This window comes from Rhizobium fabae, from assembly GCF_003985135.1.
GTDB classification, from domain to species: Bacteria; Pseudomonadota; Alphaproteobacteria; order Rhizobiales; family Rhizobiaceae; genus Rhizobium; species Rhizobium pisi.
On sequence record NZ_ML133658.1, the window covers coordinates 144,486 to 195,732 of the forward strand.

A 51,247-nucleotide genomic window follows, 5' to 3' on the forward strand; every position below is an offset into this window, starting at 1 on the left:
GTCGTTGCTCGTGACTCAGGTGCTGCCATCGGCGCCCGTCGCGGCGGCGTGGTCGACCAGGTCGACGCGACGCGTATCGTTATCCGCGCCACGGAAGACCTCGAAGCCGGAAAATCTGGCGTCGATATCTACCGCCTGCAGAAGTTCCAGCGTTCGAACCAGAACACCTGCGTCAACCAGCGTCCGCTGGTCACCGTTGGTGACGAGGTCAACCGCGGCGACATCCTCGCCGACGGTCCGTCGACCGATCTCGGCGACCTGGCGCTCGGCCGCAACGCGCTCGTCGCGTTCATGCCCTGGAACGGCTACAACTACGAAGACTCGATCCTGCTCTCCGAGCGTATTGTTGCTGACGACGTGTTCACCTCCATCCACATCGAAGAATTCGAAGTGATGGCGCGTGACACCAAGCTTGGTCCTGAGGAAATCACACGCGACATTCCGAACGTTTCGGAAGAAGCACTGAAGAACCTCGACGAAGCCGGTATCGTCTACATCGGCGCCGAAGTTCAGCCGGGCGATATCCTCGTCGGCAAGATCACGCCGAAGGGCGAAAGCCCGATGACGCCGGAAGAAAAGCTTCTGCGCGCCATCTTCGGCGAAAAGGCTTCCGATGTGCGCGACACGTCCATGCGCATGCCGCCCGGCACCTACGGCACGATCGTCGAAGTTCGCGTCTTCAACCGCCACGGCGTGGAGAAGGATGAGCGCGCGATGGCGATCGAGCGGGAAGAGATCGAGCGTCTTGCCAAGGACCGTGACGACGAACAGGCGATCCTCGACCGTAACGTCTACGGTCGTCTGATCGACATGCTGCGCGGCCAGGTCTCCATCGCAGGCCCGAAGGGCTTCAAGAAGGGCACCGAGCTTTCGAACGCCGTCGTCTCTGAATATCCCCGCTCGCAGTGGTGGATGTTCGCCGTCGAGGACGAGAAGGTTCAGAGCGAGCTCGAAGCACTGCGTGGCCAGTACGACGAATCCAAGTCGCGCCTTGAGCAGCGCTTCATGGACAAGGTCGAAAAGGTCCAGCGCGGCGATGAAATGCCTCCGGGTGTCATGAAGATGGTCAAGGTCTTCGTCGCCGTGAAGCGCAAGATCCAGCCGGGCGACAAGATGGCCGGCCGTCACGGGAACAAGGGCGTGGTTTCGCGCATTGTGCCTGTCGAGGACATGCCGTTCCTCGAAGACGGCACGCATGTCGACGTCGTTCTGAACCCGCTCGGCGTGCCTTCGCGCATGAACGTCGGCCAGATCCTGGAAACGCACCTGGGTTGGGCTTGCGCCGGCATGGGTCGCCAGATCGGCGAACTGATCGAAGCCTACAAGGCCAATGGCAACATCGAGCCGCTGCGCAAGACCATCGGCGATGTCGTCGGTGACGGTCCGAAGGCCGAACAGGTCCACGACTTCGACGATGAGTCGGTGCTGCGTCTCGCCGACCAGTGGAAGCGCGGCGTTTCGATTGCGACGCCTGTTTTCGACGGTGCGCATGAAGGCGACGTCAACGACATGCTGCGTCTGGCAGGTCTCAAGGATACCGGTCAGTCGACGCTTTATGACGGCCGTACCGGCGAGCAGTTCGACCGTCAGGTGACTGTGGGCTACATCTACATGCTGAAGCTCAACCACCTGGTCGACGACAAGATCCATGCCCGTTCGATCGGTCCTTACTCGCTCGTGACCCAGCAGCCGCTGGGCGGCAAGGCGCAGTTCGGCGGTCAGCGCTTCGGCGAAATGGAAGTCTGGGCGCTCGAAGCTTACGGCGCGGCCTATACGCTGCAGGAAATGCTGACGGTGAAGTCGGACGACGTCGCCGGCCGCACCAAGGTCTACGAAGCCATCGTCCGCGGCGACGACACGTTCGAAGCCGGTATTCCGGAAAGCTTCAACGTTCTCGTCAAGGAAATGCGCTCGCTGGGCCTCAGCGTCGAGCTTGAGAACACCAAGCTTGATGAAGCACAGGCGACCCAGCTGCCCGACGCGGCCGAGTAAACACTTGATAGGGCGTGCGCTGCCAATGCGGCGCACGCCGGTCCCGCCGGCCGCCGTATCCGTGTGGCCCGGAAGGGAAGTTTCGCCGCATCTAGCGGTTATTCTCGTTTAGGCGAGGGAGGCGGCTCCCGGGAATTTGCCGCTGACCATCGCATTTTGAGGGCGCTTTCGCCCATGAAGGAGACAGGCATGAACCAAGAGGTCATGAATCTTTTCAATCCGCAGGTGCCTGCACAGAATTTCGATTCCATTCGGATTTCGATCGCGTCTCCGGAGAAGATCCTCTCCTGGTCCTACGGTGAGATCAAGAAGCCGGAAACCATCAACTACCGCACGTTCAAGCCGGAACGCGACGGTCTGTTCTGCGCGCGCATCTTTGGCCCGATCAAGGATTACGAATGCCTGTGCGGCAAGTACAAGCGCATGAAGTACAAGGGCATCATCTGCGAAAAGTGCGGCGTCGAAGTCACGCTGTCGCGCGTTCGCCGCGAGCGCATGGGCCATATTGAGCTCGCCGCTCCCGTTGCCCATATCTGGTTCCTGAAGTCGCTGCCGAGCCGCATTTCGACGCTGCTCGACATGACGCTGAAGGATGTCGAGCGCGTTCTCTACTTCGAAAACTACATCGTCACGGAGCCGGGTCTTACCGCGCTCAAGGAGCACCAGCTCCTGTCCGAAGAAGAGTATATGCTCGCCGTTGACGAATACGGCGAAGACCAGTTCACGGCCATGATCGGTGCAGAAGCCATCTACGAGATGCTGGCATCGATGAACCTCGAAAAGATCGCTGGCGACCTTCGCTCCGAGCTTGCCGACACCACGTCGGACCTCAAGCAGAAGAAGCTGATGAAGCGCCTGAAGATCGTCGAGAACTTCATGGAATCCGGCAACCGCCCGGAATGGATGATCATGAAGGTCGTTCCGGTCATCCCGCCGGATCTGCGCCCGCTGGTTCCTCTGGACGGTGGTCGTTTCGCGACGTCTGACCTGAACGATCTCTATCGCCGCGTCATCAACCGTAACAACCGTCTGAAGCGCCTGATCGAACTGCGCGCACCGGGCATCATCATCCGCAACGAAAAGCGCATGCTGCAGGAATCGGTCGATGCGCTGTTCGACAACGGCCGCCGCGGCCGCGTCATCACCGGCGCCAACAAGCGCCCGTTGAAGTCGCTGTCCGACATGCTGAAGGGCAAACAGGGCCGCTTCCGCCAGAACCTGCTCGGCAAGCGCGTCGACTATTCCGGCCGTTCGGTCATCGTGACCGGTCCGGAACTGAAGCTGCATCAGTGCGGCCTGCCGAAGAAGATGGCGCTCGAGCTCTTCAAGCCGTTCATCTACGCCCGCCTCGACGCCAAGGGTTACTCCTCGACCGTCAAGCAGGCCAAGAAGCTGGTCGAAAAGGAAAAGCCAGAGGTCTGGGATATCCTCGACGAGGTCATCCGCGAGCATCCGGTTCTGCTGAACCGCGCACCGACGCTGCACCGTCTGGGCATCCAGGCCTTCGAACCCACCCTGGTCGAAGGCAAGGCCATCCAGTTGCATCCGCTCGTCTGCACGGCCTTCAACGCCGACTTCGACGGTGACCAGATGGCCGTTCACGTGCCGCTATCGCTCGAAGCCCAGCTCGAAGCCCGCGTGCTGATGATGTCGACCAACAACATCCTGCATCCGGCAAACGGTGCGCCGATCATCGTTCCCTCGCAGGACATGGTTCTCGGTCTCTACTACCTGTCGATCCTGAACCAGAACGAGCCGGGCGAAGGCATGGCTTTCTCCGATCTCGGCGAACTGCATCACGCGCTTGAAAGCAAGGTCGTGACGCTGCACACCAAGATCCGCGGCCGTTTCAAGTCAATCGACGAGGATGGCAAGCCCTACTCGAAGATCTATGAGACGACGCCTGGCCGCCTGCTCATCGGTGAACTGCTGCCGAAGAACGGCAAGGTGCCCTTCGACATCTGCAACCAGGAAATGACCAAGAAGAACATCTCCAAGATGATCGACACGGTCTACCGCCATTGCGGCCAGAAGGACACGGTCATTTTCTGCGACCGCATCATGCAGCTCGGCTTCTCGCATGCCTGCCGCGCCGGCATTTCGTTCGGCAAGGACGACATGGTCATTCCGGATGCCAAGGCCAAGATCGTTGCCGACACCGAAAGCTTGGTGAAGGAATACGAGCAGCAGTATAATGACGGCCTGATCACCCAGGGCGAAAAGTACAACAAGGTTGTCGACGCCTGGGGCAAGGCGACCGAAAAGGTCGCCGAAGAGATGATGGCCCGCATTAAGGCGGTCGAGTTCGACGAGAACACCGGCCGTCAGAAGCCGATGAACTCGATCTACATGATGAGCCACTCCGGCGCCCGCGGTTCTCCGAACCAGATGCGCCAGCTGGGCGGCATGCGCGGCCTCATGGCCAAGCCGTCGGGTGAAATCATCGAGACGCCGATCATCTCGAACTTCAAGGAAGGCCTGACCGTCAACGAGTACTTCAACTCGACGCACGGCGCCCGCAAGGGTCTGGCAGACACCGCCTTGAAGACTGCGAACTCCGGTTACCTGACCCGCCGTCTCGTCGACGTCGCGCAGGATTGCATCGTCACGCACGTCGATTGCGGCACCGAAACCGGCCTCACCATGACCGCCATCGTCGATGCCGGTCAGGTCGTTGCCTCTCTCGGCGCCCGCATCCTCGGCCGCACGGCGCTCGACGACATCGATCATCCGGTCACGGGTGAGCGCATCGTCGATGCCGGCAAGATGATCCTCGAGCCGGATGTCATCGAAATCGAGAAGGCTGGTATCCAGTCGATCCGCATTCGTTCGGCGCTGACTTGCGAAATCCAGACGGGCGTCTGCTCGGTCTGCTACGGCCGCGACCTCGCGCGCGGTACGCCTGTCAACATGGGCGAAGCCGTCGGCGTCATCGCCGCTCAGTCGATCGGCGAGCCGGGAACCCAGCTCACCATGCGTACCTTCCACCTTGGCGGTACGGCAACCGTGGTCGACCAGTCGTTCCTGGAAGCCTCGTACGAAGGTACGGTGCAGATCAAGAACCGCAACGTGCTGCGCAACTCCGAAGGCAGCCTCGTTGCCATGGGCCGCAACATGACCGTCCAGATCCTGGACGAGCGTGGCGTGGAGCGCTCTTCGCAGCGCGTTGCCTACGGTTCGAAGCTGCATGTCGACGAAGGCGACAAGGTCAAGCGCGGTCAGCGTCTGGCGGAGTGGGATCCCTACACCCGTCCGATGATGACGGAAGTTTCCGGTACCGTTCAGTTCGAAGATCTGGTCGACGGTCTCTCCGTTCTCGAAGCGACCGACGAATCCACCGGCATCACCAAGCGCCAGGTTATCGACTGGCGTTCGACGCCGCGCGGTTCGGACCTCAAGCCGGCGATCGTCATCAAGGACGCCAGCGGCAATGTCGCGAAGCTGTCGCGTGGTAGCGACGCCCGCTTCCTGCTCTCGGTCGATGCCATTCTGTCGGTCGAGCCGGGCACGAAGGTCTCCCAGGGTGACGTTCTCGCTCGTTCGCCGCTCGAAAGCGCAAAGACGAAGGACATCACCGGCGGTCTGCCGCGTGTTGCCGAGCTGTTCGAAGCTCGCCGTCCGAAGGATCACGCCATCATCGCAGAGATCGATGGTACGATCCGCCTCGGCCGCGACTACAAGAACAAGCGTCGCGTGATCATCGAGCCGGCGGAAGACGGTGTCGAGCCTGTCGAATACCTGATCCCGAAGGGCAAGCCCTTCCATCTTCAGGACGGCGACTATATCGAAAAGGGTGATTACATCCTCGACGGTAACCCGGCTCCGCACGACATCCTGGCGATCAAGGGCGTGGAGGCTCTCGCCTCCTACCTCGTCAACGAGATCCAGGAAGTCTACCGTCTGCAGGGCGTTGTCATCAACGATAAGCACATCGAGGTGATCGTCCGTCAGATGCTGCAGAAGGTGGAAATCACCGATGCGGGCGACTCGACCTATATCGTCGGCGACAATGTCGACCGGATCGAGCTCGAAGACGTCAACGATCATCTGATCGAGCAGGGCAAGAAGCCCGCTCATGGCGATCCGGTTCTTCTCGGCATCACCAAGGCGTCGCTGCAGACCCCGTCCTTCATCTCGGCCGCGTCCTTCCAGGAAACGACCAAGGTGCTGACGGAAGCTGCAATCGCCGGCAAGACCGACGGTCTGCAGGGCCTGAAGGAAAACGTCATCGTCGGCCGCCTCATCCCGGCCGGTACCGGTGGCACCATGACGCAGATCCGCCGCATTGCCACGTCGCGCGACGAGCTGATCCTCGAAGAGCGTCGCAAGGGCACCGGGGCAGCTGTCGCCACCCCAATGCTGCAGGACATGGCTGAAAACGCCCCGGCTGCGGAATAATCCGCAGCTGAAGTCCATGAATTGAAAAACCGCCCGGAGCGATCCGGGCGGTTTTCTTTTCTGCTGTGCTGATTGACCCGGGGAGGGAAGGGCGCTGCCGCGTTGCCGGCGCGCAACCGTGGGCGACAGCCCCCTCAGTTGAACCGGATAATCGCGACCTCGCCGTCGATCGCGCCCTGATAGGCCGAGGCATGCGGCTCTTCCTCGGGGATTTCCGTGAGCATACCGATCTGGTCGAGATCGGCCTCAATGAAGCCCTCTTCGGCAAGAGCGTTCAAAGCCTCACGCACGGCGGTGTCGTCGTCTGGCGCCTTCAGCAGGATGTGCAGGTCGATGCCTTCGCTGGCGTCGGACTCATAGCCTTTGCCAATGATGATGAAGATCATCGGTCCGTCGAAATTGTTGTCGTTGTCAGGTGTCGTAATCATCGCCAGTCCTTCGGCTTTTCGATTCGATCGCTCGAATCCTGCTAAGAGGGCTTACCGCCGCATTTGCTGATTCCTTAACTGCTTTTGCTGCAATGCCCAAGTTTTTATCTTGGCGCACCGCGGAGAATTCGTCTACAGGGGCAAAACAGGGCGTTCGGCCCGCATATCAAGGCGATGCGGTCAAGTTTATTTCTTAACCGGCCTTGACGAGACTGGTGGAAACCAGTAGTACCCCGGCCATCAGATCCCATGTGAGGCTTGGCTGTTCGGGGCGACGCGCCCTGGAGTTCACCTCAAACAAGGTTCTAAACGCACGTTGAAGTCATGATGCTGCACGCATGACGCATGGTTTCATGCGTCCTCTGCTCTTTGTGGTCCATCTGCGGAAGCGGATCGGGCCATATTTTGCGCATTGACGGAAAGCGTGCGTCATTGCCGGAGACGGCGCGAGTTCAAGCCCGCAAGGGTACTGAGATAAAACGTAAGGGATGGTTGAATGCCTACCGTAAACCAGCTGATCCGCAAGCCTCGCCAGGCGAACGTAAAGCGTAATAAGGTTCCCGCTCTCCAGGAGAACCCGCAGAAGCGCGGCGTTTGCACGCGCGTCTACACGACGACGCCGAAGAAGCCGAACTCGGCTCTGCGTAAGGTCGCAAAGATCCGCCTGACCAACGGCTTCGAAGTCATTGGTTACATCCCCGGCGAAGGTCACAACCTTCAGGAGCACTCCGTCGTCATGATCCGTGGCGGCCGCGTCAAGGACCTTCCGGGTGTCCGTTACCACATCATCCGCGGCGTTCTCGATACCCAGGGTGTCAAGAACCGCAAGCAGCGCCGCTCCAAGTACGGTGCGAAGCGTCCGAAGTAATTCGGGTTTTCGAATAATCTGGCGCTGCGCGAGGTCCTCCGCGTGATGAAGCGCCTTAACGGTTGAAGAGACGAAAAGTATGTCCAGACGTCATAAAGCAGAAAAGCGCGAGATCAATCCGGATCCGAAGTTCGGCGATCTTGTCGTGACCAAGTTCATGAATGCCATCATGCTCGATGGTAAGAAGTCCGTTGCTGAAAACATCGTCTATGGTGCGTTTGACGCCGTTCAGGGTAAGTCCAAGCAGGAGCCGCTCACGGTTTTCCATTCTGCGCTCGACAACATTGCCCCGCACGTTGAAGTCCGCTCGCGCCGCGTCGGTGGTGCGACTTACCAGGTTCCGGTCGACGTCCGTCCGGAGCGCCGCCAGGCTCTCGCCATTCGTTGGCTGATTGCCGCTGCCCGCAAGCGCAACGAAACCACCATGATCGATCGCCTGTCCGGCGAACTGCTCGATGCGTCCAACAACCGCGGCTCCGCCGTCAAGAAGCGCGAAGACACGCACAAGATGGCTGACGCCAACCGTGCATTCTCGCACTATCGCTGGTAATTCCGAACGGTATCGAAAGGCAGTCCACAATGGCTCGCGAATATAAGATCGAAGACTACCGCAATTTCGGTATCATGGCGCATATCGACGCCGGCAAGACCACGACCACCGAGCGTATCCTTTACTACACCGGCAAGTCGCACAAGATCGGCGAAGTCCACGACGGCGCAGCCACCATGGACTGGATGGAGCAGGAGCAGGAGCGTGGCATCACGATCACGTCTGCTGCCACCACGACCTTCTGGAAGGGCCGTGACGGCAAGACGCGCCGCTTCAACATCATCGACACCCCCGGCCACGTCGACTTCACCATCGAAGTCGAGCGTTCGCTGCGTGTTCTCGACGGCGCCATCGCGCTGCTCGACGCCAACGCCGGCGTAGAGCCGCAGACGGAAACCGTCTGGCGTCAGGCCGAGAAGTACAACGTCCCGCGCATGATCTTCTGCAACAAGATGGACAAGACCGGCGCGGACTTCTACCGCTCCGTCGAGATGATCAAGACCCGTCTCGGCGCAACGGCTGTCGTCATGCAGCTGCCGATCGGCGCTGAAACCGAATTCAAGGGTGTCATCGATCTCATCGAGATGAACGCTCTCATCTGGCGTGACGAGTCGCTCGGCGCCCAGTGGGATGTCGTCGAGATCCCTGAGGACATGAAGGCCAAGGCCGAGGAATATCGCGAAAAGCTGATCGAGACGGTTGTCGACATCGACGAAGCCGCCACGGAAGCTTACCTGGAAGGCATTCTGCCCGACAACGAGCAGATCCGTGCGCTGGTTCGCCGCGGCACGATCGACGTCAAGTTCCATCCGATGTTCTGCGGCACCGCCTTCAAGAACAAGGGCGTGCAGCCGCTTCTCGATGCCGTCGTCGACTACCTGCCGTCGCCGATGGACATCCCGGCGATCAAGGGCATCGACTTCAAGACGGAAGCTGAAATCGAGCGTCATGCCGATGACAGCGAGCCGCTTTCCATGCTCGCCTTCAAGATCATGAACGACCCCTTCGTCGGTTCGCTCACCTTCGCCCGCATCTATTCCGGCAAGCTCGAAAAGGGCGCCTCGGTCATGAACACGGTCAAGGACAAGCGCGAGCGCGTCGGCCGCATGCTGCAGATGCACTCCAACTCGCGCGAAGACATCGAAGAAGCCTTCGCAGGCGACATCGTTGCTCTGGCCGGCCTCAAGGAAACCACCACTGGCGATACGCTCTGCGATCCGCTGAAGCCGGTTATCCTCGAGCGTATGGAATTCCCCGAGCCGGTCATTCAGATCGCCATCGAGCCGAAGACCAAGGGCGACCAGGAAAAGATGGGCCTCGCGCTCAACCGCCTGGCTGCTGAAGATCCGTCCTTCCGCGTCAAGACCGACCAGGAATCCGGCCAGACCATCATCGCCGGCATGGGCGAACTGCATCTCGACATCATTGTCGACCGCATGCGTCGTGAGTTCAAGGTAGAAGCAACCGTCGGCGCGCCGCAGGTTGCCTACCGCGAAACCATCACGCGCCAGCACGAAGAAGACTACACGCACAAGAAGCAGTCCGGTGGTACCGGCCAGTTCGCGCGCGTCAAGATCGTCTTCGAACCGAACCCGGACGGCGACGAATTCAAGTTCGAATCCAAGATCGTCGGCGGCTCTGTTCCGAAGGAATACATCCCCGGCGTTCAGAAGGGTATTGAAAGCGTACTGTCTTCTGGTCCGCTCGCTGGCTTCCCGATGCTCGGCGTCAAGGCAACCCTCATCGACGGTGCCTTCCACGACGTCGACTCGTCGGTCCTGGCGTTCGAAATCGCATCGCGTGCCTGCTTCCGTGAAGCAGCGAAGAAGGCCGGCGCTCAGCTCCTCGAGCCGATGATGAAGGTCGAAGTCGTTACCCCGGAAGATTATGTCGGCGACGTTATCGGCGACCTGAACTCCCGCCGTGGTCAGATCCAGGGTCAGGAAAGCCGTGGTATCGCCGTCGTCATCAACGCGAACGTCCCGCTCGCGAACATGTTCAAGTACGTCGACAACCTGCGCTCCATGTCTCAGGGCCGCGCTCAGTACACGATGACCTTCGATCACTATTCGCCGGTCCCGTCGAACGTCGCAACAGAAATCCAGGCAAAGTATTCCGGTCAGAAGTGACCGGAATACCAATTGACCGATAACAAGAATTAGATCCCCTCGGGGACTAGCAAAACGGAGAGCCGAAAATGGCAAAGAGTAAGTTTGAGCGCAACAAGCCGCACGTTAACATTGGCACGATCGGCCACGTTGACCACGGCAAGACGTCTCTGACGGCAGCGATCACGAAGTACTTCGGTGAGTTCAAGGCGTACGACCAGATCGACGCTGCTCCGGAAGAAAAGGCACGCGGCATCACCATTTCGACGGCTCACGTCGAATACGAGACGCCTGCCCGCCACTACGCGCACGTCGACTGCCCCGGCCATGCCGACTACGTCAAGAACATGATCACCGGTGCTGCGCAGATGGACGGCGCGATCCTGGTGTGCTCGGCTGCCGACGGCCCGATGCCGCAGACGCGCGAACACATCCTTCTCGCCCGTCAGGTCGGCGTTCCGGCGATCGTTGTGTTCCTGAACAAGGTCGACCAGGTTGACGACGCCGAGCTTCTCGAACTGGTCGAGCTCGAAGTTCGCGAACTGCTGTCGTCCTACGACTTCCCGGGCGACGACATCCCGGTTGTCAAGGGTTCGGCTCTTGCTGCTCTCGAAGACTCTGACAAGAAGATCGGCGAAGATGCGATCCGCGAGCTGATGGCCGCTGTCGACGCTTACATCCCGACGCCTGAGCGTCCGATCGACCAGCCGTTCCTGATGCCGATCGAAGACGTGTTCTCGATCTCGGGCCGCGGCACTGTCGTGACCGGCCGCGTCGAGCGTGGCATTGTCAAGGTTGGTGAAGAAGTCGAGATCGTCGGCATCCGTCCGACCTCGAAGACGACGGTGACCGGCGTTGAAATGTTCCGCAAGCTGCTCGATCAGGGCCAGGCCGGCGACAACATCGGCGCTCTGGTTCGCGGTGTGAACCGTGACGGCGTTGAGCGTGGCCAGATCCTGTGCAAGCCCGGCTCTGTCAAGCCGCACAAGAAGTTCATGGCTGAAGCCTACATCCTGACGAAGGAAGAAGGCGGCCGTCATACGCCGTTCTTCACGAACTACCGTCCGCAGTTCTACTTCCGCACGACCGACGTGACGGGCATTGTGACGCTGCCGGAAGGCACGGAGATGGTCATGCCGGGCGACAACGTCACGGTTGCTGTCGAGCTGATCGTTCCGATCGCGATGGAAGAAAAGCTGCGCTTCGCTATCCGCGAAGGCGGCCGCACCGTCGGCGCCGGTATCGTCGCGAGCATCGTCGAGTAATTCGTTCGGCCGCTCCGGCGGGGCGGCCGATTCGATGACATTATTATGATGCAGGCGGCGCAAGTCGCTTGCTTATTACACAGAAATGTAGCAAATGGCGCGCGAGCGCGATTTGCGTACTGCTTTGGATGACAAAGCGGCGACTAAACAAACAATAAGGTGGGCTGAAAGGCCCTGAAGACTGGATAGGGATGCCGTTTCGGCGCCCTCTCGATCTTTGAAACCGGTGGTCCGCCTTAGGAAGAAAGAACAACCCGTGTCTTGCCTAGAGACATGTGGAAAACAAACACAAGGATAACGTCGAATGAACGGCCAAAATATCCGCATTCGCCTGAAGGCGTTCGATCACCGGATTCTCGATGCTTCTACGCGCGAGATCGTGTCGACGGCGAAGCGCACCGGTGCAAGCGTCCGGGGCCCCGTTCCGCTTCCGACCCGCATCGAGAAGTTTACGGTCAACCGGTCCCCGCACATCGACAAGAAGAGCCGCGAACAGTTCGAGATGCGCACGCATAAGCGCCTGCTCGACATCGTAGACCCGACCCCGCAGACGGTAGACGCGCTGATGAAGCTCGATCTCGCCGCCGGTGTCGATGTTGAGATCAAGCTCTGAGCTTGCTCGAGCTGAGTTGGAAGGATTGAACCGATGCGTTCAGGTGTGATTGCACAGAAGGTGGGAATGACCCGCGTCTACAACGACGCCGGCGAGCATGTCCCGGTAACGGTACTGCGTATGGAGGCCGTCCAGGTCGTTGCCACGCGCACTGTCGAAAAGAATGGCTATACCGCAGTTCAGCTCGGTGCCGGCCAGGCGAAGGTGAAGAACACGTCCAAGGCGATGCGCGGCAACTTTGCCGTTGCCAACGTCGAGCCGAAGGCCAAGCTCGCAGAATTCCGCGTGTCGGAAGACAATCTGCTCGAGATCGGCACGGAGATCAAGGCGGGTCACTTTGCAGCCGGTCAGCTCGTCGACGTGACGGGCACGACGATCGGTAAGGGTTTTGCCGGCGCCATGAAGCGCCACGGGTTCGGCGGTCTGCGCGCCACGCACGGTGTGTCGGTTTCGCACCGCTCGCACGGTTCGACCGGCTCGCGCCAGGATCCGGGCAAGGTTTTCAAGAACAAGAAGATGGCTGGTCACATGGGCCAGACGCGCGTCACGACGCAGAACCTTGAAGTGGTTTCGACCGACGAAGATCGTGGTCTGATCCTGATCAAGGGTGCTGTTCCTGGTTCCAAGGGTGCCTGGATCATCGTGCGCGACGCCGTCAAGTCGGCCGCGAAGTAAGGGAGCCAGATCAATGGAATTGAACGTCAAGACCCTCGAGGGAAAAGACGCCGGGAAGGTTTCCCTTTCGGACGCGATTTTCGGCCTCGAGCCCCGCGAAGACATTCTCGCCCGCGTCATCCGCTGGCAGCTTGCCAAGAAGCAGCAGGGCACGCACAAGGCAAAGGGCCGCGCTGAAGTTTCGCGCACCGGCGCCAAGATGTACAAGCAGAAGGGTACGGGCCGCGCTCGTCACCATTCGGCTCGCGCTCCGCAGTTCCGCGGCGGCGGCAAGGCCCATGGCCCGGTTGTCCGCAGCCATGAGCACGACCTTCCGAAGAAGGTTCGTGCACTCGGCCTTCGCCACGCCCTTTCGGCCAAGATCAAGGCCGATGACGTCATCGTCATCGACAACCTTGTTGCTGCCGAAGCCAAGACAAAGGCTCTCGCGTCCGTTTTCGAGACGCTCGGCCTGACCAACGCCCTCTTCATCGGCGGCGCGGAGCTTGACGGCAACTTCAAGCTCGCAGCTCAGAACATCCCGAACATCGATGTTCTGCCGATCCAGGGCATCAATGTTTACGACATCGTGCGCCGCGGCAAGCTCGTGCTTTCCAAGGCTGCGGTTGAAGCGCTAGAGGAGCGATTCAAGTGACCGATCTTCGCCACTACGATGTGATCGTCTCTCCGGCGATCACCGAAAAGTCCACGCTGGTATCCGAAAACAACCAGGTTGTTTTCAATGTCGCCAAGCAGGCGACGAAGCCGGAAATCAAGGCTGCTGTCGAGGCGCTGTTCGGCGTCAAGGTAACGGCCGTCAACACTCTTCTGCGCAAGGGCAAGACCAAGCGGTTCCGCGGTTTCGTCGGCAAGCAGAAGGACGTGAAGAAGGCAGTCGTGACGTTGGCTGAAGGCCAGACGATCGACGTCTCCACCGGTCTCTGAGGAATAAGAAAATGGCATTGAAAACATTCAATCCGACGACCCCGAGCCAGCGTCAGCTGGTCATCGTTGATCGCTCCTCGCTCTACAAGGGCAAGCCGGTCAAGGCGCTGACGGAAGGTCTGACCAAGAGCGGCGGTCGTAACAACCTCGGCCGCATCACCGCCCGTTTCATCGGCGGTGGTCACAAGCGCACCTATCGTCTGGTAGACTTCAAGCGTCGCAAGTTCGATGTCGAAGGCACTGTTGAGCGTATCGAATACGATCCGAACCGCACGGCTTTCATCGCGCTGGTAACCTATGCTGACGGCGAGAAGGCTTACATTATCGCTCCGCAGCGTCTCGCTGCCGGCGACAAGGTCATCGCTTCCGAGAAGGCTGTCGACGTCAAGCCTGGCAATACCATGCCGCTGCAGTACATCCCGGTCGGCTCCATCATTCACAATGTGGAAATGAAGCCGGGCAAGGGTGGTCAGATCGCTCGCTCCGCCGGTTCCTACGCACAGCTCGTCGGCCGTGACCAGGGCATGGCGATCCTTCGCCTGAACTCCGGCGAACAGCGTCTCGTACATGGCACCTGCCTTGCTTCGATCGGCGCCGTTTCCAACCCGGATCACGCCAACATCAATGACGGCAAGGCCGGTCGTACCGTTTGGCGCGGCAAGCGTCCGCATAACCGCGGCGTCGTCATGAACCCGGTCGACCATCCGCACGGCGGTGGTGAAGGCCGCACCTCTGGTGGTCGCCATCCGGTGACGCCGTGGGGCAAGCCGACCAAGGGCAAGCGCACCCGGTCGAACAAGTCGACCGACAAGATGATCATGCGCTCGCGTCATCAGCGTAAGAAGTAAGAGAGGAAGTCTCCAATGGCTCGTTCAGTATGGAAAGGTCCGTTCGTTGACGGCTATCTTCTCAAGAAGGCTGAGAAGGTTCGTGAAGGCGGACGTGCAGAAGTGATCAAGATCTGGAGCCGTCGCTCCACGATCCTGCCGCAGTTCGTCGGTCTCACCTTCGGCGTCTACAACGGCAGCAAGCATATCCCGGTCAGTGTCAATGAAGACATGGTCGGCCACAAATTCGGTGAATTCTCTCCGACCCGCACCTACTACGGTCACGGCGCGGACAAGAAGGCGAAGAGGAAGTAACAATGGGCAAGGCAAAAGCCGAACGCCGGCTGAAGGACAACGAGGCGCAAGCAGTCGCCCGCACGCTCCGCGTCAGCCCCCAGAAGCTCAACCTGGTTGCTGCGGCTATCCGCGGCAAGAAGGTCGAGCGTGCACTCGCTGAGCTGGAATTCTCCCGCAAGCGCATCGCAGGCGCGGTCAAGAAGACGCTCGAATCTGCGATCGCCAACGCTGAGAACAACCACGATCTCGACGTCGACGCGCTTGTTGTCGCCGAGGCCTACGTCGGCAAGTCGATCGTCATGAAGCGCTTCCACGCTCGTGGCCGCGGTCGTGCGTCGCGTATCGAAAAGCCCTTCGCGCACCTGACGATCGTCGTTCGTGAAGTGCAGGCAGCAGAGGAGGCCGCATAATGGGTCAGAAAATCAATCCAATCGGTTTCCGTCTTGGAATCAACCGTACCTGGGATAGCCGCTGGTTTGCGGACAACGCCGAGTATGGCCAGTTGCTGCACGAAGACCTGAAGATGCGCAAGTTCGTCATGAGCGAACTGAAGCAGGCCGGGATCTCCAAGGTGGTCATCGAGCGTCCGCACAAGAAGTGCCGCGTCACGATCCACTCTGCACGTCCGGGCCTCATCATCGGCCGCAAGGGCGCAGACATCGACAAGCTCCGCAAGAAGCTGTCGGAGATGACGAATTCGGAAACGCACCTCAACATCGTCGAAGTGCGCAAGCCCGAAGTCGATGCGACGCTGGTCGCTCAGTCGATCGCCCAGCAGCTCGAGCGTCGCGTGGCTTTCCGCCGCGCCATGAAGCGTGCCGTTCAGTCCGCGATGCGTCTTGGCGCCGAAGGCATCAAGATCACCTGCGCCGGCCGTCTCGGCGGCGCTGAAATCGCCCGTACGGAATGGTACCGCGAAGGCCGCGTTCCGCTGCACACCCTGCGCGCTGACATCGACTACGGTACGGCTGAAGCCGAAACCGCATTCGGTATCTGCGGCATCAAGGTCTGGATCTTCAAGGGCGAAATCCTTGAGCACGATCCGATGGCTTCCGAACGCCGCGCGCTGGAAGGCGACGCACAGGGCCCGGCAAGCCGCGAACGCGACCGTGGCGATCGTCGCCGCGAACGCGACAACGCGTAATTAGCGCTGGCGAAAGATAAGCTCGGAGAAGTAAGAAAATGTTGCAGCCAAAGCGTACTAAGTACCGCAAGCAGTTCAAGGGCCGCATCAAGGGCGTCGCCAAGGGCGGTTCCGACCTGGCATTCGGCGAATTTGGCCTGAAGGCTCAGGAACCCAACCGCGTCAACGCGCGCGAGATCGAAGCGGCCCGCCGCGCGATCACGCGTTACATGAAGCGCGCCGGCCGTGTATGGATCCGCGTGTTCCCGGACGTTCCGGTAACCGCAAAGCCGACCGAAGTCCGCATGGGTAAGGGTAAGGGCTCCGTCGAATACTGGGCATGCAAGGTCAAGCCCGGTCGTATGATGTTCGAGATCGACGGCGTCAGCGAAGAGATCGCCCGCGAGGCGCTTCGTCTCGGCTCTGCCAAGCTCTCGGTCAAGACGCGCTTCGTTCAGCGCATTGCAGAGTAAGGGATTGAGCTCATGAAAGCCTCAGACGTTCGCGCGCTCAGCGCCGACCAACTCAAGGACGAGCTTGCCAAGCTGAAGAAGGAGCAGTTCAACCTGCGCTTCCAGAAGGCGACCGGCCAGCTCGAAAAGTCCTCGCGCATCAACGAAGTCCGCAAGGACATCGCCCGCGTGAAAACCATTGCCCGCCAGAAGGCGGCAGAAGTTAAGGCCTAAAGGAAGAAAAATATGCCAAAGCGCATCCTGCAGGGCGTCGTCGTTGGCGACAAGAACGAGAAGACGGTAGTAGTCCGCGTCGAGCGTCGTTTCGCTCACCCGCTGCTCCAGAAGACCGTTCGTCGTTCCAAGAAGTACAAGGCCCACGACGAGAACAACCAGTACAAGATCGGCGATACCGTATCCATCGAGGAATGCGCGCCGATCTCCAAGGACAAGCGCTGGACGGTCGTTGCCGCCCAGAGCAAGTAACAGAATTTTGCGCGAGGCCTTGCGTCTCGCCGAAATATCTGTATGAAGCAGCGTCAGAACGCTCGAATGCCGGGCGTTCTTTTGCTTTGAGCGCACGGAAGGTCCCGTTCGGGAAACCACCCTGGCACGATCGACCCCGCGCTATTCAGCTATTGCCGTGTTTTTGCTTGCCGTTAAGGCAAGCGGCGGCGAACATTTTCATAAGCCGGAATAGGGGGCCTGGCCCAACCATTCCGGTAAACCAAGAAGGCGACCTGATATGATTCAGATGCAAACAAACCTCGACGTCGCGGATAATTCCGGCGCACGTCGTGTCATGTGCATCAAGGTGCTGGGCGGCTCGAAGCGCAAGTATGCCTCGATCGGCGACGTTATCGTCGTTTCGATCAAGGAAGCGATCCCGCGCGGCCGCGTGAAGAAGGGTGACGTGATGAAGGCGGTTGTCGTTCGCACCGCCAAGGATATCCGTCGTCCGGATGGCTCTGTCATCCGCTTCGACACCAACGCAGCAGTCCTCATCGACAACAAGAAAGAGCCGATCGGCACCCGTATCTTCGGACCGGTTCCGCGCGAACTTCGCGCCAAGAACCACATGAAGATCATCTCGCTGGCTCCCGAAGTACTGTAAGGAGCGGAAGCGATGCAGAAGATTCGTAAGGGCGACAAGGTCGTCATGCTCGCTGGCAAGGACAAGGGCCGCACCGGCGAAGTCGTTCAGGTCATGCCGAAGGAAGATCGTGCGGTCGTCCGTGGCGTCAACGTCGTCAAGCGCCACCAGCGCCAGACGCAGACCCAGGAAGCCGGCATCATCAACAAGGAAGCCCCGGTTCACCTGTCCAACATTGCAATCGTCGACAAGGACGGCAAGCCGACCCGCGTCGGTTTCAAGGTCGTTGACGGCAAGAAGGTCCGTGTGGCCAAGCGTTCTGGAGAAGTGATCGATGGCTGAGGCAAAGTACGAGCCGCGGCTCAAGAAGGAATATGTCGAGCGCATCCGCAAGGCGATGCAGGAGCAGTTCTCCTACGCCAACGAGATGATGATTCCGAAGCTCGACAAGATCGTGATCAACATGGGTGTTGGCGAAGCGACCGCTGACTCGAAGAAGCCGACGGTTGCTGCCGGCGACCTCGCAGCGATTGCCGGCCAGAAGCCGGTCATCACCCGTGCACGCAACTCTATCGCAGGCTTCAAGGTCCGCGAACAGATGCCGATCGGCGCCAAGGTCACCCTGCGTGGCGCCCGCATGTACGAGTTCCTGGACCGTCTCGTGAACATCGCGCTCCCGCGCGTTCGCGACTTCCGCGGCCTGAACCCGAAGAGCTTTGACGGCCGTGGCAACTTCGCCATGGGCATCAAGGAGCACATTGTGTTCCCTGAGATCAACTACGACAAGGTTGATCAGATGTGGGGCATGGACATCATCGTTTGCACGACGGCGACGACCGACGACGAAGCACGGGCTCTTCTGAAAGAGTTCAGCTTCCCGTTCCGTCAATAACCGTAACGACGAGCGTAGAAAAGGAACCTGACATGGCGAAGACAAGCGCAGTTGAAAAGAACAAGCGCCGCCGTACTACGGTCGCCAACCAGGCCGCTAAGCGGGCTGCGTTGAAGGCGATCATCATGAACCAGGCTCTTCCGATCGAAGAGCGGTTCAAGGCCTCGATCAAGCTGGCATCCCTGCCGCGCGATGGATCGAAGACCCGTATTCGCAACCGTTGCGAAGTTTCGGGGCGTCCGCGCGCATATTACCGCAAACTGCGCATGTCGCGTATTGCGCTGCGTGAACTGGGCAATCTCGGCAAGGTGCCGGGCATCGTCAAGTCGAGCTGGTAAGGAGCAGGTTACATGACAATGACTGATCCGTTGGGCGATATGCTCACCCGTATCCGTAACGGCGCTTCCCGCCGCAAGTCGTCGGTCTCGACGCCTGCGTCCAAGCTCCGTGCACGCGTTCTCGATGTCCTGCAGTCCGAAGGCTACATCCGTGGCTATTCCGTTGTCGATTTCGGCAATGGCAAATCGGAACTCAGCATCGAGCTGAAGTATTATGAAGGCGCATCGGTGATCCGTGAGATCGGCCGTGTGTCCAAGCCGGGCCGCCGGGTTTATGTCTCGGTCAAGTCCATTCCGCAGGTCGCGAACGGTCTCGGCATCACCATCCTTTCGACTCCGAAGGGTGTGATGGCCGATCACCAGGCTCGCGAACAGAACGTTGGTGGCGAGGTTCTTTGCTCGGTCTTCTAAGATCGGGCAGGGATCTCCATAGCGAACAGACAGGATTGAAACATGTCTCGTATCGGTAAAAAGCCCGTTCAGGTGCCTGCTGGGATCACGGCTACGGTCGATGGCCAGAAGGTGACTGCAAAGGGCCCGAAGGGCGAGCTGTTTTTCGTTGCTAACGACGAAATCAGCCTCAAGCTCGAAAATAACGCCGTCGTCGTGACGCCGGTGAACCAGACCAAGGATGCGCGTTCGAAGTGGGGCATGTCCCGCACGATGATCGAAGGCATCTTCAAGGGTGTCAAGGACGGCTTTGAGCGCAAGCTCGAAATCAACGGCGTCGGTTACCGCGCCTCCCTGCAGGGCAAGAACCTGCAGCTGGCCCTCGGTTTCAGCCACGACGTGATCTATGAGCCGCCGGTCGGCATCACGATCGCCGTTCCGAAGCCGACTGAAATTGTTGTCTCTGGCATCAATAAGCAGCAGGTCGGTCAGGTCGCCGCCGAAATCCGCGAATATCGCGGTCCTGAACCCTACAAGGGCAAGGGCGTCAAGTACGCTGACGAGCGGATCGTCCGCAAAGAAGGCAAGAAGAAGTAAGGATCACGCGAAATGGCTAGCAGGAAAGAAGCACTTGCACGTCGTGCCAACCGCGTGCGCCGTCATCTCAAGTCGGTGGCCAACGGCCGTCCGCGCCTGTCGGTTCATCGCTCCTCGAAGAACATCTACGCCCAGGTTATCGACGATGTCGCCGGCAAGACCCTTGCCGCTGCATCGACGCTCGACAAGGATCTGCGTGGTTCTCTGAAGACCGGTGCTGACACCGCAGCAGCTGCCCTCGTTGGCAAGCTTGTTGCAGAGCGCGCTTCGAAGGCGGGCGTCACCGAGGTCGTATTCGACCGTGGCGCCTTCATCTATCACGGCCGCATCAAGGCTCTCGCCGATGCTGCCCGCGAAGGCGGTCTCACCTTCTGATCAGTTTCCGGCCGGACGCCTCAAGCGCCGGCCGGATTTTCGCCGGACCGCAGGCACTCTCCGAAAGGGGAGGCTGATGCGGTCCACATTTGTTTGCCGATTGCACCCGGAAAAGAAAAAGGAAGAGGACAATGGCACAGGAAAGAAGGCCGCAGCGGGAAGACCGCCAGAGCCGTGAAGAGCGCGATAGCGAATTCGTCGACAAGCTTGTCGCGATCAACCGCGTCGCCAAGGTCGTCAAGGGCGGCCGTCGTTTTGGTTTCGCAGCACTCGTCGTCGTCGGCGACCAGAAGGGCCGCGTTGGCTTCGGCCATGGCAAGGCACGCGAAGTGCCGGAAGCCATCCGCAAGGCAACCGAAGCTGCCAAGCGCGAACTGATTTTCGTACCGCTGCGTGACGGCCGTACGCTGCATCACGACGTCCATGGCCGCCATGGCGCCGGCAAGGTTCTGCTGCGTTCGGCCAAGGTCGGTACCGGTATCATCGCCGGTGGTCCGATGCGCGCCGTATTCGAGACGCTCGGCATGCACGACGTTGTCGCCAAGTCGACCGGTTCGTCGAACCCCTACAACATGGTTCGCGCCACCTTCGACGCTCTGAAGCACCAGGTTCACCCGAAGGACATCGCAGCTCAGCGCGGCATCAAGTATGCAACGCTGCAGGCTCGTCGTAGCGCCTCCGGCAACGCCTCTGAAGAATAAGAGGAGTCTGACAGATGGCCAAGGCTACCAAGAAGGCTGAAGCGAAGACCGTCACGATCGAACAGATCGGCAGCCCGATTCGCCGTCCGGATGTCCAGCAGCGCACGCTGATCGGTCTCGGACTGAACAAGATGCACCGTCGCCGCACGCTGGAGGATACTCCTTCGGTTCGTGGCATGATCCGTGCTGTCCAGCATCTCGTTCGCGTCGTCGACGAGAAGTGAGACGGAGGAAACGCTCATGAAACTCAATGAAATCAAGGACAACGAAGGCTCGACCCACAGCCGCAAGCGCCTCGGCCGCGGTATCGGCTCGGGTTCCGGCAAGACCGGTGGTCGCGGCGTGAAGGGTCAGAAGTCCCGTTCGGGCGTCGCCATCAACGGCTTCGAAGGCGGTCAGATGCCCATCTACCGTCGCCTGCCGAAGCGCGGCTTCAACAACATTTTCGCTTCCGATTTTGTTGTCGTGTCGGTCGGCCGTATCCAGGCCGCGATCGACGCCGGCAAGCTCGATGCCAAGGCGACCGTTGACGCAGCAGCCCTCAAGGCGGCCGGTGTCATCCGTCGCGCCAAGGACGGCGTTCGCGTTCTCGCCGACGGCGAACTCAAGGCGAAGATCACGCTCGAAGTTGCCGGCGCCTCCAAGCCTGCCGTCGAGAAGATCGAAAAGGCCGGCGGCAAGGTAACGCTGCTTTCGGCTCCGGCAGCCGCCGAATAATAATCTGATGATATCTCGCCCGGGGTGCTTCACACCGGGCGATTTTGCTCCCATATGTGGGCCTCACAAAAACTTGGCTGGCGCGCCCGCGTCATGCCGGTAAGACTGTAAAACAAGGGTGAGGCACGGGGTTGCGCCGCAATCCGTCCCAATCCCGGTTTTGAATAATTTTCATACTGATTCCGGGGCCGGCCTATCCCCAGAGACGCCGGAATTGGTAGCGCGGAGAAACGCATGGCTTCTGCAGCGGAACAACTGGCATCCAACCTCAATTTTTCGACCTTTGCCAAAGCCGAGGATTTGAAGAAGCGCCTGTGGTTCACACTGGCAGCTCTCCTCGTCTACAGGCTCGGCACCCATATTCCGCTTCCGGGCCTCAATCCCGAAGCCTATGCCCAGGCGTTCCGCGGCCAGGCAGGTGGTATTCTCGGTCTTTTCAACATGTTCTCGGGCGGCGCTGTTCAGCGCATGGCGATCTTCGCGCTCGGCATCATGCCCTATATCTCTGCTTCGATCATCGTGCAGCTCATGACCTCGGTCGTGCCGGCGCTCGAAAACCTGAAGAAGGAAGGCGAGCAGGGCCGCAAGATCATCAACCAGTATACCCGCTACGGCACCGTCGTCCTCGGCGCGCTCCAAGCCTACGGCATCGCAGCCGGCCTTGAGAGCGGCCAGGGTCTCGTCGTCGAGCCGGGCTTGTTCTTCCGTGTTTCCACCGTGCTGACGCTGCTTGGCGGCACGATGTTCCTGATGTGGCTTGGCGAGCAGATCACCTCGCGCGGCATCGGCAACGGCATTTCGCTGATCATCTTCGCCGGTATCGCAGCCGGTCTTCCCACAGCTCTTGCCGGCACGCTGGAACTCGGCCGCACCGGCGCGCTGTCGACCAGCCTCATCCTGCTCGTCATCGTCGTTGCGATCGGCGTCATCGGCGTCATCGTCTTCGTCGAGCGCGCCCAGCGTCGCCTGCTGATCCAGTATCCGAAGCGCCAGGTCGGCAACCGCATGTTCCAGGGCGATACCTCGCACCTGCCGCTGAAGCTCAACACGTCAGGCGTCATCCCGGCGATCTTCGCATCCTCGCTGCTGCTTCTGCCGGCGACGATCGCAGGCTTCGCCAGCACGACCTCGATGCCCGGCTGGGCGACCTCCATCGTTGCGGCGCTTGGTCACGGCCGGCCGCTCTACATGGTTCTCTATGCGGCGCTGATCGCCTTCTTCGCCTTCTTCTATACGGCTATCGTCTTCAATCCGAAGGACACGGCCGACAATCTGAAGAAGCATGGCGGCTTCATTCCCGGCATTCGCCCGGGTGAGCGCACTGCCGAATATATCGACTACGTGCTGACCCGTATCACGATGATCGGCGCAATCTATCTCGTCTTCGTCTGCATCCTGCCGGAGATTCTGGTGTCGCAAACCGGCATCCCATTATCCCTTGGTGGGACTTCGCTTTTGATCGTGGTTAGCGTAACTCTTGATACGGTTGCACAGATCCAGGGTCACCTGATCGCGCAGCAATACGAAGGTCTGATCAAGAAATCGAAGTTGCGTGGAGGAAAGAGGGGGCGATGAGACTTATCCTTTTGGGGCCGCCGGGCGCGGGTAAGGGAACCCAGGCCCAGCGGATCGTGGAAAAGCACGGCATTCCGCAGCTTTCCACGGGGGACATGCTGCGGGCAGCGGTCCACGCCGGTACTGATGTCGGCAAGCGTGCCAAGGCAGTCATGGACGCCGGCAAGCTTGTTTCTGATGAGATCGTCATCGCCATCGTCTCCGAGCGAATCGATCAGCCCGATTGCGCCAACGGTTTCATTCTCGATGGCTTCCCCAGGACGCTCGTCCAGGCGGACGCCACCGAGGCGATGCTGAAGGCCAAGGGTCTCGACCTTTCGGTCGTCATCGAATTCCGTGTCAATGACGACGAACTGGTTCGTCGCGTTGCCGGTCGCTACTCCTGTGCGCAGTGCGGCAGCGTCTATCACGATACCGATAAGGTTCCTGCTGCCGAGGGCGTGTGCGACAAGTGCGGTTCCACCCACTTCAAGCGGCGTCCTGATGACACTCCGGAGACCATGACGGCTCGGCTGCAGGTCTACTACAAGGAGACCTCACCACTGATCGGCTATTACCATGCCAAGGGCAAACTCAAGTCCGTGGACGGGATGGCAGAGATCGATCAGGTGACCGCCGAGGTCGAAGGCATTCTTTCCAAGCTTTAAGGCTTTGAAAATAAACTTGGTGGAACGGTTGCTTTTCAGCAGTGATTCCGCTAAACACCGCGCCAACTCGCGACATTCCATGCGATCGGCGCGGATTTCCCAGGGAAGTCCGGGTGCGGTCGTTTTGACATGTTACGGACGTAAATCTGAACGGGCGGCTCTCAAGAGCTGCATAACGAAGCCCACTTGCCGGATGGCAACTGGAATGCAAGGAGAACAGGCGTGGCACGTATCGCTGGCGTCAACATCCCGACTGCGAAGCGCGTTGTTATCGCGCTGACCTACATTCACGGGATCGGTCCGAAATTCGCACAGGAAATCGTCGAAAAGGTCGGTATCCCGGCCGAACGTCGTGTGCATCAGCTGACGGACGCAGAAGTCCTTCAGATCCGCGAAGCCATCGACCGCGACTATCAGGTCGAAGGCGATCTTCGTCGTGATACCGCGATGAACATCAAGCGCCTGATGGACCTCGGCTGCTACCGCGGCCTGCGTCATCGCCGCGGCCTTCCGGTCCGCGGTCAGCGCACGCACACCAATGCCCGCACCCGCAAGGGTCCGGCAAAGGCAATCGCTGGTAAGAAGAAGTAATTTCCGGGAAACCGGAGTGGGGAGGCTGGCGGTCTGCGCCGGCCTCTTTTGAGTTTGGAGCGGGACCATATAGGCGCCGTTCCGGTGTAGCCGCTGGCATTACGGCGGTGCAGAGATCCAAGAAAGGAATACCATGGCTAAGGAAGCCGTCCGCGTTCGCCGTCGCGAGCGCAAGAATATCTCGTCGGGTGTCGCCCACGTCAACTCGACCTTCAACAACACGATGATCACTATCACCGATGCGCAGGGCAATGCGATTGCCTGGTCGTCGGCTGGCGCCAAGGGCTTCAAGGGCTCGCGCAAGTCGACCCCGTTCGCTGCCCAGATCGCTGCCGAAGACTGCGCCAAGAAGGCCCAGGAGCACGGCATGAAGTCGCTGGAAGTCGAAGTCTGCGGTCCGGGTTCGGGTCGTGAATCGGCTCTGCGCGCGCTCCAGGCTGCAGGTTTCATGATCACGTCCATCCGCGACGTGACCCCGATCCCGCACAATGGCTGCCGTCCGCGCAAGAAGCGCCGCGTCTGATCATCGCTCTCGTCACCGGTGAGCGCCTTCGCGCTCCCGGTGGTTTTCAAGCTCGGTTGTCACGATTGGATGGTGGCAACGAACGGAAGGCAAACTCATGATTCAGAAGAACTGGCAGGAACTGATCAAGCCGAACAAGGTGGAGTTCTCCTCGAGCTCGCGCACCAGGGCGACGCTTGTTGCCGAACCGCTGGAGCGCGGCTTCGGCCTCACCCTCGGCAACGCGCTTCGCCGCGTTCTGCTCTCCTCGCTGCGCGGCGCTGCCGTCACGGCGGTGCAGATCGATGGCGTGCTGCATGAATTCTCTTCGATTCCGGGCGTCCGCGAAGACGTCACGGACATCGTGCTCAACATCAAGGAAATCGCCATCAAGATGGATGGCGACGACGCAAAGCGCATGGTCGTGCGTAAGCAGGGCCCGGGCGTTGTTACTGCTGGCGATATCCAGACGGTCGGCGATATCGAAATCCTCAACCCCGAGCATGTCATCTGCACGCTCGACGAGGGCGCCGAAATCCGCATGGAGTTCACCGTCAACAACGGCAAGGGCTACGTTCCGGCCGAACGCAATCGTGCGGAAGACGCTCCGATCGGTCTCATCCCGGTCGACAGCCTCTATTCGCCGGTCAAGAAGGTGTCCTACAAGGTTGAAAATACCCGCGAAGGACAGGTTCTCGACTACGACAAGCTGAACATGACCATCGAAACCGATGGCTCGATCACCGGCGAAGACGCCGTCGCTTTCGCGGCGCGCATCCTCCAGGATCAGCTTGGCGTCTTCGTCAACTTCGACGAGCCGCAGAAGGAAACCGAAGAGGAAGCAGTCACCGAACTCGCTTTCAACCCGGCTCTCCTCAAGAAGGTGGACGAACTCGAACTGTCGGTCCGTTCGGCAAACTGCCTGAAGAACGACAACATCGTCTACATCGGCGACCTCATTCAGAAGACCGAAGCAGAAATGCTCCGCACGCCGAATTTTGGTCGCAAGTCGCTGAACGAAATCAAGGAAGTTCTCGCTTCCATGGGCCTGCACCTCGGCATGGAAGTGCCGGCATGGCCGCCCGAGAACATCGAAGATCTCGCCAAGCGTTACGAAGACCAGTACTGAGAAAACAAAAGGCAGGCTCTTTCGGCTGCCTTTCCCCGTCAAACAGCAGGCCGATCGCCTGCATGTGCCAGGAAACGGCAGGCCCATTTAGCGTAAGGGCACCTGCATTAAAGGAGAATAGCAATGCGCCATGGTAAAGCCGGCCGCAAGCTGAATAGAACTGCAAGCCACCGCAAGGCGATGTTCGCCAACATGGCGGCTTCGCTGATTACCCACGAGCAGATCGTCACGACCCTGCCGAAGGCCAAGGAAATCCGTCCGATCGTCGAGAAGCTCGTCACGCTCGGCAAGCGCGGCGACCTGCATGCTCGCCGCCAGGCGATCTCGCAGATCCGCGACGCCGCCGTTGTTTCGAAGCTGTTCGACACGATCGCAACGCGCTACGCCACCCGCAACGGCGGCTACCTGCGTATCATGAAGGCCGGCTTCCGCCAGGGCGACAATGCCGCCATGGCCGTCGTCGAATTCGTTGACCGCGACACCTTCGCCAAGGGCGCAACCGACAAGGCCCGCGTCGCTGCCGAAGAGCAGGCCGTCGCCGCCTAAGATTTTCGGCTTCGCCGGAAACAGGACAGCCGGGCTGCAAAGCCCGGCTGTTTTCGTTTGTGTATTGGCCGACAACCGGCTTGCTTATAGTGAAGTATCTGCACCTCAGGCCGTCGATCGGCCGAGATCGTGACGGGACAAGGTCATTGCGCGAAATTATTCAAACCTGGTCACGACCACAGCTCCTCCGTCTCGTCGCCCTGCTTCTCGTCATCGTCCTCGGACTGGCGCTCAGGCGCTTCGGCTACGCCGTCGATCTGCCCTTCATTGTCGTCAAATATGGTGGATCGGCCCTGTGGGGCGCGATGGTCTATCTGCTGCTGGCGCTATTTTTCGACAGGTTGCGGCCGGCGGCAGTTGCTATCACGGCGCTGTGCGTGGCGATTTCAGTCGAATTATTCCGGCTCTATCACACGCCCTGGCTCGGCGCGTTTCGGGTGACCACAGCGGGCGCATTGCTGCTCGGCCGTATATTTTCCCTCTGGAACATCCTGGCCTACGCGATCGGAATAGCCGTGGCCTGCATGTTCGATTCGGCAAGGCGTCCTCGCTGACCCCAAGCCTCATCGAGCTGGAGCCACCGCGCGCTGGCGCGGCCGTCCATGCTCCTTCTTCCGGCTGCGTGCGATCGGCCGGTAGGAGCGGTAGAGTATGAGCGCGATGATCAGCCCGACATAGATATATTGCTGGAGATCGAGGATCTTGGTCGAGAGCGCAAAATGCAGCGCCCCGCAGGCGGCGATGATGTAGACGAGGCGGTGCAGCCAGATCCAGTTCTTGCCGAGGCGGCGGATGGAGAAATTGTTGGATGTCACTGCCAGTGGCGCGAGCATTGCAAGGCCTGCCATACCGAACATGATGAAGGGGCGTTTCAGCACGTCGTTGATGACGGCAGAAATATCCATCGCCTGGTCGAGCACCATGTAGACCGTGAAATGCATCAGCGCGTAGTAGAAGGTCAAAAGGCCGAGCGCGCGCCGATAGCGCAGATAGTTCCAGCCAAAAAGCTCGCGGGTAGGGGAGACGGCAAGTGTTGCGATCAGGAAACGGATCGTCCAGATACCGAGGAAAAGCTCGAAGGTCTTGACCGGATCGGCGCCGAGCTGATCGGTCGCGCCGAGATAGAAAGTCCAGGCCGCAGGCACGAGCCCGACGATGTAAAGCAGCCAGACGGAGGCAGGCTGCCAGCGCTTGGGGATGGCGAGCGACAGTTCCGCCATCAGAAATTCGCCTTTAGATCCATGCCGGCATAAAGGCTTGCCACCTCGTCGGCATAACCGTTGAAGGGCAGGGTGGGGTGACGGCTCGCCCCGAAGAAGCCGCTTTCGCCGATCCGCCGTTCGGTGGCTTGGCTCCAGCGCGGATGATCGACGGCCGGATTGACGTTGGCGTAGAAGCCGTATTCCTGCGGGTTGGTCACCTGCCAGGTATTCTTAGGCTGCTGGTCGGTGAGCGTGATGCGAACGATCGACTTGATGCCCTTGAAGCCGTATTTCCACGGCACGACGAGCCGGATCGGTGCGCCGTTCTGGTTCGGCAGCGTTTCGCCGTAGAGGCCGACGGCAAGCAGTGCCAGCGGATGGCGCGCCTCATCGAGGCGCAGACCCTCGACATAGGGCCAGTCGAGCGATTGGAAAAATCCCTTCTGTCCCGGCATTTCCTCCGGCCGCACGACCGTTTCGAAGGCGACGTATTTGGCACTGCCGAGCGGCTCGACCTTGTCGAGCAGGGAGGCCAGCGGAAAGCCGTCCCAGGGGATGACCATCGACCAGGCCTCGACGCAGCGCATCCGATAGGTGCGCTCCTCGATCGGGAATTCCTTCATCAGCGCCTCGATGTCGAAGGTGCCAGGCTTGTTGACCATGCCGTCGACCTTGATCGTCCAGGGCAGCGGCTTGAAATTGCCGGAAAGCGCGGCGGGATCGCCCTTGTCGAGGCCGAACTCATAGAAATTATTGTAGGTCTTGATGTCCTTGAGCGGGGTCGTCTTCTCATCGACCTTGTATTTGCTCTCGACGGCAGAAAGCGCCGCCGCGCTGGCCTTACCGGCGCCATAGAGCGACATGGCGCCAAGTGCTGCAGCGCCCAGGAATTCGCGGCGACGCAGATAGACCTGCCGCGGCGTGATCTCCGATGAGACGATCTTCGGTGGGCGATAGGTTGGCATGTCAAAACCTCCAGGGCGGATTACCCATTATAGTTCCTAAACGAACCGCCCGCATGTTCGATCAATGTCTATGCCTTGAATATCGCCGACGGGAAGCCAATTTTTTGTGTTCGGCTGTGATGGAATAGGCTGTAACGAAAGGCCTCGTCGAACCGTATATGATGGATGCGCTTCGGATCGCTCCACGCGGCAGCGTACCGGATTTGGCCTTCCCGGTAGTGACAGTCTCGGTCGATTGGATTAGGACAATTCCAAAAAGCAGCGATCGCCTGGCCCGCAAACTCCACAGCCGCCCGCTTCGCCTGATAATTCCTAGATATCGAGGAAGACACCGATGCCAGCTTACCGTTCGAGAACCACGACCCACGGCCGCAACATGGCGGGCGCGCGCGGCCTTTGGCGCGCCACGGGCATGAAGGATTCGGATTTCGGCAAGCCGATCATCGCCGTGGTGAATTCCTTCACCCAGTTCGTGCCCGGCCACGTGCATCTGAAGGATCTCGGACAGCTCGTCGCTCGCGAAATCGAAGCGGCCGGCGGTGTCGCCAAGGAATTCAACACGATCGCCGTCGACGACGGCATCGCCATGGGCCATGACGGCATGCTCTATTCGCTGCCCTCGCGCGAACTGATCGCCGACAGCGTCGAATACATGGTCAATGCCCATTGCGCCGACGCCATGGTCTGCATCTCCAACTGCGACAAGATCACCCCCGGCATGCTGATGGCGTCGCTGCGCCTCAACATACCCACGGTCTTCGTCTCCGGCGGCCCGATGGAAGCAGGCAAGGTCGTGCTGCACGGCAAGACGCATGCTCTTGACCTCGTCGACGCCATGGTCGCCGCTGCCGACGACAAGATTTCCGATGAGGACGTCAAGGTCATCGAGCGCTCGGCCTGTCCGACCTGCGGCTCCTGCTCCGGTATGTTTACCGCAAACTCCATGAACTGCCTGACGGAAGCACTCGGCCTGTCGCTGCCCGGCAACGGCTCGACGCTCGCCACCCACGCCGACCGCAAGCGCCTCTTCGTCGAAGCCGGCCACCTGATCGTCGATCTCGCCCGCCGCTATTACGAGCAGGACGACGTCAAGGCCCTGCCGCGCACCATTGCCTCCAAACAGGCCTTCGAAAATGCCATGGCGCTCGACATCGCCATGGGCGGTTCGACCAATACTGTCCTGCATATTCTTGCCGCTGCCCATGAGGGCGAGATCGATTTCACCATGGCCGATATCGACGCCCTGTCGCGCCGCGTGCCGTGCCTATCGAAGGTCGCGCCCGCCAAGAGCGATGTGCACATGGAAGACGTCCACCGCGCCGGCGGCATCATGTCGATCCTCGGGGAGCTCGACAAGGGTGGCCTGCTGAACCGTGATTGCCCGACCGTCCACGCGGAGACGCTCGGCGATGCGATCGACCGCTGGGATATCACCCGCACCAACAGCGAAACGGTCCGCAACTTCTATCGCGCCGCTCCGGGTGGTATCCCGACCCAGGTCGCCTTCAGCCAGGAAGCCCGCTGGGACGATCTCGACACCGATCGCGAAAACGGCGTCATCCGCTCGGTCGAGCATCCCTTCTCGAAGGACGGCGGTCTTGCCGTGCTGAAGGGCAACCTCGCGATCGACGGCTGCATCGTCAAGACGGCCGGCGTTGATGAATCGATCCTGAAATTCTCCGGCCCCGCCCGCGTCTTCGAAAGCCAGGACGCGTCGGTCAAGGCCATCCTCGCCAACGAGGTGAAAGCCGGCGACGTCGTCGTCATCCGCTACGAAGGCCCGAAGGGCGGCCCGGGGATGCAGGAAATGCTCTATCCGACGAGCTATCTGAAGTCGAAGGGCCTCGGCAAGGCTTGCGCGCTCATCACCGACGGCCGTTTCTCCGGCGGCACCTCTGGTCTTTCGATCGGCCACGTCTCGCCGGAAGCGGCGAATGGCGGCACGATCGGTCTGGTGCGCGAAGGCGACATGATCGACATCGACATTCCCAACCGCACGATCAGCCTGCGCGTCAGCGAAACCGAACTTGCCGCCCGCCGCGCCGATCAGGACGCCAAGGGCTGGCATCCCACAGAAGTCCGCAAGCGCAACGTCACCACCGCGCTGAAGGCCTACGCAGCCTTCGCAACGAGTGCCGATCGCGGCGCCGTGCGCGATCTGAACGCTCGCTGAGGGATCTCAACCGACGACCCGCTGATTAAGAGTCAGCAGCTCTGCCAACCGGCCGCTTTCAAAGCGGCCGGTTGATGTTTTTATAGGTTTCGCCAAGTTGCTTCAGCCGCTCGTCATAGGCAGCCTTGATGCAGACAGCATCAGCTCCGCATTCCTGCCGTTTCTTCAGCCAGGTGGTCTGTTCGTCCTGCAATGTGCCGCGCGAGCCCATTGCCAACAGGCCGGAGAGTAGCTCGAAAGCGGTCGCCATCTTCACATCGGCGTCGTTCAGGGCACGGTTATCGCAGATTACCTTTTCGTCCGGCTTCAATTCCTTTGCGTCGCAATCGAAGCTCGCCGCCTCGGTCCTATTCGATCCGGAAATCAGGATCACCAAACCAAAGGCCGCCGTCATCGCTCTTGTCATCGCCATTCGTAAGTCTCCGTTGCCGCCGTTCAGGCGAACTTGCGCAATGCCAGAGCCAGGAAGATGATGCAGGCGAGCCAGACGGCAAGGATGAAGATCAATCCGGCCCGGCCGGAAGGGCGCTCGATGCGCCTTGCGGCCTCCTCACGAAGCTCGCCCATCACGTCGGCCGGGACAAGCCGGATAGCCAGCATGATCCCGAGCGGCACGATCAGAAGATCGTCGAGATATCCGAGCACGGGAATGAAATCGGGGATCAGATCGATTGGTGACAGCGCGTAAGCTGCAACGGCGCCCGCCACTGCCTTTGCATACCACGGCACGCGGGTATGACGTGCGGCCAGCCACAATGCGACGATGTCACGCTTCAGTGACTTCGCCCAGATTTTGGCTTTTGATATCAGTTGCATGGCCGATCTTCCTGAATCGAATTCGCAAATGCTTCAAGCAGAATCTCTTGAGCCCCTGCTTGCCTTATTCTTCCATGCTTCCGCCCTCTTTCCTTTCTAGCGTCGGGCGCTAAAACAATTTCTCAAGAGGATTCAAAAGGGATACCCATGCAAGGCCTTTTCAAGCGCGCCTCCGTCTCGCTCTTCGCTCTGATGCTCGTTCTACCGGCTGCCGTTCACGCGCAGACGGCAAAGACCGTGCCGGAGAGCCAGATGCAGATGCAGCTCTCCTTCGCGCCGCTGGTCAAACAGACCTCAGGCGCCGTCGTCAACGTCTATGCGGAAAAGATCATCCAGCGCCAGTCGCCCTTTGCCGGCGATCCCTTCTTCGAGCAGTTTTTCGGCCAGCAGATGCCGAACCGCTCGGAAAAACAATCGTCGCTCGGTTCGGGTGTGATCGTTGAGGCGAACGGCACCATCGTGACCAACAATCACGTCGTCGAAGGGGCCGACGACATCAAGGTAGCCTTGTCGGATGGTCGGGAATTCCCCTGCAAGGTGGTGCTGCGCGACGACCGCGTCGACCTCGCCGTGCTGAAGATCGATACCAAGGAAAACCTGCCGACATTGGCGATTGGCAATTCCGACGCCGTCGAAGTCGGCGATCTCGTACTGGCGATCGGCAATCCCTTCGGCGTCGGCCAGACGGTCACGAGCGGCATCGTCTCCGCACTTGCCCGCAACCAAGTGGTCAAGAACGAGTTCGGTTTCTTCATTCAGACCGATGCTTCGATCAATCCGGGCAATTCCGGCGGCGCGCTGATGAACATGAAGGGCGAGCTGATCGGCATCAATACCGCAATCTTCTCGCGCGGCGGCGGCTCGAACGGTATCGGCTTTGCCATTCCCGCCAATCTGGTCAAGGTCTTCCTCGCTTCGGCCGATGCCGGCGTCAAATCTTTCGAGCGCCCCTATGTCGGCGCGAGCTTCGATGCCGTGACCTCTGAGGTGGCCGAGGCGCTGGGGCTCAACAAGGCACGCGGCGCACTCGTCGTCAAGGTTTCGGAAGGCGGGCCGGCCGCCAAGGCCGGGCTGAAGGCCGGCGAAATCGTCACGGCCGTCGACGGCATTTCCGTCGAACATCCGGATGCGCTGCTCTACCGGCTGACGACGGCCGGTCTCGGCAAGTCGGTCAAGCTTACCGTCATCGAGAACGGCCGCGAGGAGCAACTTCCGCTGACGCTCGCCCGCGCGCCGGAAACCTCACCGCGCGACCAGCGCACGATCGGCGGACACACGCCCTTTACCGGCGCCGTCGTCGAGAACCTGTCGCCGCGTGTTGCCGATGAACTGCGCATGCCGTCAGAATCGGCTGGCGTCGTTGTCTCCGACGTAAAGGAGGATTCTCCAGCCGCCCGTCTCGGATTCGAGCCGAAGGACATCATCGTTTCGATCAACGGCACCAACGTGACGACAACCAGCGAGCTGTCCGAGATCGCCGACAGCGATCCCGGCCTCTGGCGGGTCGAAATCGAGCGTGACGGCCGGCGCATCCGGCAGTTCTTCCGATGAGTGATGACCTTTTCGCGCCGCGTGTTCCGGAAGAGGTTGCCGCCAGGCGGCCGCTTGCCGACCGGCTGCGGCCGAAGACGCTCGCCGATGTCACCGGTCAGGAACACCTGACCGGTGAGGACGGCGTGCTGAAGAGGATGATCGAAAGCGGTTCGCTCGGCTCGATGATCTTCTGGGGTCCGCCGGGCACCGGCAAGACGACGGTAGCGCGGCTGCTTTCGGGCGAGGCGGGCCTGGCTTTCGAGCAGATATCGGCGATCTTCTCCGGGGTTGCCGATCTAAAAAAGGTGTTCGAGACAGCCCGCCTGCGGCGAATGGACGGCCGTCAGACGCTGCTCTTCGTCGACGAGATTCACCGTTTCAACCGCGCCCAGCAGGATAGTTTCCTGCCCGTCATGGAGGACGGCACCGTCATCCTCGTCGGCGCCACCACCGAGAACCCGTCCTTCGAACTGAATGCCGCTCTCTTGTCACGCGCCCGCGTCTTGACCTTCAAGTCGCATGACGAGGAGAGCCTGGAGGAACTGCTGAAGCGCGCCGAGACGATCGAGCAGAAGCCGCTGCCACTGACGGAGGAGGCTCGTGCCAGCTTGATCCGCATGGCTGACGGCGATGGCCGCGCCGTGCTGACACTCGCTGAGGAAGTCTGGCGCGCGGCGCGCGAGCGCGAAAGCTTCGACACCGAAGGCCTGACGCGCATCGTCCAGCGCCGCGCCCCGGTCTACGACAAGGCGCAGGACGGTCACTACAATCTGATCTCTGCATTGCATAAGTCCGTGCGCGGCTCCGACCCGGATGCCGCTCTCTATTATCTCGCCCGCATGTTCGATGCCGGCGAGGATCCGCTTTATCTCGGACGGCGGCTGGTGCGCATGGCGGTGGAAGATATCGGCCTTGCCGACCCGCAGGCGTTGGTGATCTGCAACGCCGCCAAGGATGCCTACGAGTATCTCGGCTCGCCTGAGGGCGAACTGGCGCTCGCCCAGGCCTGCGTCTATCTCGCCACCGCGCCGAAATCGAACGCCGTCTACACCGCCTTCAAGGCCGCCAGCCAGGCTGCAAAGCAGAACGGCTCGCTGCTGCCGCCGAAACACATTCTCAATGCGCCGACAAAACTGATGAAGGGTGAGGGGTACGGCGAGGGTTACCGCTACGACCACGACGAGCCTGACGCCTTTTCCGGCCAGGATTATTTCCCCGAGAAGATGGGCCGCCAAACCTTCTACGATCCGCCGGAGCGCGGTTTCGAGCGCGATATCCGCAAGCGGCTGGAATGGTGGGCGAAGCTTCGCAAGGAGCGCAACCCGCGCTGACGTTTATGCCTGGTCGGCGGCAAAGGGCGCTCAACCGCCAAGAGCGATCGCTATTGCAACCAGAAGCAAACCGAGACAAGTCATCGTCATCCCTGCATAAAAAGGCCTGCCTCCCGAAAATCTCGCCCATGCATAACCCGTCACAAACAGCAGCATGATGAGAAACAGGTTGCTGACTCTCAGAGCAAGGTGCGGGCTGTCGATGAGAAGGAAAGGGGTCACCGCCGGAATGGAGGTGACCGAGACGAGAAAGAAGACCGCGATTGCGGCACAGAGATCACCTTGCGATAGGGACACCTTCACAGGATCGGCCCGAGATGCGAGCGTCAGGAGTGATCGATAGAGTGCGTCCGCATCGGCGGCCCTTCCAGAAAATGGTGCTTCTTCAATCGGGAATTCGTTCGCGAGCATCTTGAGCGCCGCAGTTTCGCTTCTGGCGGCTTTGATTTGCCGAAAAAGGCGCAGCCGTCTGCTCTTGTAAAACGTCGTACCCAGAATGAACAACACGGCGTCAATGATCCCCCAAGCGACGTTGCATCCGATTGTTGCGACGATCAACCCATGGACATCTAACCCTTCATCTTCAAAAACAAGCCTCGAACCTACCGTCCATGTCAGCGCCATGATCAATCCGAAAAGGACTTCGCCGAGTGCATCGCCGGGATCGATGACATTGGTGATATGATCGATAGGGTTCGAAGTCATGGACTGCCCCCAGGTGATGAAGGTCATAGTCTGCTGTCCTCACTCTTTAGCGGAACATGAATGAGGAGCTGACTTGCAACTGGCTGTGCGGAGGTAAACCTCGCGACCGCAGAACTGTGAGCGACGTTGCGGTCTGATTCATTGATCGCAATCAAGATCAGCACGATTGGGCGTCTCGTCACGGTTTTTCGAAGCACGTTCGAAAGATGCGCGGTGCTGCAAATTTCAGGAGGGCCGCGGCATCTTCTGATTAGCAGGCGCGGCAATCACCTTGACGGAGGATTCCGCAAGGCCGTGATGGCCCTCCATATCGACGACCACGTGCCAATGGCCGCTTTCAGGAACGGCGAGCTTGACCGGCGATTTGCGCGCCACGCCGCCAATATATTTGAAATCGAGAACCTCGGTGAAGCGCTGGAAATTCGGCGCCGTCATTAGGCGAACGTTGTTCACCGCATTCAACGACACCTCGATGATCGTCCCGGCGCGTTGTTCCTTGAGATCATAATGGGTGAAGCGGAAATTCGGTTTCGGCATTGGTCTCGTGGCGTCTGAAATCTATGCCAGCATTTTAGCGACATGTCAGTTAAGGAAAGGTTGGAAATCAGCCCTTCAACGCATGTCTGCGTTCTCCCGCAACGGAAACCGCGGGAGAATGGCAAGATTAGCGGATACGCGCATTCCCGCGCGCAAAGCGCGCGAATTGGCGTCTGCCGTTCCCCGGACGGACCTCAGAGCGCGGAGTAAACGATGTAAAGCTCGACGCAGGCGAGCACGATGCCGAAGACGATCAGCGCCCAGGCGGTGCGCTTTCCGCGCACCTGCCGGCTGCTGCGCGTGATTCTGTGCGGGCGAAGAGGGTGGAAGGCGGAGGACATCACATTTCGCATGGCATTTGACCTTTGCAATGATCGCGAGAGTCTACTGCTGGCTGCGATAGGAAATCCATTCGGGGCGAGGGGCGAAAATATAGGAATGATATAAAGGCCGACGGCAGAAATTTCGGAGTGTGATGTAGGAAGGGGATGATCACAGCCGTCCTTGCGGTATCGATGCAAACACGGAGCAAGGGCATGTCGAAGATGACGTTGATTTCTATGATCGCCACAGCTGCCGCATTCCTGGCCGCCCCGGATATCTCAGCTGCCGGCGGCGCACCCGCTATCGAAGACAACAAGGCGATAGCGCCTCTCGTGCGTAAGGGAAGGGTGCCTGTCAACGGCATCGATTATTATTACGAGATCCGCGGCGAGGGCGAACCGCTGCTTCTCCTTCATGGTGGCCTTGGGCAGATCGAGATGTTCACGCCCGTCATGCCGATTTTCACCGACCACCGGCAGGTGATTGCCGTCGATCTGCAGGGCCATGGCCGCACGCCCCTCGGCAATCGCCCGATCGAGCTTCCGGCAATCGGCGCCGATCTAGCGATCCTGGTGAAGCAGCTCGGCTACGACAAGCTCGATGTCTTCGGTTATTCCTTCGGCGGCGGAGTGGCGCTGAACATGGCGGCGAATGCGCCGGACCGCGTACGTCGGCTGGTAATACTCTCGGCGCCCTATGCGCAGAACGGTTTCTTCCCCGAGATGCTGCCGCAGCAGGCGGCCGTCGGTGCCGCTATGGCCGACATGATGAAGGATACGCCGATGTTTCTGTCCTACAAGGCGGTGGCGCCCGACGTATCCGAATTCCCGAAGCTGCTTGACGCCATGGGTGCGCTGATGCGCGAACCCAATGATTACAGCGATGCCGTCGCGAAGCTCACCATGCCCGTCATGCTGACGTATGGCGATGCCGACATGATCCGCCCCGAGCATATGATTGACTTCTACCACAAGCTCGGCGGCGGCCTGCGCGATGCGGGCTGGACGCGGGAAAACATGTCGAAGAATCGACTGGCGATCTTGCCCGATCTCACCCACTACGAGACCTTTGCCTCGCCTCTCATGGCGAATATGACGATGACCTTCCTCGATGGTGGTGGCAAGGCGCCGAACTGGGCCGAGCAGGTCGGAAAATAAACGAAGGCGGCGGGGTTTTCCCCGGCCGCCTTGCCATCAGCTGCCGCGCTGATTTTCCCGATCCAATTGTGTCACCAACGCCAGGATCGTTTCCGACACCGGGGTCGGCGTGGCACTGAGGCGCCCGAGAGCCGCTAGCATGCCGATCAGTGGCGTGATTTCGAGCGCCTTGCCGCCGATCAGATCCTGCAGCATCGATGTCCGCACGGCGCCGACATGGCGCGAATGTTCCAGCCTCTGCTCGATCGTCATGGTGAAGCGCGCGCCCAGCGCCTCGCCGACGGCGCGCACCTCATTCATCACCTTGCCGACCATGGCCGAAAGCACCGGATCTGCCATGATGTCGGTCATGACAGCCCGCGTCAGCGCGCTGATCGGGTTGAAGGCGGCATTGCCCATCAGCTTGCTCCAGATCTCGTCACGGATATCGGGTGTCGTCGCAATGCTGAGGCCGGCACTGGTCATCAAGGTACTGATCGCCTCGAGATCGGGTGACATTTCGCCGGAGGGCTCGCCGAGCACGAAGCGTCCCTTGTTGGAAAGCCGGATCTCGCCCGGATTGATCACCTCCGCGCCTTGATAGGCGACGCAACCAATGACGCGTTCCGGCCCGATCAGCCGCCAAAGCCTGCCGTCGGGATCGAGTTCATCGAATTGCAGTTCCGCGTGCCCGCTCCTGGTATCGCGATGGAAATACCACCACGGAATGCCGTTCAGGATCATGACGACCCGGGTGCCATCCTTGAGGAGGCTTGCGATCCCCTCGGCGGCGGGCGGGAGTTGATGCCCCTTGAGGCCGGTAATGACGAGATCCTGCGGCGGCAATGTCTGAGGGTCGTCGGTCGCTGTGAGATGGACGTTCAGCGGCGTTTCCGCATCGGCTTCGTGCAGGCTGAGACCGCGGCTGCGGATGGCCTCGAGATGAGCCCCGCGGGCGACGACGGAGACGGAGGCGTCGTTCCCGACCCTGTTTGCGAGCTTGGCGGCGATGGCACCGCCAAGCGCCCCGGCGCCATAGATACAAATGGTCTTGATGGACATGCATTGCCTCTTCATGGTCGTGACTTGACCTAGATCTAAGTCATCCCCGGCGAGAGGCGAATGCTAATTTGTCGCAAGGCGCTCTTTCCGCAGCCTCGACGGTGCCGCCGCCTTGTCCCTTAAGGTTGGAACGGGCGGCAGGGATCTTAGGCAGCGGTCGTTGCATCGCTGGCGAAATCCGTAGAGAGGGCGAGTTCGCGCCAGGCAGCAAGTTCCGTTTCGACGCTGGCATGCTGAGCCTCGATCATCGCCACCGTATCGCTGCCGAATGGCATGCGCAGCGGGGGATTGGCTGAATTGACCATTGTCATGATGCCGCCAGCGAGTTTGGCTGGATTGCCGGGCTGGGCATGGTTGGCGTCAACGGCGAAGTTGCGCATATTACCGGCCGGTGTGCCCTCGTAATCGGCGATCGAAGCCGGGCTGATCGCCAATGAATTGTCGGCGAGGAAGTCCGTGCGGAAGAAGCCGGGCTCGACGATCGTCACCTTGATGCCGAAGGGCTCGAGTTCGGCGGCCATCGATTCGGAGAGGCCCTCGACGGCGAATTTCGTCGAGCCGTAGACGCCCCAGCCGGGATAGCCGAAATAACCGCCTATCGAGGAGAAGTTCAGCACGTGGCCGGAACGCTGGCGGCGCATATAGGGCAGCACGGCACGTGTCACCTTCAGGAGACCGAAGACGTTCGTGGCATAGAGTTTTTCGATCTCTTCGGCCGTGGCTTCCTCGACGGCGCCGAGCAGGCCGTAGCCGGCATTGTTGGCAAGCACGTCGATGTGGCCGAAGCGGGCGATGCCGGCAGCCGCGGCCTCCTTTGCCTGTGCCTCGTTGGTGACGTCGAGGGCGACGGCAAGCAGGTTCGGATGATCGCCGAACTGCTCGGTGACGGTCTTCGGGTTGCGGGCGGTGGCGATGACGGCATCGCCTGCTGCAAGGGCTTCCCTCGTCATCAGAGCGCCGAAGCCACGGGATGCACCAGTGATGAACCAGACTTTCATAACGAATTCCTTCCAGAACTATTCGGTTGGCGTCGCATCTCTGTGCTGACGAGTTGAATTTGACCGAAAATCCTCTGATGTATAAGATTCGTTATTCTTGAAACTATGATGAGTGAAATTCAGCAATGCGTGCTGCCGAACTTTCCGAACTCGCAGCTTTTGCGGCCGTTGCGCGGCATAAAAGTTTCCGCAAGGCGGGCGAGGAGCGGGGTGTCACAGCCTCCGCGGTCAGCCACGCCGTGCTCAATCTCGAAGATCGGGTCGGAATCCGCTTGCTCAACCGCACGACGCGCAGCGTTTCGCTGACCGAGGCAGGCGAGCTCCTGATCTCGCATCTCGACCCTGCCTTCGGCGAGATGGCAGGCGCGCTCGATGCGCTCAACCGTTATCGCGACACGCCCTTCGGCAAGGTGAGGATCAACGTGCCGAATTCGATCGGCCCCTTCGTGATTGGCCATGTCATCGGGCCGCTGCTCAAGAAGAATCCCAACCTGCAGCTGGAAATCAACGCCACCGACAGGCTGGTCGATATCGTCGATGAAGGCTTCGATGCCGGGATCCGCTTCGGTGAGCGTGTCACCGAAGGCATGATCGCGCTGCGCATCAAGCCGCGCATCCGCCTCGTCGTCGTCGGCTCGCCAGCCTATTTCGAGACACGTCCGAAGCCGGAAACGCCCCACGACCTCAAGCGGCATCTCTGCATCCAGAACATGTTTCCATCGGGCGCGCGTTATGCCTGGGAATTCGAGAAGGACGGCCAGACGGTCAGCTTTCAGCCGACCGGGCCGCTGTCGCTCGACGATCACGAGCTGATGATGCAGGCGGCGCTTGATGGCGTCGGCCTTGCCTATGTCTGGGAGCCGCGGGCGGAAAAGGCAATCGCCAGTGGTGAACTGGTCCAGGTGCTGGACGACTGGTGCCAGCTGGAGGAATCGCTTTATCTCTACTATCCGAGCCGCCGCCATATGTCGGCGGGCTTTAGGGCGGTCATCGAGGCGATGCGCGCGGCGTAGGGCTGACAGGCAGGAAATCTGTGCCGCGGGCGCCATCAGCGCGCAGGCTGGCGATCGTTTGAAGCGCTTCAAAATAAACCGTCAGGTCGCGGGCGGGATCCGCGGGGAGAGCGGCCGCACGGAACACTTTGCCTCCCGTCGCCTCGATGCCTCCGTCGATCATCAGGTTGTCGGACATGCCGTGATTTTCGATCGCGATGCCGTCCGGTCCGCGTGGGCGCCCGCTCGTCTCATCGATATCAAGCCCCGCATACCAGATGGAACGAACACGCAGGCCATAGTCATCGGGGTGATTGGTATAGGCGAAGACCGCTTTTCCGAGCGCAATCATGAAGCCGATCTCATAGACCGTACCCGGATCGGCGCTGACGCCTCGAAAGGGAGTGATGTTGGCAAGGCAGATCTCGGCACGACGCATAGCGGTGTCGTTGCGTGCGTAGATCTCTGCAGCCGTGCGCTTCACCGGCGTCTGGTTTTCGTCGCTGCCGGGGCCGGTCGGCTCGAAGCCGAACTGGCGTGCTAAACGGCGTTTTTCGGCCATGACGGGCATGGCATCCGGGAGAAAGACTTCCGGGCCGGCAAGATAGATCGTGGTCATCGGTATCCTTCACTCACATGCGAGACGATGTGCCGGGCTGGGACCGCCAGGCACGGAATCCATTTCCGACGGAAGCACCGCAAATGGCAAGCCATGCCGGCAGGGAGTTTGCCCAATTTTTTGAGAAGCAGCCTGAAGAGCCCGCAGTGAACGGGCAACTGCCGGCCTTCGTTCCAGGCGCAGCGGAAGGTTTCCGGAGGAGCTGCCATGTCTCCGTCATCCGAGCGCCGCCACATGATGGCAGGCTTCGGAGCGATCATCGAGGCGATGCCCGCGGAAAAAGCTTGAGGTTTGCGTCTGTCACCCTTTTGACTCCGGTGAGCGAACCGGCCAAAGATGCGGCCATGGCCAGGATCGTCGGGAGAGGTTGATGAACGGTCGGAATTCGCCAGCTGGTATTCGAGCCCCCAGGCGGCTCGCATGTCTGTTCGCCGCTTTGGCGACCACGCTGCTGCTGACAACGGCGGCGGTCGGGCAGGACATCGGGCCGCAAAGCCAGACTTCGCGCGAGCAGGTCGAAAAGCTCGTCGGCCTCTGGAAGGATCATTTTGCCGGCGCCGACAGCCTGCAGCAGCGGCGCACGGCCTTCAAGGCGCTGATGGAGGCGACGCCGGGGCCGACGCGAATCCAGCTTCGGCAGATCGATGCCGATGGCGTCAAAGCCGAGCTGATGTGGCCCGCCCGTCTTCATCACCCGATTGGTGAAAGGGTGATCCTCTATATCCACGGCGGCGGCTTCTCCGGCGGCTCCATCCGCACCCACAGCCTGCTTGCCGGCTCGCTCGCCAAGGCTGCATCGAGCGACGTGCTCCTTATCGATTATCGGCTGATGCCGGAATATGGCTATCCCGCGCAGATCAACGACGCGCTGACGGCCTATCGCTGGCTTCTCGACAACGGTTATGACAACGGGAACGTGGTCGTGGCGGGAGACGGCGCCGGCGGCAATATCGCAATCGAGACTGTTCTGCGGCAGATGCAGGCGGCAAAGCCGTTGCCGGCGGCTGTGGTGGCGCTCAGTCCCATCACCGATCTGGCCGCGACAGGCGGATCGATGACATCCAATGCCGCAAGCGATCCTCTGGTCGATAAGGCCTGGATCGAAACCCTCCGCAAGCCCTATCTCGGCCGCCGGCCGCCGACCGATCCCCAGGTGTCGCCGCTTTATGCCGACATGAAGGGCTTTCCGCCGCTGCTCTTGCAGGTCGGCTCCGGCGAAGCTCTGCTTGATGACACGCTGCGGCTCGCCGACAAGGCGCGTCAGGCCGGTGTGGATGTCACCACCGAGATCTGGCCGGGCATGCCTCATCAGTGGCAGCTATTTCCCTCGCTGCTCGATGACGCCGATCGAGCGAGTCAGAACATCGCCGAATTTGCAATCCGGCATTTTGCTGACAGGCCGAAGGAGTAGGCGCTGCGGCCTTCTCAATCACCGCATCATTGCGATGTGCCGTGGGCTGGCGCAGGCGCCAGAGGCCGCTCGACCTCACGGCCGACGCTGAGCGCCTTTCGCACATTCGGCTCCAGCCGCTCGATATAGGCATGATCGGGGGCAGCACCCAGCGCATCCAGCATTTTCGAGAAGAAACACCGGGCCGCTGCTGCCGCAGTGACGTCGAAGATCTCGGCATCGCCCAGCCCATGTTTCTTCAGCCCGTCTATATCCTGCTGCGTGATCGACGTCGCATCGCGCGCCACCTTGGCGGCAAAGGCCATGATTGCGCGTTCGCCGGCATCGATCGGCGCCTTTTCCGTCTCGTTGACGACCGCCGTCAGCCCGTCGCTGGTGAAACCTTCGCGCAGCAGTACGGAGCCGTGCGCCAGCATGCAATAGGAGGATTTCAGCTCCTTGGCCGCCGCCAGCGTCACCAACTCGTAGCGCCTGAGGCTCATATGGCTGCGAATGCTCGAAAGCAGCGCTCCCCAGCTTTCCATCACCTCAGGCCGGTGGCCGAAGGCACGGTACATGTTCGGCAGGTAACCGTAACTCGCCTCCGCCGACGCATACATCGACGTTGTCTTCTCGCTGGCGGATGCATTGGGAGTGTGAATGAAAGCCATGGCATGGTCCTCCTCTACTGCGAGAAGGATAGGGTAGATATGCAGGACAGCAATCCAGAAATATCAGGCAGCGTCACTGCTCGCAGAAGCGTTACCAGTTCTCTCGATGGGAGGTTGCGGTGAATGTCGATCCGCATCCTCTTGCACGTCGAACCTCGCCCATGGTCGGCGGCTCCTTTGGGCAAGCCGTGGCGTCGGTTCGGCTGCTCCTTGCCTTCACGGGAAACACCTTCAATGATCTCTTAGTCGTGCGCCAAGCACGATTTTGCAGGTCGCAAAATATCGACACATGTCTCTCAGTCATGGTCAGATTTTAGATCGTTCCAATTTTTAGGCAGAAAATTCGACGATCCAGAAAGCCGAATTTCGCTGTGCATACTTCTATCAGGCGCCTGTCTGTGCAGATTTCACTTGACAGAATTGGAACGTTCCAAATATTTAACGATCAGTCTACGTTGATCGTGTGGAGGAAAGAGTGACCAAGGCGCGGGTAACCGTCATCGACATCGCGAAGGCCGCCGGCGTCTCGAAGTCGACGGTTTCGCTGGTGCTTCAGGGCTCCTCCCTGGTCAATGAAGGCACGCGTTCCAAGGTCAACGCGGTGATGCGCGAGCTGGGCTACGTCTACAATCGCGGCGCAGCTAATCTTCGGCAGGCAGGTGCCAAATCAAGGATCATCGGCGTCGTCGTGAACGACCTGACGAACAGCTTCTTTGCCGAACTCGCGGTCGGCGTCGACATGGTCGTTCAGTCGGCCGGCTTCGTGCAATTCCTGTCGAACACCGGTGAGAGCATCGACCGGCAGCGCGAAGTTGTTGCATCGATGCGCGAACATGGCATTTCCGGCCTCATCGTGTCGCCGGCGCGCGCCACCGATGCCGCGGACTTCAAGCCGCTCGTTGCGGCGGGGATTCCTGTCGTGGTTGTCGTCCGAAACCTGCCCGGCGCCAAAGTCTCATCCATCGTCTCCGACAACCAGGCCGGCATGATGTCCGCGGTTCAGCACCTGGCAGGACTCGGTCATAAACGCATCGCCTTTCTCGGCGGCTTTCCCGATACCGCTGTCTTCGACGACCGCCTTGCCGGCTACCGAAGTGGCGTCGAGGCAGCCGGGCTCGGCTTCAATGAAGAACTCGTCATCGCGTCCGCGCCCTCGCGAGCGGGCGGGGTCGAGGCGATCGGAAAAACGCTCGGTCTTGCCGACAAACCGACCGCGGCCGTCTGCTTCAACGATGCCGTCGCCTTCGGTGTTTGCGATGGATTGCGCGCGCGCCGTCTGGAGCCCGGCTCCGACTTTGCCGTGGTGGGCTTCGACGACGTCATCGAGGCCCAGGCGGCGGTTCCGGCGCTGACAACAGTCTCGGTCGATCCGCAGGGCATTGGGCGCCGCGGTGCGCAGATGCTTCTCAAGCAGATCAACGCCGGCAAGGCCGAGGCGGAGACGGTGACGACAGCCGTTCGGCTGGTCGTTCGCGAGAGCTGCGGAGCCGGCATGAGCGTCAAAACCAAACAGGACTTTGCGTGATGCCAATGAAGAAGCATCTTACCCCGGCCGAAGCGGCCGCGCTGATCCCGGATGGCGCTGTTGTAACGGTATCGTCCTCGAGCGGTCTCGGTTGCCCTGATCTGATGCTGAAGGCGATTGGCGAACGTTTCGATGCGACCGGCCATCCCCTAGGCATTACGACCCTTCATCCGATCGCTGCCGGCGACATGAGCGGCATCAAGGGCGTCGACCACATCGCCAAGGGGGGGCTGCTCATGCGCATCATTGGCGGTTCCTATCCCTCAGGTCCGTCGTCATCGGAGCCGCCGCTGATCTGGCAAATGATCACCAACAACGAAATCCCCGCCTACAACATTCCCTCTGGCATCCTGTTCGACATTCATCGCGAAGCCGCCGCGAAGCGGCCGGGTGTCCTGACCAAGGTCGGCATCGACACCTTCGTCGATCCCTGGCGGCAGGGCTGCGCGATGAACGAGTTGGCTGCGGAGCATCCGGTGGTCAAGCGCGTCAGCTTCGAGGGTGACGACTGGCTATTCTTTCCCTCGATAGTCCCCCAGGTCGCCATCATCCGCGCCACCACCGCCGACGAGCGCGGCAACCTCACATATGAACATGAAGGCGCCTATCTTGGCGGCCTCGATCAGGCGCTGGCCGCACGCAACAACGGCGGTATCGTCATCGCCCAGGTCAAGCGGATCACCAAGGAGGGCTCGCTGAAGCCCCATGACGTCCGGGTGCCTGGAATGTTGGTCGATTATATCGTTGTCGATCCCGAGCAGAAGCAGACGACGCAGACTGGGTACGATCCCGCGATATCAGGGGAGATATTCCGGCCGCTCGATAGCTTCAGCGTTCCGGAGTTCAATGTCCAGAAAGTCATCGCGCGTCGTGTCGCAAGGGAACTTCAGGCGGGAAGTTGCGTCAATCTCGGCTTCGGCATCTCAGCCAACGTACCGCGGATTCTGCTGGAGGAGGGGCTCCACGGCGCCGTCACCTGGGTCATCGAGCAGGGCGCGGTCGGCGGCGTGCCGCTGCTCGACTTTGCCTTCGGCTGCGCGTCGAACGCCGACGCCTACATGCCGTCTCCCTATCAGTTCACCTATTTCCAGGGCGCAGGCTTCGATGCGTCGCTGCTCTCCTTTCTCGAGATCGGCAAGGACGGCTCCGTCAATGTCTCCAAGCTCTCGTTCCGGCCGCATGTGACGGCGGGTGCCGGAGGCTTCGTCGATATCACAGCGCGGGCGAAGAAGATCGTCTTCTCCGGCATGTTCAATGCCGGAGCGAAGCTTTCGATCGCCGATGGCGCCCTTCTGATCGAGAAGGAAGGCAAGCTGAAGAAGCTGGTGAATGAGGTCGAACACGTGACCTTCAGCGGCAAGCGCGCGATCGAGCAGGGGCAGGATATCACCTATGTCACCGAGCGGTGCGTAATGAAGTTGACGCCTGACGGCATCGTCCTCACCGAGATCGCGCCCGGCGTCGATCTCCAATCCCACATCCTCGATCAGTCCGAGTTCCCGTTGATCGTCGCGCCCGACCTGAAGGTCATGGACGCCGCGCTCTTCCAGGAGGCTGAGATCGGCCTGTCGCTTCCGGCAAAGAGGGCGCGGACACTGGAGGGTACCTTCAATGGCTAGCGGAATAGTGAAGGTCGACGTCGAAGGACACGTCGCGACGCTGACGATTTCTCGCCCGGAAAAGCTCAACGCGCTCGATCTCGACATGTTGAAAGCCTTGGCGGATGCCGCCGACGAGGTGGAGGCGAACGCGAATGTGCGCGCTGCCATTCTCACCGGCGAGGGGAAGGGCTTTTCCGCCGGAGGCGATATCAAGGCCTGGGGTGGAATGCTGCCGCAGGAATTCGGTCACGCCTGGGTGCGGCACGGCCACCGCATCTTCGAAAGGCTGGCGACGCTCCGGGTGCCGCTGGTTGCGGCACTGAACGGCCACGCTCTCGGGGGAGGGCTTGAACTTGCAGGGGTCGCGGACATTCGTCTTGCTGAGGAGCAGATCAAGATCGGTCTGCCGGAAACCGGCCTTGGCATGGTGCCGGGCTGGTCCGGGACCCAGCGTCTCGTGCGTCGCTTCGGGGCGCAGGTCGTACGACGCATGGCTCTGGGCGGCGAGATCTTCACTGCCGAACAGGCGCGCCTGCTTGGCATGGTCGATGCGGTCGTTCCGACAGGAAACTCGCTGGCCGCCGCCAGGGAATATGCCGAACGAATTGCTGCAAGGGGACCTGCCGCCGTCGAGATCGTCAAGTTGATGATTGCATCGGCGAACGGCGAAGACAACGGAACCGCGGTCGAAGCCTTGGGTTCGATCCTCGCCGCCAAGACCGGCGATCTCAAAGAGGGCGTCGCGTCGTTCAGCGAGAAGCGCCCGGCAACGTTTAAGGGAGAATGGTAATGACGGTCCTCGTCAACCCCACCGCGCTGAGCGACCACAAGGCGCGCGATTTCAGGATGCTCATCGACGGCAGATGGGAAGCCGGCGCTTCCGATCCGATCGCGCGTGTCGCGCCAAGCCATGGCGTCGTGGTCAGCCGGTTCCCGACCGGCAGCAGGAAGGATGCCGAGCGCGCCATAACAGCCGCGCGCAACGCCTTCGACCTCGGGCCATGGCCTCGAATGACCGCGTCCGAACGTTCCGCCATCCTGCTCAGGGCTGCCGATCTGATCGCGGCACGTGCGGAAGAACTGGCATTTCTCGATGCTATCGAGGCAGGAAAGCCAATCACACAGGTGCGAGGCGAAATTGCAGGCTCCGTCGACATATGGCGCTATGCGGCTGCGCTCGCCCGCGATCTCCATGGCGAAAGCTACAACACGCTTGGCGACGGCACGCTCGGCGTCGTCCTGCGCGAAGCGATCGGCGTGGTGTCGATCATCACGCCCTGGAATTTTCCCTTCCTGATCGTCGGCCAGAAGCTGCCATTCGCCCTGGCCGCAGGCTGCACGACCGTGGTCAAGCCTTCGGAACTGACATCGGGATCGACGCTCGTTTTGGGCGAGATCCTGCAGGAGGCAGGCATTCCGGATGGCGTCGTCAATATTGTCACCGGTACGGGACCTGAGGTCGGTGCGGTCATGACGTCTCATCCCGACGTCGACATGGTATCCTTCACCGGCTCGACCGGTGTCGGAAAACTGACGATGTCGAATGCCGCGCAGACGCTGAAGAAGGTCTCGCTGGAACTGGGTGGAAAGAACCCGCAGATCGTGTTCCCGGATGCCGATCTCGATGCGTTCATCGACGCCGCGGTCTTCGGTGCATATTTCAATGCCGGCGAGTGCTGCAATGCCGGCTCGCGGCTGATCCTTCACAAATCAATCGCTTCCGATGTCGTCAAGCGGATTGCCGAGTTATCGAAGGCCGTGAAAGTCGGCGACCCGCTCGATCCTTCGACGCAGGTCGGCGCGATCATCACGCCGCAGCATCTGGAGAAAATATCGACATATGTCGCCGGTGCAAGAAGCGGCGGCGCACGGGTCGCTCATGGTGGCGAGACGCTTGACCTTGGCATGGGGCAATTCATGTCGCCGACGATCCTTGAAGCGGTCACCCCGGATATGGCGGTGGCGCGCGAGGAAGTCTTTGGGCCGGTCCTTTCGGTCCTGACATTCGAGACGTCAGCCGAAGCGATCGGGATTGCGAACTCGATCGACTACGGCCTGTCGGCCGGCGTCTGGAGCCGCGATTTCGACACGTGCCTGACGATCGGCCGGTCGGTACGGGCAGGCACGGTCTGGATGAACACCTTCATGGACGGCGCCTCGGAACTGCCCTTTGGCGGCTACAAGCAAAGCGGCCTCGGCCGTGAACTCGGCCGCCATGCGGTCGAGGACTATACGGAGACCAAGACGCTCAACATGCATATCGGCAAACGCACCAGCTGGTGGATGCCGCAGACGGAAAAGCCGGCCTAGCCGGCGGTCGAACTACGCTCGAGGAGGGCGGGTGATTGGTGCGGGAATGGGTCCCGCATCTTCCAAACTGGAACTGGGAGGTTCTTCGATGAATAGGTTTTTAAGTTCGGCGGCTATTGCTGTTGTGATGATGGCTGGTCTTGGTGGCGCGCAGGCAGCCGACGTGAAGGAAGTGCAGATGCTGCACTGGTGGACGTCGGGTGGCGAGGCTGCGGCTTTGAACGTGCTGAAGCAGGATCTGTCGAAGGAAGGTTTTGCCTGGAAGGACGTACCGGTGGCCGGTGGCGGCGGTGACGCGGCGATGACGGCGCTGAAGGCGATGGTGGCGGCCGGCACTTATCCGACGGCCTCGCAGATGCTGGGTTATACCGTGCTCGACTATGCCCAGGCCGGCGTCATGGGCGACCTGACGGCGACGGCGAAGAAGGAAGGCTGGGACAAGTCGGTGCCGGCGGCGCTGCAGAAGTTCTCCGTCTATGACGGCAAGTGGGTGGCAGCCCCCGTCAACGTCCATTCGGTCAACTGGCTGTGGATCAACAAGGCGGTCATGGACAAGATCGGCGGCAAACAGCCGAAGAGCTTCGACGAGCTGATCGCGCTGCTCGACAAGGCCAAGGCCGCAGGCGTCATCCCGTTGGCGCTCGGCGGCCAGAACTGGCAGGAAGCGACGATGTTCGATTCGATCGTGCTGTCGACCGGCGGACCGGAGTTCTACAAGAAGGCCTTCAACGACCTCGACGAGGCATCGCTGAAGTCCGACACGATGAAGAAGTCGTTCGACAACCTCGCCAAGATCGTCAAATACGTCGATCCGAACTTCTCCGGCCGCGACTGGAACCTGGCGACCGCCATGGTCATCAAGGGTGACGCGCTGGTGCAGGTGATGGGTGACTGGGCCAAGGGCGAGTTCGTCGCCGCCAAGAAGAAGCCGGATGCCGACTTCCTCTGCTACCGCTTCCCCGGCACCGAAGGCAGCGTGATCTACAACTCCGACATGTTCGGCATGTTCAATGTCCCCGACGACCGCAAGGCGGCGCAGGTGGCGCTGGCAACGGCAACGCTGTCGAAGAGCTTCCAGTCGGCCTTCAACGTCGTCAAGGGTTCGGTGCCGGCGCGCACCGACGTTCCCGACACCGACTTCGACGCCTGCGGCAAGAAGGGCATCGCCGACCTGAAGGCCGCCAACAAAGGCGGCACGCTGTTCGGTTCGCTGGCCCAGGGTTACGGCGCGCCTCCGGCAATCGCCAATGCCTATAAGGATGTCGTCTCGAAGTTCGTCCACGGTCAGATCAAGACCTCTGACGAGGCCGTCAAGCAGCTCGTCCAGGCGATCGACGACGCCCGCTAAAACGATAGCGCATGCCTTCCCCGGTCAACCGATCGGGGAAGGCCCTGATGCCGATGACTTTCCGGAGATGAGCCAATGAGTTCTGTCGCGACCACAGAACCCGCGATCACAACGCGCGGGACAAGAGCGTCCATTCGCGGGCGGCTGCAGGATGCACTGCCGAAGATCGTGCTGGCGCCGAGCTTCCTGATCACCGTGATCTTCGTCTACGGCTTCATCGTCTGGACGGCGTATCTGTCCTTCACCAATTCCAAGACCTTTCCTTCCTATGCGCTGACCGGCACACGCGCCTATGAGCGGCTGTGGCGCTGGACCTTCGAAAGCGATCCGCCGTCCTCCTGGTATACCTCGATCACCAACATGGCGATCTTCGGCTTCCTCTATGTCGGTATCTGTTTGGCCCTCGGCCTGCTGCTCGCCATCCTGCTCGACCAGAAGATCCGCGGCGAGGGGCTGCTCCGGCCGATCTTCCTCTATCCGATGGCGCTTTCCTTCATCGTCACCGGGGTGGCCTGGAAGTGGTTCCTCGATCCGGGCCTCGGGCTCGAACAGACGCTGCACCACTTCGGCTGGACGAGCTTCCACTTCGACTGGATCAAGAACAAGGACTTCGTCATCTACACCGTCGTCATCGCCGGCGTCTGGCAGGCGTCCGGCTTCGTCATGGCGATGTTCCTGGCAGGCTTGCGCGGCATCGACGGCGAGATCATGAAGGCGGCGGAGATCGATGGCGCCTCGCCCTTCCAGCTCTACCGGCGCATCGTCATTCCGCTGCTGCGGCCGATCTTCCTGTCGGCCTTCATCGTGCTCGCCCATATGGCGATCAAGTCCTACGACCTCGTGGTGGCGCTGACCTCGGGCGGGCCGGGCGGCTCGGCCTGGCTGCCCTCCAACTTCATGTACGAATACACCTTCAAGCGCAACGAGATGGCCGTCGGCTCGGCCAGCGCTATCATCATGCTGATGACGATCTCGGCGATCATCGTGCCCTATCTCTATTCCGAACTGAAGGAGAAGGCCCGATGAGCAGCGTGACCTCTTCAACAGGAACCTCGGCAGCAACGCTTTCGCAGGCCAGCGACAGCAGGAACAACAATGCCCGCTGGATCGGCCGCATCGTCATCTACGGCCTGCTGGTGATCTTCGCCGTCCTCTACCTGATGCCGCTCTTCGTCATGCTGACCACTTCGTTCAAGACCATGGACGAGATCCAGAACGGCAATATGCTGGCGCTGCCGCAGTCGCCGACCTTCGATCCCTGGGTGAAGGCCTGGGGTGAGGCCTGCGTCGGGCTGACCTGCGCCGGCATCAAGGGCTACTTCTGGAACTCGATCAAGATGGTGGTGCCGGCGGTGGCGATCTCCACCATCATGGGGGCGCTCAACGGCTATATCCT

At 60.6% G+C, this 51,247-nt stretch carries 59 protein-coding genes (1 of these 59 running past the window's edge); 47 read left to right on the top strand and 12 right to left on the bottom strand.

From position 1 onward, the window contains the following. Both rpoB and rpoC read left to right on the top strand, forming a co-directional pair. Window positions 1–1,992 carry the end of a DNA-directed RNA polymerase subunit beta gene (gene rpoB, locus EFB14_RS26205; protein ID WP_126829462.1) on the top strand. It extends 2,148 nt beyond the left edge of the window, so the window shows 1,992 of its 4,140 coding nt (coding positions 2,149–4,140); its start codon lies off the left edge, out of view; the stop codon is at window positions 1,990–1,992. A gap of 189 nt (window positions 1,993–2,181) precedes the next feature. Further along, window positions 2,182–6,390, top strand: a complete 4,209-nt coding sequence (gene rpoC / locus EFB14_RS26210; protein ID WP_125851135.1) for a DNA-directed RNA polymerase subunit beta' — start codon at window positions 2,182–2,184, stop codon at window positions 6,388–6,390. Between the two features lie 134 nt (window positions 6,391–6,524). Here the strand turns inward: rpoC and EFB14_RS26215 are convergent, their stop codons facing one another. Continuing rightward, window positions 6,525–6,818: a transcriptional regulator gene (locus EFB14_RS26215; RefSeq protein ID WP_125851145.1), complete on the bottom strand. Its 294-nt coding sequence runs from the start codon at window positions 6,816–6,818 to the stop codon at window positions 6,525–6,527. A gap of 496 nt (window positions 6,819–7,314) precedes the next feature. Between EFB14_RS26215 and rpsL the strand changes: the two genes are divergently transcribed. The 32 genes from rpsL (at window position 7,315) to EFB14_RS26375 (ending at window position 27,167) form a co-directional block, all read left to right on the top strand. Beyond that, the gene (gene rpsL, locus EFB14_RS26220) at window positions 7,315–7,686 is read left to right on the top strand and encodes a 30S ribosomal protein S12 (RefSeq protein WP_003547537.1); all 372 of its coding nucleotides are present in this window, start codon (window positions 7,315–7,317) and stop codon (window positions 7,684–7,686) included. A gap of 79 nt (window positions 7,687–7,765) precedes the next feature. Next, window positions 7,766–8,236 (top strand): 30S ribosomal protein S7, encoded by a 471-nt coding sequence (gene rpsG / locus EFB14_RS26225; RefSeq protein ID WP_008521364.1) that lies wholly within the window; start codon window positions 7,766–7,768, stop codon window positions 8,234–8,236. 29 nt (window positions 8,237–8,265) lie between these two features. After that, the gene (fusA, locus tag EFB14_RS26230) at window positions 8,266–10,365 is read left to right on the top strand and encodes an elongation factor G (RefSeq protein WP_125851133.1); all 2,100 of its coding nucleotides are present in this window, start codon (window positions 8,266–8,268) and stop codon (window positions 10,363–10,365) included. Between the two features lie 68 nt (window positions 10,366–10,433). Then, a complete protein-coding gene (gene tuf, locus EFB14_RS26235; RefSeq protein ID WP_092844923.1) occupies window positions 10,434–11,609 on the top strand; it encodes an elongation factor Tu in 1,176 nt (391 codons plus the stop codon). 304 nt (window positions 11,610–11,913) lie between these two features. Further along, the gene (gene rpsJ / locus EFB14_RS26240; protein WP_003547547.1) at window positions 11,914–12,222 is read left to right on the top strand and encodes a 30S ribosomal protein S10; all 309 of its coding nucleotides are present in this window, start codon (window positions 11,914–11,916) and stop codon (window positions 12,220–12,222) included. Between the two features lie 33 nt (window positions 12,223–12,255). After that, a complete protein-coding gene (gene rplC, locus EFB14_RS26245; protein ID WP_125850921.1) occupies window positions 12,256–12,897 on the top strand; it encodes a 50S ribosomal protein L3 in 642 nt (213 codons plus the stop codon). Between the two features lie 13 nt (window positions 12,898–12,910). Continuing rightward, entirely contained in the window at window positions 12,911–13,531 is a 621-nt protein-coding gene (rplD, locus tag EFB14_RS26250) for a 50S ribosomal protein L4 (protein WP_047619855.1), read from the top strand. After that, window positions 13,528–13,821 carry a 50S ribosomal protein L23 gene (locus tag EFB14_RS26255; RefSeq protein WP_003547550.1) on the top strand — a complete coding sequence of 98 codons (294 nt, stop codon included), beginning with the start codon at window positions 13,528–13,530 and terminating at the stop codon, window positions 13,819–13,821. The genes rplD and EFB14_RS26255 overlap by 4 nt, the downstream gene beginning before the upstream one ends. A gap of 11 nt (window positions 13,822–13,832) precedes the next feature. After that, a complete protein-coding gene (rplB, locus tag EFB14_RS26260; RefSeq protein ID WP_126829463.1) occupies window positions 13,833–14,669 on the top strand; it encodes a 50S ribosomal protein L2 in 837 nt (278 codons plus the stop codon). A 15-nt stretch (window positions 14,670–14,684) separates the two neighbouring features. Further along, the gene (gene rpsS, locus EFB14_RS26265; protein ID WP_003573797.1) at window positions 14,685–14,963 is read left to right on the top strand and encodes a 30S ribosomal protein S19; all 279 of its coding nucleotides are present in this window, start codon (window positions 14,685–14,687) and stop codon (window positions 14,961–14,963) included. Between the two features lie 2 nt (window positions 14,964–14,965). Next, window positions 14,966–15,355, top strand: coding sequence for a 50S ribosomal protein L22 (rplV, locus tag EFB14_RS26270; RefSeq protein ID WP_004674922.1), 390 nt, complete (start codon window positions 14,966–14,968; stop codon window positions 15,353–15,355). Continuing rightward, complete coding sequence (rpsC, locus tag EFB14_RS26275) at window positions 15,355–16,089, top strand: 30S ribosomal protein S3 (RefSeq protein ID WP_125850917.1); 735 nt, start codon at window positions 15,355–15,357, stop codon at window positions 16,087–16,089. Before rplV ends, rpsC begins: the two co-directional genes overlap by 1 nt. A gap of 38 nt (window positions 16,090–16,127) precedes the next feature. Next, on the top strand, window positions 16,128–16,541 hold the full coding sequence (rplP, locus tag EFB14_RS26280; protein WP_003573792.1) for a 50S ribosomal protein L16: 414 nt from the start codon (window positions 16,128–16,130) through the stop codon (window positions 16,539–16,541). A gap of 12 nt (window positions 16,542–16,553) precedes the next feature. Further along, entirely contained in the window at window positions 16,554–16,754 is a 201-nt protein-coding gene (rpmC, locus tag EFB14_RS26285) for a 50S ribosomal protein L29 (protein WP_008521335.1), read from the top strand. Between the two features lie 12 nt (window positions 16,755–16,766). Further along, on the top strand, window positions 16,767–17,006 hold the full coding sequence (rpsQ, locus tag EFB14_RS26290; RefSeq protein ID WP_126829464.1) for a 30S ribosomal protein S17: 240 nt from the start codon (window positions 16,767–16,769) through the stop codon (window positions 17,004–17,006). 259 nt (window positions 17,007–17,265) lie between these two features. Continuing rightward, window positions 17,266–17,634 (top strand): 50S ribosomal protein L14, encoded by a 369-nt coding sequence (gene rplN, locus EFB14_RS26295; protein ID WP_003573790.1) that lies wholly within the window; start codon window positions 17,266–17,268, stop codon window positions 17,632–17,634. Window positions 17,635–17,646: 12 nt separating this feature from the next. Beyond that, window positions 17,647–17,955, top strand: coding sequence for a 50S ribosomal protein L24 (rplX, locus tag EFB14_RS26300; RefSeq protein ID WP_004674929.1), 309 nt, complete (start codon window positions 17,647–17,649; stop codon window positions 17,953–17,955). Further along, window positions 17,948–18,505, top strand: coding sequence for a 50S ribosomal protein L5 (rplE, locus tag EFB14_RS26305; protein ID WP_126829465.1), 558 nt, complete (start codon window positions 17,948–17,950; stop codon window positions 18,503–18,505). Before rplX ends, rplE begins: the two co-directional genes overlap by 8 nt. Before the next feature lie 32 nt (window positions 18,506–18,537). Continuing rightward, window positions 18,538–18,843, top strand: coding sequence for a 30S ribosomal protein S14 (rpsN, locus tag EFB14_RS26310; RefSeq protein ID WP_003573787.1), 306 nt, complete (start codon window positions 18,538–18,540; stop codon window positions 18,841–18,843). A gap of 12 nt (window positions 18,844–18,855) precedes the next feature. Next, the gene (rpsH, locus tag EFB14_RS26315; protein ID WP_003547562.1) at window positions 18,856–19,254 is read left to right on the top strand and encodes a 30S ribosomal protein S8; all 399 of its coding nucleotides are present in this window, start codon (window positions 18,856–18,858) and stop codon (window positions 19,252–19,254) included. A gap of 42 nt (window positions 19,255–19,296) precedes the next feature. After that, window positions 19,297–19,830, top strand: coding sequence for a 50S ribosomal protein L6 (gene rplF, locus EFB14_RS26320; protein ID WP_003578670.1), 534 nt, complete (start codon window positions 19,297–19,299; stop codon window positions 19,828–19,830). A gap of 12 nt (window positions 19,831–19,842) precedes the next feature. Beyond that, on the top strand, window positions 19,843–20,205 hold the full coding sequence (gene rplR / locus EFB14_RS26325) for a 50S ribosomal protein L18 (RefSeq protein WP_003573785.1): 363 nt from the start codon (window positions 19,843–19,845) through the stop codon (window positions 20,203–20,205). Window positions 20,206–20,336: 131 nt separating this feature from the next. Beyond that, window positions 20,337–20,906, top strand: coding sequence for a 30S ribosomal protein S5 (rpsE, locus tag EFB14_RS26330; protein ID WP_003573784.1), 570 nt, complete (start codon window positions 20,337–20,339; stop codon window positions 20,904–20,906). 14 nt (window positions 20,907–20,920) lie between these two features. Beyond that, window positions 20,921–21,130, top strand: coding sequence for a 50S ribosomal protein L30 (rpmD, locus tag EFB14_RS26335; protein ID WP_003547566.1), 210 nt, complete (start codon window positions 20,921–20,923; stop codon window positions 21,128–21,130). A gap of 16 nt (window positions 21,131–21,146) precedes the next feature. Further along, window positions 21,147–21,623 carry a 50S ribosomal protein L15 gene (gene rplO / locus EFB14_RS26340; protein ID WP_125850913.1) on the top strand — a complete coding sequence of 159 codons (477 nt, stop codon included), beginning with the start codon at window positions 21,147–21,149 and terminating at the stop codon, window positions 21,621–21,623. A 234-nt stretch (window positions 21,624–21,857) separates the two neighbouring features. Beyond that, window positions 21,858–23,198 (top strand): preprotein translocase subunit SecY, encoded by a 1,341-nt coding sequence (gene secY, locus EFB14_RS26345; protein ID WP_125850911.1) that lies wholly within the window; start codon window positions 21,858–21,860, stop codon window positions 23,196–23,198. After that, entirely contained in the window at window positions 23,195–23,845 is a 651-nt protein-coding gene (locus EFB14_RS26350; protein ID WP_126829466.1) for an adenylate kinase, read from the top strand. The genes secY and EFB14_RS26350 overlap by 4 nt, the downstream gene beginning before the upstream one ends. Window positions 23,846–24,067: 222 nt before the next feature. Beyond that, window positions 24,068–24,436: a 30S ribosomal protein S13 gene (rpsM, locus tag EFB14_RS26355; RefSeq protein ID WP_003573772.1), complete on the top strand. Its 369-nt coding sequence runs from the start codon at window positions 24,068–24,070 to the stop codon at window positions 24,434–24,436. 133 nt (window positions 24,437–24,569) lie between these two features. Beyond that, the gene (gene rpsK, locus EFB14_RS26360; RefSeq protein WP_003547577.1) at window positions 24,570–24,959 is read left to right on the top strand and encodes a 30S ribosomal protein S11; all 390 of its coding nucleotides are present in this window, start codon (window positions 24,570–24,572) and stop codon (window positions 24,957–24,959) included. A gap of 97 nt (window positions 24,960–25,056) precedes the next feature. Then, on the top strand, window positions 25,057–26,067 hold the full coding sequence (locus EFB14_RS26365; RefSeq protein ID WP_003547579.1) for a DNA-directed RNA polymerase subunit alpha: 1,011 nt from the start codon (window positions 25,057–25,059) through the stop codon (window positions 26,065–26,067). Window positions 26,068–26,190: 123 nt separating this feature from the next. Further along, complete coding sequence (rplQ, locus tag EFB14_RS26370; RefSeq protein WP_126829467.1) at window positions 26,191–26,613, top strand: 50S ribosomal protein L17; 423 nt, start codon at window positions 26,191–26,193, stop codon at window positions 26,611–26,613. A gap of 146 nt (window positions 26,614–26,759) precedes the next feature. Beyond that, the gene (locus tag EFB14_RS26375; RefSeq protein WP_126829468.1) at window positions 26,760–27,167 is read left to right on the top strand and encodes a ribosomal maturation YjgA family protein; all 408 of its coding nucleotides are present in this window, start codon (window positions 26,760–26,762) and stop codon (window positions 27,165–27,167) included. Window positions 27,168–27,176: 9 nt separating this feature from the next. Here the strand turns inward: EFB14_RS26375 and msrQ are convergent, their stop codons facing one another. Next, on the bottom strand, window positions 27,177–27,833 hold the full coding sequence (gene msrQ, locus EFB14_RS26380) for a protein-methionine-sulfoxide reductase heme-binding subunit MsrQ (RefSeq protein WP_126829469.1): 657 nt from the start codon (window positions 27,831–27,833) through the stop codon (window positions 27,177–27,179). Then, on the bottom strand, window positions 27,833–28,780 hold the full coding sequence (gene msrP, locus EFB14_RS26385) for a protein-methionine-sulfoxide reductase catalytic subunit MsrP (RefSeq protein WP_126829470.1): 948 nt from the start codon (window positions 28,778–28,780) through the stop codon (window positions 27,833–27,835). Before msrP ends, msrQ begins: the two co-directional genes overlap by 1 nt. 334 nt (window positions 28,781–29,114) lie before the next feature. Between msrP and ilvD the strand changes: the two genes are divergently transcribed. Next, entirely contained in the window at window positions 29,115–30,953 is a 1,839-nt protein-coding gene (gene ilvD / locus EFB14_RS26390; RefSeq protein WP_126829471.1) for a dihydroxy-acid dehydratase, read from the top strand. A gap of 58 nt (window positions 30,954–31,011) precedes the next feature. Here the strand turns inward: ilvD and EFB14_RS26395 are convergent, their stop codons facing one another. Together EFB14_RS26395 and EFB14_RS26400 are read right to left on the bottom strand one after the other, a co-directional pair. Continuing rightward, the gene (locus EFB14_RS26395; protein ID WP_126829472.1) at window positions 31,012–31,365 is read right to left on the bottom strand and encodes a lysozyme inhibitor LprI family protein; all 354 of its coding nucleotides are present in this window, start codon (window positions 31,363–31,365) and stop codon (window positions 31,012–31,014) included. Between the two features lie 23 nt (window positions 31,366–31,388). Continuing rightward, the gene (locus EFB14_RS26400; RefSeq protein ID WP_126829473.1) at window positions 31,389–31,769 is read right to left on the bottom strand and encodes a YkvA family protein; all 381 of its coding nucleotides are present in this window, start codon (window positions 31,767–31,769) and stop codon (window positions 31,389–31,391) included. A gap of 147 nt (window positions 31,770–31,916) precedes the next feature. On the opposite strand from EFB14_RS26400, the gene EFB14_RS26405 reads away from it, so the two are divergent. Both EFB14_RS26405 and EFB14_RS26410 read left to right on the top strand, forming a co-directional pair. After that, window positions 31,917–33,320: a DegQ family serine endoprotease gene (locus EFB14_RS26405; RefSeq protein ID WP_126829474.1), complete on the top strand. Its 1,404-nt coding sequence runs from the start codon at window positions 31,917–31,919 to the stop codon at window positions 33,318–33,320. Beyond that, window positions 33,317–34,633, top strand: a complete 1,317-nt coding sequence (locus tag EFB14_RS26410) for a replication-associated recombination protein A (RefSeq protein ID WP_126829475.1) — start codon at window positions 33,317–33,319, stop codon at window positions 34,631–34,633. Before EFB14_RS26405 ends, EFB14_RS26410 begins: the two co-directional genes overlap by 4 nt. Before the next feature lie 30 nt (window positions 34,634–34,663). Here the strand turns inward: EFB14_RS26410 and EFB14_RS26415 are convergent, their stop codons facing one another. From EFB14_RS26415 to EFB14_RS33060, 3 genes are all read right to left on the bottom strand, one after another. Further along, window positions 34,664–35,338, bottom strand: coding sequence for a VIT1/CCC1 transporter family protein (locus tag EFB14_RS26415; protein WP_126829494.1), 675 nt, complete (start codon window positions 35,336–35,338; stop codon window positions 34,664–34,666). Window positions 35,339–35,563: 225 nt separating this feature from the next. Continuing rightward, window positions 35,564–35,875, bottom strand: a complete 312-nt coding sequence (locus EFB14_RS26420; protein ID WP_126829476.1) for a DUF1883 domain-containing protein — start codon at window positions 35,873–35,875, stop codon at window positions 35,564–35,566. A 194-nt stretch (window positions 35,876–36,069) separates the two neighbouring features. Then, the gene (locus EFB14_RS33060) at window positions 36,070–36,228 is read right to left on the bottom strand and encodes a hypothetical protein (protein WP_164737582.1); all 159 of its coding nucleotides are present in this window, start codon (window positions 36,226–36,228) and stop codon (window positions 36,070–36,072) included. A gap of 135 nt (window positions 36,229–36,363) precedes the next feature. Between EFB14_RS33060 and EFB14_RS26425 the strand changes: the two genes are divergently transcribed. Next, complete coding sequence (locus EFB14_RS26425) at window positions 36,364–37,356, top strand: alpha/beta fold hydrolase (RefSeq protein ID WP_183605063.1); 993 nt, start codon at window positions 36,364–36,366, stop codon at window positions 37,354–37,356. Window positions 37,357–37,392: 36 nt separating this feature from the next. Here the strand turns inward: EFB14_RS26425 and EFB14_RS26430 are convergent, their stop codons facing one another. Both EFB14_RS26430 and EFB14_RS26435 read right to left on the bottom strand, forming a co-directional pair. Next, entirely contained in the window at window positions 37,393–38,397 is a 1,005-nt protein-coding gene (locus EFB14_RS26430) for a ketopantoate reductase family protein (protein ID WP_126829478.1), read from the bottom strand. 146 nt (window positions 38,398–38,543) lie between these two features. After that, window positions 38,544–39,395, bottom strand: coding sequence for an oxidoreductase (locus EFB14_RS26435; RefSeq protein ID WP_126829479.1), 852 nt, complete (start codon window positions 39,393–39,395; stop codon window positions 38,544–38,546). 125 nt (window positions 39,396–39,520) lie between these two features. On the opposite strand from EFB14_RS26435, the gene EFB14_RS26440 reads away from it, so the two are divergent. Next, the gene (locus tag EFB14_RS26440) at window positions 39,521–40,408 is read left to right on the top strand and encodes a LysR family transcriptional regulator (RefSeq protein WP_126829480.1); all 888 of its coding nucleotides are present in this window, start codon (window positions 39,521–39,523) and stop codon (window positions 40,406–40,408) included. Here EFB14_RS26440 and EFB14_RS26445 read toward each other — a convergent pair. Next, on the bottom strand, window positions 40,383–41,006 hold the full coding sequence (locus EFB14_RS26445) for a nucleoside 2-deoxyribosyltransferase (RefSeq protein ID WP_126829481.1): 624 nt from the start codon (window positions 41,004–41,006) through the stop codon (window positions 40,383–40,385). The genes EFB14_RS26440 and EFB14_RS26445 overlap by 26 nt on opposite strands. Window positions 41,007–41,376: 370 nt before the next feature. On the opposite strand from EFB14_RS26445, the gene EFB14_RS26450 reads away from it, so the two are divergent. After that, the gene (locus tag EFB14_RS26450; protein WP_126829482.1) at window positions 41,377–42,417 is read left to right on the top strand and encodes an alpha/beta hydrolase; all 1,041 of its coding nucleotides are present in this window, start codon (window positions 41,377–41,379) and stop codon (window positions 42,415–42,417) included. A gap of 26 nt (window positions 42,418–42,443) precedes the next feature. On the opposite strand, the gene EFB14_RS26455 is transcribed toward EFB14_RS26450, so the two are convergent. Then, the gene (locus EFB14_RS26455; protein WP_126829483.1) at window positions 42,444–43,067 is read right to left on the bottom strand and encodes a carboxymuconolactone decarboxylase family protein; all 624 of its coding nucleotides are present in this window, start codon (window positions 43,065–43,067) and stop codon (window positions 42,444–42,446) included. A 475-nt stretch (window positions 43,068–43,542) separates the two neighbouring features. On the opposite strand from EFB14_RS26455, the gene EFB14_RS26460 reads away from it, so the two are divergent. The 7 genes from EFB14_RS26460 to EFB14_RS26490 form a co-directional block, all read left to right on the top strand. Further along, a complete protein-coding gene (locus tag EFB14_RS26460; RefSeq protein ID WP_126829484.1) occupies window positions 43,543–44,592 on the top strand; it encodes a LacI family DNA-binding transcriptional regulator in 1,050 nt (349 codons plus the stop codon). A 5-nt stretch (window positions 44,593–44,597) separates the two neighbouring features. Beyond that, a complete protein-coding gene (locus EFB14_RS26465) occupies window positions 44,598–46,211 on the top strand; it encodes an acyl CoA:acetate/3-ketoacid CoA transferase (RefSeq protein ID WP_126829495.1) in 1,614 nt (537 codons plus the stop codon). Beyond that, the gene (locus EFB14_RS26470; protein WP_126829485.1) at window positions 46,204–46,983 is read left to right on the top strand and encodes an enoyl-CoA hydratase/isomerase family protein; all 780 of its coding nucleotides are present in this window, start codon (window positions 46,204–46,206) and stop codon (window positions 46,981–46,983) included. Before EFB14_RS26465 ends, EFB14_RS26470 begins: the two co-directional genes overlap by 8 nt. After that, entirely contained in the window at window positions 46,983–48,503 is a 1,521-nt protein-coding gene (locus tag EFB14_RS26475) for an aldehyde dehydrogenase family protein (RefSeq protein WP_126829486.1), read from the top strand. Before EFB14_RS26470 ends, EFB14_RS26475 begins: the two co-directional genes overlap by 1 nt. Window positions 48,504–48,591: 88 nt before the next feature. Continuing rightward, window positions 48,592–49,851, top strand: coding sequence for an ABC transporter substrate-binding protein (locus EFB14_RS26480; protein ID WP_126829487.1), 1,260 nt, complete (start codon window positions 48,592–48,594; stop codon window positions 49,849–49,851). Between the two features lie 75 nt (window positions 49,852–49,926). Beyond that, a complete protein-coding gene (locus EFB14_RS26485) occupies window positions 49,927–50,877 on the top strand; it encodes a carbohydrate ABC transporter permease (protein ID WP_126829488.1) in 951 nt (316 codons plus the stop codon). Then, on the top strand, window positions 50,874–51,247 hold a 374-nt coding region (locus tag EFB14_RS26490; protein WP_164737587.1), incomplete at its 3' end, for an ABC transporter permease family protein. The genes EFB14_RS26485 and EFB14_RS26490, both read left to right, overlap by 4 nt.

Coding starts and splice junctions, on each gene's coding strand:
- rpoC (WP_125851135.1), top strand. CDS start 2,182: ATGAACCAAGAGGTCATGAATCTTTTCAATCCGCAGGTGCCTGCACAG.
- EFB14_RS26215 (WP_125851145.1), bottom strand. CDS start 6,818: ATGATTACGACACCTGACAACGACAACAATTTCGACGGACCGATGATC.
- rpsL (WP_003547537.1), top strand. CDS start 7,315: ATGCCTACCGTAAACCAGCTGATCCGCAAGCCTCGCCAGGCGAACGTA.
- rpsG (WP_008521364.1), top strand. CDS start 7,766: ATGTCCAGACGTCATAAAGCAGAAAAGCGCGAGATCAATCCGGATCCG.
- fusA (WP_125851133.1), top strand. CDS start 8,266: ATGGCTCGCGAATATAAGATCGAAGACTACCGCAATTTCGGTATCATG.
- tuf (WP_092844923.1), top strand. CDS start 10,434: ATGGCAAAGAGTAAGTTTGAGCGCAACAAGCCGCACGTTAACATTGGC.
- rpsJ (WP_003547547.1), top strand. CDS start 11,914: ATGAACGGCCAAAATATCCGCATTCGCCTGAAGGCGTTCGATCACCGG.
- rplC (WP_125850921.1), top strand. CDS start 12,256: ATGCGTTCAGGTGTGATTGCACAGAAGGTGGGAATGACCCGCGTCTAC.
- rplD (WP_047619855.1), top strand. CDS start 12,911: ATGGAATTGAACGTCAAGACCCTCGAGGGAAAAGACGCCGGGAAGGTT.
- rplB (WP_126829463.1), top strand. CDS start 13,833: ATGGCATTGAAAACATTCAATCCGACGACCCCGAGCCAGCGTCAGCTG.
- rpsS (WP_003573797.1), top strand. CDS start 14,685: ATGGCTCGTTCAGTATGGAAAGGTCCGTTCGTTGACGGCTATCTTCTC.
- rplV (WP_004674922.1), top strand. CDS start 14,966: ATGGGCAAGGCAAAAGCCGAACGCCGGCTGAAGGACAACGAGGCGCAA.
- rpsC (WP_125850917.1), top strand. CDS start 15,355: ATGGGTCAGAAAATCAATCCAATCGGTTTCCGTCTTGGAATCAACCGT.
- rplP (WP_003573792.1), top strand. CDS start 16,128: ATGTTGCAGCCAAAGCGTACTAAGTACCGCAAGCAGTTCAAGGGCCGC.
- rpmC (WP_008521335.1), top strand. CDS start 16,554: ATGAAAGCCTCAGACGTTCGCGCGCTCAGCGCCGACCAACTCAAGGAC.
- rpsQ (WP_126829464.1), top strand. CDS start 16,767: ATGCCAAAGCGCATCCTGCAGGGCGTCGTCGTTGGCGACAAGAACGAG.
- rplN (WP_003573790.1), top strand. CDS start 17,266: ATGATTCAGATGCAAACAAACCTCGACGTCGCGGATAATTCCGGCGCA.
- rplX (WP_004674929.1), top strand. CDS start 17,647: ATGCAGAAGATTCGTAAGGGCGACAAGGTCGTCATGCTCGCTGGCAAG.
- rplE (WP_126829465.1), top strand. CDS start 17,948: ATGGCTGAGGCAAAGTACGAGCCGCGGCTCAAGAAGGAATATGTCGAG.
- rpsN (WP_003573787.1), top strand. CDS start 18,538: ATGGCGAAGACAAGCGCAGTTGAAAAGAACAAGCGCCGCCGTACTACG.
- rpsH (WP_003547562.1), top strand. CDS start 18,856: ATGACAATGACTGATCCGTTGGGCGATATGCTCACCCGTATCCGTAAC.
- rplF (WP_003578670.1), top strand. CDS start 19,297: ATGTCTCGTATCGGTAAAAAGCCCGTTCAGGTGCCTGCTGGGATCACG.
- rplR (WP_003573785.1), top strand. CDS start 19,843: ATGGCTAGCAGGAAAGAAGCACTTGCACGTCGTGCCAACCGCGTGCGC.
- rpsE (WP_003573784.1), top strand. CDS start 20,337: ATGGCACAGGAAAGAAGGCCGCAGCGGGAAGACCGCCAGAGCCGTGAA.
- rpmD (WP_003547566.1), top strand. CDS start 20,921: ATGGCCAAGGCTACCAAGAAGGCTGAAGCGAAGACCGTCACGATCGAA.
- rplO (WP_125850913.1), top strand. CDS start 21,147: ATGAAACTCAATGAAATCAAGGACAACGAAGGCTCGACCCACAGCCGC.
- secY (WP_125850911.1), top strand. CDS start 21,858: ATGGCTTCTGCAGCGGAACAACTGGCATCCAACCTCAATTTTTCGACC.
- EFB14_RS26350 (WP_126829466.1), top strand. CDS start 23,195: ATGAGACTTATCCTTTTGGGGCCGCCGGGCGCGGGTAAGGGAACCCAG.
- rpsK (WP_003547577.1), top strand. CDS start 24,570: ATGGCTAAGGAAGCCGTCCGCGTTCGCCGTCGCGAGCGCAAGAATATC.
- EFB14_RS26365 (WP_003547579.1), top strand. CDS start 25,057: ATGATTCAGAAGAACTGGCAGGAACTGATCAAGCCGAACAAGGTGGAG.
- rplQ (WP_126829467.1), top strand. CDS start 26,191: ATGCGCCATGGTAAAGCCGGCCGCAAGCTGAATAGAACTGCAAGCCAC.
- msrQ (WP_126829469.1), bottom strand. CDS start 27,833: ATGGCGGAACTGTCGCTCGCCATCCCCAAGCGCTGGCAGCCTGCCTCC.
- msrP (WP_126829470.1), bottom strand. CDS start 28,780: ATGCCAACCTATCGCCCACCGAAGATCGTCTCATCGGAGATCACGCCG.
- ilvD (WP_126829471.1), top strand. CDS start 29,115: ATGCCAGCTTACCGTTCGAGAACCACGACCCACGGCCGCAACATGGCG.
- EFB14_RS26395 (WP_126829472.1), bottom strand. CDS start 31,365: ATGGCGATGACAAGAGCGATGACGGCGGCCTTTGGTTTGGTGATCCTG.
- EFB14_RS26400 (WP_126829473.1), bottom strand. CDS start 31,769: ATGCAACTGATATCAAAAGCCAAAATCTGGGCGAAGTCACTGAAGCGT.
- EFB14_RS26405 (WP_126829474.1), top strand. CDS start 31,917: ATGCAAGGCCTTTTCAAGCGCGCCTCCGTCTCGCTCTTCGCTCTGATG.
- EFB14_RS26410 (WP_126829475.1), top strand. CDS start 33,317: ATGAGTGATGACCTTTTCGCGCCGCGTGTTCCGGAAGAGGTTGCCGCC.
- EFB14_RS26415 (WP_126829494.1), bottom strand. CDS start 35,338: ATGACTTCGAACCCTATCGATCATATCACCAATGTCATCGATCCCGGC.
- EFB14_RS26420 (WP_126829476.1), bottom strand. CDS start 35,875: ATGCCGAAACCGAATTTCCGCTTCACCCATTATGATCTCAAGGAACAA.
- EFB14_RS33060 (WP_164737582.1), bottom strand. CDS start 36,228: ATGCGAAATGTGATGTCCTCCGCCTTCCACCCTCTTCGCCCGCACAGA.
- EFB14_RS26425 (WP_183605063.1), top strand. CDS start 36,364: ATGATCACAGCCGTCCTTGCGGTATCGATGCAAACACGGAGCAAGGGC.
- EFB14_RS26430 (WP_126829478.1), bottom strand. CDS start 38,397: ATGTCCATCAAGACCATTTGTATCTATGGCGCCGGGGCGCTTGGCGGT.
- EFB14_RS26435 (WP_126829479.1), bottom strand. CDS start 39,395: ATGAAAGTCTGGTTCATCACTGGTGCATCCCGTGGCTTCGGCGCTCTG.
- EFB14_RS26440 (WP_126829480.1), top strand. CDS start 39,521: ATGCGTGCTGCCGAACTTTCCGAACTCGCAGCTTTTGCGGCCGTTGCG.
- EFB14_RS26445 (WP_126829481.1), bottom strand. CDS start 41,006: ATGACCACGATCTATCTTGCCGGCCCGGAAGTCTTTCTCCCGGATGCC.
- EFB14_RS26450 (WP_126829482.1), top strand. CDS start 41,377: ATGAACGGTCGGAATTCGCCAGCTGGTATTCGAGCCCCCAGGCGGCTC.
- EFB14_RS26455 (WP_126829483.1), bottom strand. CDS start 43,067: ATGGCTTTCATTCACACTCCCAATGCATCCGCCAGCGAGAAGACAACG.
- EFB14_RS26465 (WP_126829495.1), top strand. CDS start 44,598: ATGAAGAAGCATCTTACCCCGGCCGAAGCGGCCGCGCTGATCCCGGAT.
- EFB14_RS26470 (WP_126829485.1), top strand. CDS start 46,204: ATGGCTAGCGGAATAGTGAAGGTCGACGTCGAAGGACACGTCGCGACG.
- EFB14_RS26475 (WP_126829486.1), top strand. CDS start 46,983: ATGACGGTCCTCGTCAACCCCACCGCGCTGAGCGACCACAAGGCGCGC.
- EFB14_RS26480 (WP_126829487.1), top strand. CDS start 48,592: ATGAATAGGTTTTTAAGTTCGGCGGCTATTGCTGTTGTGATGATGGCT.
- EFB14_RS26485 (WP_126829488.1), top strand. CDS start 49,927: ATGAGTTCTGTCGCGACCACAGAACCCGCGATCACAACGCGCGGGACA.